Source organism: Sulfuritalea sp., from assembly GCF_031426875.1.
Lineage (GTDB): Bacteria > Pseudomonadota > Gammaproteobacteria > Burkholderiales > Rhodocyclaceae > Sulfuritalea.
On the sequence record NZ_JASJPC010000021.1, the window covers coordinates 1 to 56746 of the forward strand.

51 protein-coding genes and 1 pseudogene (1 of these 52 cut by a window edge) are annotated in these 56746 nt (G+C 64.2%); 30 read left to right on the plus strand and 22 right to left on the minus strand.

Features of this window, described 5'->3' with window-relative positions:
• Positions 1-51: 51 nt before the first annotated feature.
• The 3 genes from RMO95_RS09525 to RMO95_RS09535 are packed head-to-tail and all read right to left on the minus strand — an operon-like array spanning position 52 to position 3705.
• Entirely contained in the window at positions 52-1404 is a 1353-nt protein-coding gene (locus RMO95_RS09525; RefSeq protein WP_310450385.1) for a sigma-54 dependent transcriptional regulator, read from the minus strand.
• Positions 1397-2851 (minus strand): sensor histidine kinase, encoded by a 1455-nt coding sequence (locus RMO95_RS09530; RefSeq protein ID WP_310450386.1) that lies wholly within the window; start codon positions 2849-2851, stop codon positions 1397-1399. Before RMO95_RS09530 ends, RMO95_RS09525 begins: the two co-directional genes overlap by 8 nt.
• Positions 2848-3705, minus strand: a complete 858-nt coding sequence (locus tag RMO95_RS09535; protein WP_310450387.1) for a PhnD/SsuA/transferrin family substrate-binding protein — start codon at positions 3703-3705, stop codon at positions 2848-2850. The genes RMO95_RS09530 and RMO95_RS09535 overlap by 4 nt, the downstream gene beginning before the upstream one ends.
• A gap of 501 nt (positions 3706-4206) precedes the next feature.
• Here RMO95_RS09535 and RMO95_RS09540 point away from each other — a divergent pair.
• The 12 genes and pseudogenes from RMO95_RS09540 (at position 4207) to moaA (ending at position 15688) form a co-directional block, all read left to right on the plus strand.
• Positions 4207-7137, plus strand: coding sequence for a molybdopterin-dependent oxidoreductase (locus tag RMO95_RS09540; RefSeq protein WP_310450388.1), 2931 nt, complete (start codon positions 4207-4209; stop codon positions 7135-7137).
• A 10-nt stretch (positions 7138-7147) separates the two neighbouring features.
• The gene (locus tag RMO95_RS09545) at positions 7148-7771 is read left to right on the plus strand and encodes a 4Fe-4S dicluster domain-containing protein (RefSeq protein WP_310450389.1); all 624 of its coding nucleotides are present in this window, start codon (positions 7148-7150) and stop codon (positions 7769-7771) included.
• Positions 7772-7795: 24 nt separating this feature from the next.
• Positions 7796-8023 (plus strand): annotated as a pseudogene (locus RMO95_RS23115) (4Fe-4S dicluster domain-containing protein); the annotation flags it as partial.
• Positions 8024-8059: 36 nt separating this feature from the next.
• Entirely contained in the window at positions 8060-8974 is a 915-nt protein-coding gene (locus RMO95_RS09550; RefSeq protein ID WP_310450390.1) for a 4Fe-4S dicluster domain-containing protein, read from the plus strand.
• A gap of 1 nt (position 8975) precedes the next feature.
• The gene (locus RMO95_RS09555; RefSeq protein ID WP_310450391.1) at positions 8976-9668 is read left to right on the plus strand and encodes a molecular chaperone; all 693 of its coding nucleotides are present in this window, start codon (positions 8976-8978) and stop codon (positions 9666-9668) included.
• The gene (locus RMO95_RS09560) at positions 9650-10219 is read left to right on the plus strand and encodes a hypothetical protein (protein WP_310450392.1); all 570 of its coding nucleotides are present in this window, start codon (positions 9650-9652) and stop codon (positions 10217-10219) included. The genes RMO95_RS09555 and RMO95_RS09560 overlap by 19 nt, the downstream gene beginning before the upstream one ends.
• A gap of 34 nt (positions 10220-10253) precedes the next feature.
• Positions 10254-12074 carry a hypothetical protein gene (locus tag RMO95_RS09565; RefSeq protein ID WP_310450393.1) on the plus strand — a complete coding sequence of 607 codons (1821 nt, stop codon included), beginning with the start codon at positions 10254-10256 and terminating at the stop codon, positions 12072-12074.
• A 2-nt stretch (positions 12075-12076) separates the two neighbouring features.
• Positions 12077-12421, plus strand: coding sequence for a PKD domain-containing protein (locus RMO95_RS09570; protein WP_310450394.1), 345 nt, complete (start codon positions 12077-12079; stop codon positions 12419-12421).
• Positions 12422-12447: 26 nt separating this feature from the next.
• Entirely contained in the window at positions 12448-13371 is a 924-nt protein-coding gene (locus RMO95_RS09575) for a PKD domain-containing protein (RefSeq protein WP_310450395.1), read from the plus strand.
• 45 nt (positions 13372-13416) lie between these two features.
• Positions 13417-14118, plus strand: coding sequence for a cytochrome c family protein (locus RMO95_RS09580; RefSeq protein ID WP_310450396.1), 702 nt, complete (start codon positions 13417-13419; stop codon positions 14116-14118).
• Positions 14115-14714: a NapC/NirT family cytochrome c gene (locus RMO95_RS09585; RefSeq protein ID WP_310450397.1), complete on the plus strand. Its 600-nt coding sequence runs from the start codon at positions 14115-14117 to the stop codon at positions 14712-14714. Before RMO95_RS09580 ends, RMO95_RS09585 begins: the two co-directional genes overlap by 4 nt.
• Positions 14715-14716: 2 nt before the next feature.
• On the plus strand, positions 14717-15688 hold the full coding sequence (moaA, locus tag RMO95_RS09590) for a GTP 3',8-cyclase MoaA (RefSeq protein ID WP_310450398.1): 972 nt from the start codon (positions 14717-14719) through the stop codon (positions 15686-15688).
• 215 nt (positions 15689-15903) lie between these two features.
• Here moaA and RMO95_RS09595 read toward each other — a convergent pair whose 3' ends face one another.
• Positions 15904-16575 (minus strand): metalloregulator ArsR/SmtB family transcription factor, encoded by a 672-nt coding sequence (locus RMO95_RS09595; RefSeq protein WP_310450399.1) that lies wholly within the window; start codon positions 16573-16575, stop codon positions 15904-15906.
• Between the two features lie 340 nt (positions 16576-16915).
• Between RMO95_RS09595 and clrA the strand changes: the two genes are divergently transcribed.
• From clrA to RMO95_RS09615, 4 genes are read left to right on the plus strand one after another with little or no spacing between them, the layout of a single operon-like run.
• The gene (gene clrA / locus RMO95_RS09600; RefSeq protein ID WP_310450400.1) at positions 16916-19657 is read left to right on the plus strand and encodes a chlorate reductase subunit alpha; all 2742 of its coding nucleotides are present in this window, start codon (positions 16916-16918) and stop codon (positions 19655-19657) included.
• 11 nt (positions 19658-19668) lie between these two features.
• Positions 19669-20649, plus strand: coding sequence for a chlorate reductase subunit beta (gene clrB, locus RMO95_RS09605; protein WP_310450401.1), 981 nt, complete (start codon positions 19669-19671; stop codon positions 20647-20649).
• A complete protein-coding gene (locus tag RMO95_RS09610) occupies positions 20646-21206 on the plus strand; it encodes a molecular chaperone TorD family protein (protein WP_310450402.1) in 561 nt (186 codons plus the stop codon). The genes clrB and RMO95_RS09610 overlap by 4 nt, the downstream gene beginning before the upstream one ends.
• Positions 21207-21221: 15 nt before the next feature.
• Positions 21222-21941: an ethylbenzene dehydrogenase-related protein gene (locus tag RMO95_RS09615; RefSeq protein ID WP_310450403.1), complete on the plus strand. Its 720-nt coding sequence runs from the start codon at positions 21222-21224 to the stop codon at positions 21939-21941.
• Between the two features lie 83 nt (positions 21942-22024).
• Here the strand turns inward: RMO95_RS09615 and RMO95_RS09620 are convergent, their stop codons facing one another.
• The gene (locus tag RMO95_RS09620) at positions 22025-24940 is read right to left on the minus strand and encodes a valine--tRNA ligase (RefSeq protein ID WP_310450404.1); all 2916 of its coding nucleotides are present in this window, start codon (positions 24938-24940) and stop codon (positions 22025-22027) included.
• Between the two features lie 210 nt (positions 24941-25150).
• On the opposite strand from RMO95_RS09620, the gene pcnB reads away from it, so the two are divergent.
• The 11 genes from pcnB to RMO95_RS09675 all read left to right on the plus strand — a co-directional run bounded on the left by pcnB (position 25151) and on the right by RMO95_RS09675 (position 36006).
• Positions 25151-26503, plus strand: coding sequence for a polynucleotide adenylyltransferase PcnB (gene pcnB, locus RMO95_RS09625; RefSeq protein ID WP_310450405.1), 1353 nt, complete (start codon positions 25151-25153; stop codon positions 26501-26503).
• A 1-nt stretch (position 26504) separates the two neighbouring features.
• The gene (gene folK, locus RMO95_RS09630) at positions 26505-26999 is read left to right on the plus strand and encodes a 2-amino-4-hydroxy-6-hydroxymethyldihydropteridine diphosphokinase (protein ID WP_310450406.1); all 495 of its coding nucleotides are present in this window, start codon (positions 26505-26507) and stop codon (positions 26997-26999) included.
• A 3-nt stretch (positions 27000-27002) separates the two neighbouring features.
• A complete protein-coding gene (locus RMO95_RS09635) occupies positions 27003-27365 on the plus strand; it encodes a DMT family protein (RefSeq protein WP_310450407.1) in 363 nt (120 codons plus the stop codon).
• 112 nt (positions 27366-27477) lie between these two features.
• Complete coding sequence (panB, locus tag RMO95_RS09640) at positions 27478-28293, plus strand: 3-methyl-2-oxobutanoate hydroxymethyltransferase (RefSeq protein ID WP_310450408.1); 816 nt, start codon at positions 27478-27480, stop codon at positions 28291-28293.
• Between the two features lie 122 nt (positions 28294-28415).
• Positions 28416-29252 (plus strand): pantoate--beta-alanine ligase, encoded by an 837-nt coding sequence (gene panC, locus RMO95_RS09645; protein ID WP_310450409.1) that lies wholly within the window; start codon positions 28416-28418, stop codon positions 29250-29252.
• Between the two features lie 112 nt (positions 29253-29364).
• Entirely contained in the window at positions 29365-29748 is a 384-nt protein-coding gene (gene panD / locus RMO95_RS09650) for an aspartate 1-decarboxylase (protein ID WP_310450410.1), read from the plus strand.
• 148 nt (positions 29749-29896) lie between these two features.
• Positions 29897-30268: a response regulator gene (locus RMO95_RS09655; protein ID WP_310450411.1), complete on the plus strand. Its 372-nt coding sequence runs from the start codon at positions 29897-29899 to the stop codon at positions 30266-30268.
• 33 nt (positions 30269-30301) lie between these two features.
• On the plus strand, positions 30302-32449 hold the full coding sequence (locus RMO95_RS09660; RefSeq protein ID WP_310450412.1) for an exonuclease domain-containing protein: 2148 nt from the start codon (positions 30302-30304) through the stop codon (positions 32447-32449).
• On the plus strand, positions 32430-33893 hold the full coding sequence (locus RMO95_RS09665) for a DUF294 nucleotidyltransferase-like domain-containing protein (RefSeq protein ID WP_310450413.1): 1464 nt from the start codon (positions 32430-32432) through the stop codon (positions 33891-33893). The genes RMO95_RS09660 and RMO95_RS09665 overlap by 20 nt, the downstream gene beginning before the upstream one ends.
• 38 nt (positions 33894-33931) lie before the next feature.
• On the plus strand, positions 33932-34993 hold the full coding sequence (locus RMO95_RS09670; protein WP_310450414.1) for a hypothetical protein: 1062 nt from the start codon (positions 33932-33934) through the stop codon (positions 34991-34993).
• A 5-nt stretch (positions 34994-34998) separates the two neighbouring features.
• Positions 34999-36006: an RNA methyltransferase gene (locus tag RMO95_RS09675; RefSeq protein ID WP_310450415.1), complete on the plus strand. Its 1008-nt coding sequence runs from the start codon at positions 34999-35001 to the stop codon at positions 36004-36006.
• Here the strand turns inward: RMO95_RS09675 and RMO95_RS09680 are convergent.
• Positions 35974-36924 carry a LysR family transcriptional regulator gene (locus RMO95_RS09680; RefSeq protein WP_310450416.1) on the minus strand — a complete coding sequence of 317 codons (951 nt, stop codon included), beginning with the start codon at positions 36922-36924 and terminating at the stop codon, positions 35974-35976. The two genes, RMO95_RS09675 and RMO95_RS09680, sit on opposite strands and share 33 nt — an antisense overlap.
• A 94-nt stretch (positions 36925-37018) precedes the next feature.
• On the opposite strand from RMO95_RS09680, the gene RMO95_RS09685 reads away from it, so the two are divergent.
• On the plus strand, positions 37019-37627 hold the full coding sequence (locus RMO95_RS09685; protein WP_310450417.1) for an FMN-dependent NADH-azoreductase: 609 nt from the start codon (positions 37019-37021) through the stop codon (positions 37625-37627).
• A 183-nt stretch (positions 37628-37810) separates the two neighbouring features.
• On the plus strand, positions 37811-38686 hold the full coding sequence (locus tag RMO95_RS09690; protein ID WP_310450418.1) for a pirin family protein: 876 nt from the start codon (positions 37811-37813) through the stop codon (positions 38684-38686).
• 57 nt (positions 38687-38743) lie between these two features.
• Here RMO95_RS09690 and RMO95_RS09695 read toward each other — a convergent pair whose 3' ends face one another.
• From RMO95_RS09695 to RMO95_RS09755, 13 genes are all read right to left on the minus strand, one after another.
• Positions 38744-40309, minus strand: a complete 1566-nt coding sequence (locus RMO95_RS09695) for an FGGY-family carbohydrate kinase (protein WP_310450419.1) — start codon at positions 40307-40309, stop codon at positions 38744-38746.
• Between the two features lie 67 nt (positions 40310-40376).
• Positions 40377-41216, minus strand: a complete 840-nt coding sequence (locus RMO95_RS09700; protein ID WP_310450420.1) for a fumarylacetoacetate hydrolase family protein — start codon at positions 41214-41216, stop codon at positions 40377-40379.
• A 22-nt stretch (positions 41217-41238) separates the two neighbouring features.
• Complete coding sequence (locus RMO95_RS09705) at positions 41239-42255, minus strand: MlaD family protein (RefSeq protein ID WP_310450421.1); 1017 nt, start codon at positions 42253-42255, stop codon at positions 41239-41241.
• Positions 42256-42370: 115 nt separating this feature from the next.
• Positions 42371-43123, minus strand: a complete 753-nt coding sequence (locus RMO95_RS09710; RefSeq protein ID WP_310450422.1) for an ATP-binding cassette domain-containing protein — start codon at positions 43121-43123, stop codon at positions 42371-42373.
• Positions 43120-44256, minus strand: a complete 1137-nt coding sequence (locus RMO95_RS09715; protein WP_310450423.1) for an ABC transporter permease — start codon at positions 44254-44256, stop codon at positions 43120-43122. Before RMO95_RS09715 ends, RMO95_RS09710 begins: the two co-directional genes overlap by 4 nt.
• 16 nt (positions 44257-44272) lie before the next feature.
• A complete protein-coding gene (locus RMO95_RS09720) occupies positions 44273-45706 on the minus strand; it encodes a DEAD/DEAH box helicase (RefSeq protein ID WP_310450615.1) in 1434 nt (477 codons plus the stop codon).
• A 279-nt stretch (positions 45707-45985) separates the two neighbouring features.
• Entirely contained in the window at positions 45986-46834 is an 849-nt protein-coding gene (locus tag RMO95_RS09725) for an alpha/beta hydrolase (protein WP_310450424.1), read from the minus strand.
• 50 nt (positions 46835-46884) lie between these two features.
• Positions 46885-47382, minus strand: coding sequence for a MarR family transcriptional regulator (locus RMO95_RS09730; RefSeq protein ID WP_310450425.1), 498 nt, complete (start codon positions 47380-47382; stop codon positions 46885-46887).
• 114 nt (positions 47383-47496) lie between these two features.
• Positions 47497-47958, minus strand: a complete 462-nt coding sequence (locus RMO95_RS09735; protein WP_310450426.1) for a SixA phosphatase family protein — start codon at positions 47956-47958, stop codon at positions 47497-47499.
• Between the two features lie 54 nt (positions 47959-48012).
• A complete protein-coding gene (locus RMO95_RS09740; RefSeq protein ID WP_310450427.1) occupies positions 48013-49527 on the minus strand; it encodes a CYTH and CHAD domain-containing protein in 1515 nt (504 codons plus the stop codon).
• A 75-nt stretch (positions 49528-49602) separates the two neighbouring features.
• Positions 49603-50838 (minus strand): ABC transporter permease, encoded by a 1236-nt coding sequence (locus tag RMO95_RS09745; protein ID WP_310450428.1) that lies wholly within the window; start codon positions 50836-50838, stop codon positions 49603-49605.
• A complete protein-coding gene (locus tag RMO95_RS09750) occupies positions 50835-51548 on the minus strand; it encodes an ABC transporter ATP-binding protein (RefSeq protein WP_310450429.1) in 714 nt (237 codons plus the stop codon). Before RMO95_RS09750 ends, RMO95_RS09745 begins: the two co-directional genes overlap by 4 nt.
• A gap of 7 nt (positions 51549-51555) precedes the next feature.
• Positions 51556-53112 carry an efflux RND transporter periplasmic adaptor subunit gene (locus tag RMO95_RS09755; RefSeq protein ID WP_310450430.1) on the minus strand — a complete coding sequence of 519 codons (1557 nt, stop codon included), beginning with the start codon at positions 53110-53112 and terminating at the stop codon, positions 51556-51558.
• A gap of 211 nt (positions 53113-53323) precedes the next feature.
• Here RMO95_RS09755 and RMO95_RS09760 point away from each other — a divergent pair, with 211 nt between their 5' ends.
• Positions 53324-53764, plus strand: a complete 441-nt coding sequence (locus tag RMO95_RS09760) for a DsrE family protein (protein ID WP_310450431.1) — start codon at positions 53324-53326, stop codon at positions 53762-53764.
• A 63-nt stretch (positions 53765-53827) separates the two neighbouring features.
• Here RMO95_RS09760 and soxB read toward each other — a convergent pair whose 3' ends face one another.
• The 3 genes from soxB to soxA all read right to left on the minus strand — a co-directional run.
• A complete protein-coding gene (gene soxB / locus RMO95_RS09765; RefSeq protein WP_310450432.1) occupies positions 53828-55549 on the minus strand; it encodes a thiosulfohydrolase SoxB in 1722 nt (573 codons plus the stop codon).
• Between the two features lie 143 nt (positions 55550-55692).
• Positions 55693-56307 carry a sulfur oxidation c-type cytochrome SoxX gene (gene soxX / locus RMO95_RS09770; protein WP_310450433.1) on the minus strand — a complete coding sequence of 205 codons (615 nt, stop codon included), beginning with the start codon at positions 56305-56307 and terminating at the stop codon, positions 55693-55695.
• 13 nt (positions 56308-56320) lie between these two features.
• Positions 56321-56746, minus strand: the 3' end of a protein-coding gene (gene soxA / locus RMO95_RS09775; RefSeq protein WP_310450434.1) for a sulfur oxidation c-type cytochrome SoxA. It continues 438 nt past the right edge of the window; the window shows 426 of its 864 coding nt (coding positions 439-864); the start codon falls outside the window, past its right edge; it ends in the stop codon at positions 56321-56323.

Genomic DNA, 56746 nt, shown 5'->3' on the forward strand with positions numbered 1-56746 from the left:
TGTCGCGAGCAAGCTCGCTCCTACATCCATCGGTTTCAACATGTCTGCGTACTAGGATGAACTGCCCTTGGTTCGATCCGCAATGCTGTGCTTGCGCATTTTTTCCCAGAGCGTTTTGCGGCTGATCCCAAGAGCATCGGCAGCGACACCCACCCGCCAGGCATGCACGGCGAGCACATCCTCGATGTAGCTTTTCTCGCAGGCGTCCAGATACGCGATCAGCGTATTGCCGCTGCCAGATGTGCTTGGAGCACAAGCCGGGAGATGGCCGAGCAGCGCGTCGGGCGTAAGCTGCGATCGATCGGCCAGAATGCAGGCGCGCTCGATGCAATGCTTCAGTTGACGGATGTTGCCCGGCCACGGGTAGGACAGCAGGGCGCGCTCGGCCGCGGGGGTGAAGGTAAACGATGCGCCGCCGGCTTTCTTGGCCGATTGCTGCGCGGCGAAACGCTTCGCCAGCCAAAGAATGTCTTCGCGCCGTTCCCTTAGCGGGGGAACGCGCAGGCTGACGACATTGATCCGGTAGTAGAGATCCTCGCGGAAACGCCCCGCCTCGGCAAGTTGGAGCAGATCCTCGTGCGTGGCGCAGACCAGTTGCACCGAAACGCGGATCGGCGTTTCGCTGCCAAGGCGCGTTACCGTGCGCTCCTGAATCGCGCGCAACAGCTTGGCTTGCGTTGCAAGCGGCATATCGCCGACTTCGTCGAGGAACAGGATGCCGCCGTCGGCCTGCTCGAAATAGCCTCGCCTTTCCTTCGCTGCACCGGTGAAGGCGCCTTTTTCGAAGCCGAACATTTCGGCTTCCAGCATGGTTTCGGGAATGGCGGCGCAGTTGACGGCGACGAAGGGTTTCGGCCCGGCACTTTGAGCCAACTCATGCAGCCGGCGCGCCACATGTTCCTTGCCGACGCCCGACTCGCCCGTAATGAGCACTGATCCGTCCGATGTCGCCAGGCGCTGCAGCATGTGCTCGATGCGCCGCATCGATGGCGCGACGCCAAGGATCGCGGTGCCCGCGTCAGTGGTGGGTGTTGGTTCGGAAAGTTCGCGGATTTTACGGATCAGGTCGTCAATCTCCAGCGGCTTGGCAATGTAGTCGGCGGCGCCCAGCTTGAGCAGACGGACGGCCTGGTCGATGGCGCCAAAGGCCGTCATGAACAGGAACGGCGGCACTTCCGCCTTGCCTTGCCGCAACTGCACGAAGACATCTTCGCCGCTGATGTCCGGCAGGCGCATGTCGCTCACCACGACGTCGTAGCGCTGACGGCGCAGGTCGGCGAGCGCGTCGCGGCCACGCTTGTGCCAGGTGTGAGTGATGCTTTCCATTTCGAAGCGTTCGCAGAGCGCTTCTCCCATCAGTTGATCGTCCTCGATCAGACAGATGCACGGTGATTCGTTACGCATGACTTTCTCCGATGGGTAGCGTGACGCGGAATTGCGTCAGACCATCCTGGCTAGCGGCCGCAATCTGGCCGCCCAGTTGGGTGACGATTTGATAGGTGACCCACAGCCCCAGGCCGTGCCCTTCATCCTTGTCGCTGGCAAAGGGTTCGAACAGGTGATCCATGAGGTCGGCGTTGATCGCCTTGCCGGCATTGCTCGTCTCGATTCGCAGTTGCCCGTCGGCGCAGTACACGCGACAACTCACCTTGGTGGACGAGGGCGAGGCGTGGATTGCGTTGAGCAGAAGATTCATCAGGATCTGGCGCACCTGGGTAGCCGGCAGCGCCACCGGTTCAGTCAAGCTGCATTCGATATCGATCGCGACGGTCTCGTGCAGCGCTTCACCCGTAAGCAGCAGGCGGACGTCCTCCAGATCGTGCGGCGCGAGGTTTCTTCCCTTGACCTTGGCATCCACCAGCATGGCGCTCACCGTCTCGCGAATCTGGGTCAAACCCCGTTCGAGAATGGCCACGGTCTTCTGGGCGCGCTCGTCGTCGCCGTAGCGGCGCTTGAAATTCGCCAGGGCGACCAGCATGCCGCCCAGCGGATTGTTGATCTCGTGCGCGACTCCTGCCGAAAGCTTGCCGGCCATAGCCAGTCGCTCCGAGCGGATCACCTCCTGTTCGAGCAGAACCCTTTCCTGCAACGCCTTGACCATCAGTCCATAGGCTTCGAACAACTGGCCGAGTTCGTCCCGATAGGCATAGGTTTCGAGCGGCAGTTCGGGCGGTACGCGGTGTGCCACGGCACCGATGCCACGCGCCAGATGCACCAGGGGGACGACCGTACGTTGCCCCCAATACCAGTTGATCGGCAACAGGACGGCCAGCACCAACAGGCCGATAAGAGCGCTGCGCCAGGCAATCGCTCGAAATCGCGGCAGAAAGACGTCCTTTGAATTGATGACGACCAGCGTACCCAGGCGTGCGCCTTCTTCGGCGACCGGAACGCCGACGTAGATTCGCTGCGCGCCAGAATACGTGACGATGGGGGCGTCCGGATCGGGGCTGGCCGCGATGCGTTGCGCGAGACTGGCGAACTCGTCGCCTAACTGATGCAGGTCGGTCAGCATCGGCACGGCCTTGGGGTGGCTGGAGACGAAAACACGTTGCTGCTGATCTAGGGCCAGGATCATCTCGGGCTGGAAGGGGTTGTCGCCCGGCTTTTCGTGCAGCGGTGCCCGAATGATAGCGAATGCCTGCCAGACTTCCTGCTGGATCATGGCGGAGAAGAGTGTTTTTGACAGCGTTCGGCCGAGGCTGGCGGAACTGCTTTCGAGATCGATGCGCAGGTCGTCATAGGCCTGCGCCATAAGTGCCGCCGAGACCGCCAGGGTGGCCGTGACGATGAGCAGGCTGCCCCAGAGCGGAATCTTGTAGCGAAAACTCAGGTTGAACAGAAACTTCATTTCTCGCCAACGGCCCGTATCAGCCGCGCGGTTGACTCATAAACGCGAGGATCGCCGGCAATGAACCCGTCCAGGTTGAGAACCCGCAGCAAGGCTTTACCTTCTTCGTCTGTCTTCATTTCCAGCAGGACCTTCTGCATGTCACGGTAAACCTGATCGCCGACCCCGTGTCGCGCGACAAAGGGCGCAAAGCCATACTCGGACCCCTCCGACGCCACGCGGACGCCGGCCATCAATTCTGGCTTGCCGATCGACAGCGTGTCCCAGACATGGCTGCTGACGGCGCCGCCGTCCGCGAGACCGGTCGCCACTGACTCGATGACCCTGCGGTGTGACCAGGCAAAGAAGGTGTTGCGGAAGAACCTTGCCGGGTCTTCACCGGCTTCCTGGAGCTGGGCGCGCGGCGAGAGAAAGCCGGTATTCGAATAAGGGTCGGTATAGGCGAACACCTTGTTCCTGAGCTGTGCAATCGACGTGGTGGACTTGTCGGTCGCCGGAACGATCAGGTAGGAGCGGTAGTAGGGGCGCCCCTTGTAGACCGGGACCGCCATCAGGCGCACCTGCTTCCTGAACTGGACATAGGGGTAATCGCAGATCCAGGCGAAATCCAGCTTCTTGAGTCGAAGCATGTCCATGGTTTCGATATAGCGGTCGCGCCGCACGAACTCCACGGGCCGCTGGAGTTTGCGCTCCATGTAGAGGCGCCAGCTTTCAAGCGGGCGGTACTGGTCATGCGGAAAGGTCGGCGTCAGGCCGACCCGGATTGGCTGCGCACGATCGTCCGCCGCTGCTGCCGCAAATGCCAGCAAGGCCGCCAACACCCCAAGAATTCTTGTCAGTTTGATCAGTGTCATGTTTCGCTTCCGTAACGGAAATTGACCATATCGCCAGAAGTGGTTTCAGTCTCGTAATCAATTGGCCGCATCGTGCGCTTGATTCAACCGGCCAAGCACTTGATGTGGATTCGGGGAAACAGAGTAGGCCATATAAGAGCAATGAAATCATTGAGCTACGACAAGTGATCGGATGGTGGCCTGGTTTGTGCGTTGCATTGAGCAAGAAACAAAAGCTTGATTCACCGTTAATGAGCAATCAGTGCAAGCGCCATGCCCGAAAAGATTTCCCTCGGAAACCCGCAATGCCCAATCCATGCGTCTTGGGAACCGCTGTTCGGACATGAACACAGCCTTGGAACCACGTTTGATGAAAACTGCAGGTAGGCATTTACCGCTTCGATTCGATGATCCTGATGATCGCGTCCGGCAACAGATGTTTCGAGGATGTAACGGATTTTGAACCAAGGATTGCTGGAAAGATTGAAGTCCGATTTTGAATTTTCTCGGGAGGAAGCAAAAATGAAAGTACTTGAGAACCCCATCACCCGGCGTACCTTTCTGAAGGTTTCGGGAGGTGTCGCCGCTTTTTCACAGATTCAGCCGGCCAGCGCCCAGCAATGGCTGGCACAGGTCGGCAAGGCCGGGTCCAAGGCCGACGCGGTAGGTCCGGACGCCAAGATCATCCGCAGTGTCTGCCTGATGTGCCACAGCGGTTGCGGCATCCAGTGCACGATACAGAACGGCGAGCTGGTCAAGATCGACGGCAATCCCTACCACCCGAACACCTACGACTACGTGTCCAAGGGCGATATCGTCGAGGAAAGCGATCTCGACGGCGGGCTTAACGGCAAGGATGTCGGCACGCTCTGCGCAAAGGGCCAGGCCGGTATTTATGCGCTCTACAGTCCCGCCCGGCTCAAGCATCCGATGAAGCGCGTCGGGCCGCGTGGTTCTGGCAAGTGGAAGACCATTTCCTGGGAGCAGGCCCTGACCGAGATTGTCGATGGAGGCCTGCTGTTCAAGGACGTTCCCGGCGAGGAAACCCGCCAGGTCGAGGGCTTCAAATCCATCCTCAACAACGACAAGCCGATCGGACCCGAGGATTCGGATTATATGGACGAAGCGCCGCCGGGAGGCTATGGCCCGAAGCGCAACCAGTTTGTCTGGGCCCACGGCCGCAATGAGCAATCGCCGTTGACACCGCGTTTCGTCGGTGGCGCGGCAGGGGTTCCGAACATGCTCAACCACTGCGATCGTTGTGCGGGAACCTTCTACAACGTCGTCGAGCACACCTTGAACGTGCCGCCCTACGAGATCGGCGCCTATGCCGATTACGAATACACCACTTTCCTCATCAGCGTCGGCTCGAACATCACCCACGCCGACTATCCCGGACAAACCCGGGCGCGTTATTTGCAGAAATTCGCCAAGCGTACCGGTCCCGATTCAAAGGGATTCAAGCATGTCATCGTCGATCCTTGGCTGTCTCCCGCCGCGGCAAAGGCGCTGCAGTCGGGCAAGGGCGAATGGATTCCGCTGAAGCCCTCCACCGACGCTTTCTTCCTGCTCGGCATGCTGCGCTGGATGATCGACAACAAGGGCTACAAGGCAGACTTCCTGGCTTTGCCCAATGAGCAGGCTGCCAAGAAGACCGGTCGGCGCAACTGGAGCGACATGACTTACCTGGTCCGCACCAAGGAGCCCAAGCTTTACCTTTCCGGTAAGGATGCCGGTCTGGGGCAAGCGGACTACGTGGTGTTGGTCAATGGCAAGCCGACGTTGTTCCATGAAGTCGATGGGGCAGCCGATCTGGATGCCGAAGTCGAGATCAAGGGCGAGAAGTTCAAGACCGTCTTCCGCATGCTGCGCGAACGTGCGCACGAGAAGACCATCGAGGAATGCGAGAAGATTTGTGACATTCCGGCCGGCACGATTTCCCGCCTGGCAAAGGAGTTTTCCAGCGCCAAGCGGCCGGTTATCGAGATGTTCCGCGGCCCGATCCAGCAGTCGAACGGTTGGTGGAACGGTCAGGCTCTGATCACCCTGAACATCCTGATGGACAGCATCGACCGCAAGGGCGGCTATATCCCCGGACACAAGGCTTACGGCGGATCGGTGGGCGGGCCGTCGCGCAAGGCCGTGGGCGTTTCCATCGACCGGCACAAGGACAAGTACCAAGGCAAGAAGGCGACTTCGACGCGGCCATGGTATCCGCTGGCGGTGCGCACGGTGACCAGCGAGTTCTTCTCCTCGGTCAAACAAGGCTATCCGTACAAAATCAAGGCCTACCTGAACTACTACAACGATCCGGCCTACACCACGCCGTTCAACTCCTCGGTCATCGAGGCGATGCTCGACGTCAAGGCCATCCCGCTCACGGTCAGCATCGACGCCTACATGGGCGAGACCACGCTGCTGTGCGACTACGTGCTGCCGGATTCCGAGTATCTGGAGCGCTTCGGCGGCTTCAAGACCTATCCGCCGGTGAAGACCCAGGTCGCGGGCCTGCGCCAGCCGGTGGTCGGCACGCTCGATCCGAAAACCAAGAGCTATCGCGGTATCCATCCGGACGTGCAGACAGCGGACGATACGCTGATTCAGCTCGCCATTCGCTGCGGCCTGCCGGGCTTCGGCAAGGACGGCGGTGGCCCGGGCAAGGACATCTTCACCTCCTGGCAGTTCTGGAACGAGTATTACAAGAACGGCGACTACAAGGGCGAGCCGGGGCTGGATCCGGAGAGCCGTCTGGTCAAGCTCGGTGGCAAGTTCGAGAACCCGGGCAAGCAGTACGATGCCAAAGGCGAATACACGCGCTTCCCGGGCGGACGCCAAGTGCGAGGCATGTATGTCTATGCCGCGCATGTGGCGGCCAACAAGAACAGCATGACCGGCAAGTACTACGACGGTTTGCCGCAGTACCGGATGATCATCGACTGCAAGGAGAACGAAATCGATCCGGCCTTGTGGAAGGAATATCCGTTCCAGTTGCACACCCACAAGGATGCCTGGCACACCCAGACGCGCACCATGAACAACCTCTGGCTGGCCTCGATCAAGCCGCAGAACTTTGCGGAAATCAATCCGGCCGATGCGCAGAAGATGGGGGTCGTGACCGGCGACTGGGTCAAGGTCAAGTCGCCTTCAAGCAAGCACATCTCGTATGTGGAAACCTCGATGGGCGATGGCTGGTACAAGATGCAGGTTCGCGTCACCAGCCGCATCCGTCCGGGTGTGTTCTCCGTGAGCAACTCCTACGGACGCTGGGGCGCCGGCGGCAAGGCCTGGGCGGCGGACGGCAAGCCGCAGTTCTACGACAAGCGCATCGCCGCGGGGTTCAGCGTCAATCCCCTCTACATGGCCGATCCGGTGCTGAAAGACCGCGGCATGCTCGATCCCGTGGGCGGCGGCACCCAGAGCTATGGCACGCCCCTTCGCGTAGAAAAAGTCTAAGGAGAACATCATGTCCGAATACAGCCCTATCGTTCCGCGCGAAGCCGTCGAACGCTCTTTCGCCAAGCAGGGTCCCAAGCAATACACGCTGTGGGTCGACATCGAACATTGCATCGGCTGCAATGCCTGCACCATTGCCTGCAAGGCGGAAAACAACACGCCGGTCGGCGTGGACTACAACCGCGTCATCGAAATCGAGGAAGGCGATTTCCGCGACGCGAGCAAGACACCCAACGTCGGCGTGACCTTCGTCCCCATGCCCTGCATGCACTGCGGACAACCGGCCTGCATGGCGGCCTGTCCGGTGGGCGCCATCACCAAGCGCAAGGAAGACGGCATCGTCCTCATCAACAAGGACAAGTGCATCGGCTGTCGCTACTGCGCCTGGGCCTGCCCCTACGGCGCACCGCAGTTCAACGCCGAGGCGAAGATCATGGAGAAATGCACCCTCTGTGTTCATCGCGTCGAGAAGGGTTTGCAGCCCGCATGCGTCACCACCTGTCCGGCCAAGGTTCGCTTCTTCGGCGAGTTGAACGAGTTGACCATGGTCATGAAGGAAAGGCGTGCAAAGGGCGTCAGTATCAGCGTCGGTGGCGCCGACACCAAGCCCAGCGTGCAGTACTCGTCCAAGTAACTCAGCGCAACGGTATCCGCGAGCATGAACTCCTTGATCGAACTCGGGCTGCAAGTGCCGGTGAGGCTGGACAGCACGCTGTGTTCCCGCTTCCGCAGCACGAAGTCGGAATGCGCGGCGTGTGCAGCGGTATGTCCGGCTCCCGGTGCCGTCCGTCTTGGTGATGGCGCCGGCAACAACAGCGCCGCAATCAACGCCGCGTGCGTAGGTTGCGGTGCTTGCGTCTCGGCTTGCCCGAACGGCGCCATTCGGCTGCTGGAGGACGATCAGCGTGTGGCGGAACGCATCATGCAGAAGGTCCGCACGGGCGAAGTATTCCGTTTTGCCTGCAGCCGGGCAAAAGGCCGTGCCGAAATGGTGCTGCCCTGCCTTTCCCGTCTGACCGAAGCCCTGGTGCTGGAACCGATCCGGCGCGGAGCGCAGCGGGTCGAGTTATGCGCGCCGGATTGTTCGGGCTGCGGCCTGAGGAAGACGGCGCAGCAATGGGAGCGCACGCTGGCTTTTTCGCAGGCACTTTGCGAGGCGGCCGGCTTGGGAGTGGCGCGGATATCGAGTGTGCAAGTTCAGGTCGGTGATGCGGAAGAGATCCGCCTGCCGGCCAGGACGCCCAATGCGCGACGCCGGCTGTTCGGGGCCATTGCCGAGCGCTGGAAAACCAGCGGAGATGCGCCGCCGCTTGCTGCCGAGGTGGTCGATGAGGTGGAACCGGAACCCTTCCGTGACATCGTTCAGCGCCACTCGGAAAATTCCAAGCGCACGGACTTGATGCGAGTGCTGGATGCCCTGCCTGGCCTGACGGTAACGTCGAAAGTCGTCCCGACGGTTGGCATTCCCCTCGCGCAACTCGAAGTCGACCAGCGTTGTGTCGCTTGCAATGTCTGCGAAACCCTGTGCCCCACCGGCGCGCTCACGCATCGCGAGGAAGCCGGCAACTACGCGCTCGATTTCGATGCCGCGCAGTGCACCGGTTGTCGGATATGCGAACTGGCCTGCTACCACCAGGCTCTGCATCTCCGGGAAACGGCCGACCTGGCGCTGTTGTTTCAGCGCAGTCGCGTCACGCTCATAACCGACAAGTTGTCCAAATGCCAAGGCTGCGGCGAACGCATTCTCGGGACAGCAGCGAAGTTCTGCCCGGCGTGCCAGGTGAGCGGCGACCGCCGCGATTCCGTGGCGCGGCTTTTTTTCAGTGGAGGAAACTAGAGTGATCAATTCCGGCGAAATGCAAATTGTTGCCAGTGGTCGGGCGAAGACCTACGCCTTGCTGGCGGCGCTGTTCTCGGCGCCGCCATCCGAGGAGTTGGCGGCCATGATCCGGAAAGGCGGTCTGGCGCCGGAAGGCGGTGGTCCGTTGAAGCAAGCTGCGGAGGCATTGACCACGGCCTTCCGACTGCTGGAACCAGCCGGACCTGCGGCTGCCGACGTCATCGCCGAGTACACGAGGCTGTTTTCCTTGCCCTCCGGCGTTGTTCCGCACGAGTCTTACTACACGGATGACAACCAGCGCGTTGGCGGCCATGTGACGGCCGCGGTCAAGCTCTATTACGACAACGCGGCGGCGCAGCTCACTGGCGCCTGCCTGGAACTCCCCGACCACATGGGCGTTGAACTGGAATTCATGCAGTTCCTGTGCGACATCGAAAAGCAGTTCTGGAACGGCCCTGACGGCGATGGCCTGCAACGCTGCCTGGATTTCCAGAATGGCTTCCTCACCGAGCATCTGCTGTGCTGGCATCGTGAACTGTGCGAGAAGATTCTCCAAGAGACCGGTCTCGAAATCTATCGGGCACTGGCCACCCTTACCCTGGAATTCCTGGAGGCCGAGCGCGCATTCGTGCCCGAGCTGAGCAAGGAAATTCACTCCGAATGGAGCACACCATGCGCATCCGAATCCTGACTACCTCTCTCCTGGCACTGGCCGCGACGGCGACGTTTGCTTCGCAGCTGGAGCCCTCGACACCGATCGACTGGCCGCCGAAAGCAGTGCCCAAGCAGGCCACCGGCAAGGTGCCGGATTTCAAGGCCAAGAACAATCTTTGCCTCGACTGCCACAAGGAAATCCTGGCGGTAAAGACGGCGCGCAAGAACATTCCCAATCTGCACCAGTTGCACCTCAATTCGAAGAAGGTCGCTTACGAAGGCAAGAATCGTGATTGCCTGACCTGCCACGAGATGGTCACGCCTTCGGATACCAAGGCCAAGAAGAAGGAAGGCTGGTTCGTCAAGGGCGACGTCTATCACCCCAACGTCATGGCGAATCCGGCCGGGGTGTGGAAGAAACTCGTGGTACGCGGCGGCGAAGGGACGCAATACGTCCCGGTCAACGCAATGCGTCAGGCGGATCCGCATCTTTACAAGCCAACCCTGAAGAATCTGGTCTGCGCCGAATGTCATGGTCCGGACAGCAAGATCAAGACCTTCTACGGGGCGCCGCAAGCGGCGAAATAGCGGCCGTGAAAGCGACAGAGGATCGGGCCGAGTCATGAGGCAAGGAAATTTGAAGAGCGGCGTTTCAGCCTGTGCCCTTATCGCAGGATGCGTCGTCCTGGGTGGCGGAGTGATCGGGCAGGCACAGGCGGCCGCGACCGGGAAGCAGCCCGCTCCTGCCAGGCAACAGGCCACCGAAAGTGAAGTGCTGCGGCGCCTGCAGGAACTGGAAGCTCAGGTTAGCCAGTTTCGCGAAGAAACATTGCGGCTGCGGGCGGAACTGGCGCAGAAGCAGGGAATCGCAGCACCGGCCATGAAAGTTGGCGCTGGCGACACGGCGGCAAAACCCGTCGCGAGCAAGGCTGCCGCATCTAGTGGCGATTGGGACGAACCCGAGGTAGACAAGAAGGTCGAAGGACGCGACGACGAGGCGCGCCGTCGCCTGCTGGTGCTGGAAACCCAGGCACGGAAGTCCGCGGCCGAAACCGCCAAGCGTGAGGAGGCGCAAAAGGACAAGGTGCAATTTGACTTCTCCGGCAAGTACAAGGCCCAAGTCAATTCGCGCCACAACTTCAACCTGAGCAATCCAGCCCAGCAGGGGAAATACGACAACAACAGTTTTGTCGATCATCGCTTCTCGCTGCAGATCGACGCCACCTACGAAGCCTTGCTGACACGGCTGGTGCTCGACAAGGGCAATTTCGTCAGCGACTGGAAGGAAGACAGCGAAGGTACGCTGGAGCGCTGGGGCCAATTGCAGACGGCGGGATCTCAACTGGTGCGCGAGTTGTTCGTGCAATACACCGGTCCCTTCATGGTTCGGGCCGGGCGCCAAAGCTGGGACGTCGGACAAAGGATCGTGCTCGAAGGGCCGATGGACGGTATCCGTTTTCAGTATCCCTTCGGGCAACTGCCCTGGGGCCAGACCACGCTGTCCGCCGGTTACATGGCGGTCGCCGGCGGCTGGGGCAGTTACGCTAACTTCAATGCCACGGGCGGCCGCCTGGGTGGCAACCGTCAGGAGATTTTCGGCGTTTCCAACAAGCTGGATGCGTACTACGCCGATCTCGACATCCGGGCCTCGCGCGCGCTGCGCTTCAAGCCCTACCTGATCAAGGTGGCCGACAGCGGTGGGTCCGGCGATGCCGATCTGAATCTGGACAAGGACTTCAACGCGGCCACCGCACCGCGGGATGGCAGCTTCCGGCCCCTGTGGGCGGGCCTTTCGGTCTCGGCGGATTTCGCGCCGTGGAAGCTCGACGCCGAAGCTGTCTCGCTTACCGGCGATTACGCGGCCGGTCGCAAGCTGAGCGCGAATGCGCTGCTGCTCAAGGCCATGCGCGATTTCGGCAAGTTGGGAGCGCTGGGCAGCCTTTCGGCCGGCTTGCAGTTCGGTCGCGGCTCGGGTAACGGAACCAGTAGTACGAACAGCGGCACGATGCATAACTTCAATGCGCTGTTCATGTGCCGGGAACGCGACAAGTTCGGCAATATCTACAGCGAAGACGTTCACGCCGGCTACTACTTCTGGGACAGCAACCTGTCCAATGTCACCTATCTTCGCCTCGAAACGACGCTGGAGCCGCGTCACGGCTTCAAAGTGACACCATCGCTGACCAAGCTGTGGACGACACGGGAAGTCTTCAAGGGGCGCGGCCCGGTGTTCGACTGGAGCCAGGGTGCCAGCACCTTGACCGACACGACCCGGGACATCGGCTGGGAGGCCGACTTGAACATCGCCTTCCCGATTTACAAGCGCGTCGAAGGCTTTGCGTCGTTCGGCTACTTCAAGCCCGGCGCAGTCTACGCCCGGCCCGACGGCAGCAACCCCAAGGCGGCCGTGGAACTGGTTGTTGGCGCCGAGGTGAAGTTCTAGCCATGAACAGGATCGCGTCGTCCGCCATATTGATTTGCGCCAGCATGGTGTCGTTCTTCTCTGTCGCCGCGGAGCAGAAGCCCTCGGCGAGCATTGTCGCCGAAGCGGTACACACGACGCGGCCGCCAAGGATAGTGGCCTTCCGGGCACAAACGACAGGACTGACGCCGCCGCTGCATTTTCACTGGAGCCTGGGCAACGGCAAGGAATGGGACAAGCAGTTCGTTCCCGAGCAATTCTACGAACCCGGACGCTATGACGTCGTTCTTACGGTAAGCGATGCGGCCGATCATGTAGTGAAGGCGAGCATGGCCATCGACACGGAATCGCATGGCTGCGGGTTTTAGCACTTCAATCGAAAATAGAGACAACCATGAAAAAACTCCTGACCGCGGTACTACTGACTTGGGGCGTTTTCGCCTGGGCCGAGGACGCGTCCATCGTGCGCATCGCCCAGAGCGACGGCAGCGTCGAGATTCGCAGGGGTGGCGCCAAGGACTGGAAGCCGGCCAAGGAGGGCGACGTGCTGGAGCGCGGGGATCGGATCGCAGCCCGCGACAAGTCGGCGGTCCTGCTGTCATGGAGCAACGGCAGCATGGCGAAGCTCTATCCGAACACCGAGATCGAATTGGCGGGGGTCTCCTTCGACCTCGAAAAGAAACTGGAACAGACCATCCTGGAATTGGTCAAGGGGCGCGTGTTTGCAAAAGCCCAGGTACCCGAACATCTGTTCGCCGATTTCCAGATTCGGATGGGCGGACTGGGCACGCGCGCCCAGGGTGCGGAATTTGCCCTGAACTTCGATCCTGAAAAAAAGACCACCACGGCATGGTCGATTCTTGGTCGGGTGGTGGCGGACACCGGCACCGAGATCCTGCGCATCGATGAAGGCTCCCAAGCCACGATCCAGGCCGGAGTCAAGCCGGGCGGCACCGTGGTCATGGACGACAAGATCAAGCAGTCGTTGGCGAAGGTGTCGAAAGACCTCGGCGGCAGCCTGCTGATCGACGACGTGGGTGCGGCGGGCGGGGAATTCGCCGTGAAGATCGGCGGGGTCGTCAGTCGCCGGGGCAATGCACCCTACAAGGTGGGCATGAAAGCGCTGGCCAAGGGCGGCAGCGGCAAGCTCAAGTCAGTTTCATGGGAATTCGGCGACGGCGAATCGGCGAAAACGAAAGATGTGGAGCACACCTTCACCCAGGGTCTGTATGTAGTGATCCTGCGAGCGGAGGACGAAAACGGCGAGAAGGCAACGGCCCAGACGGCCATCTCGGTGGAAGCAGACTGCGGCTGCTGACCATCGGCGGCCATCGGATTATCTTTGTAACGGAGAGAAAGAAAAATGAAGCGATTCCTGAAGCAACTTCTGGGTGCTGCGGCCTTGGCCTGTCTGGCGCAAGCGGCGATCGCCGCGCCAAGCTATGTCGGTGTCAAAGTCTGCACCAAGTGCCACGATCTTCATGGCGAATCCTGGGCGGCAACGTCGCACGCCAAGGCCTTCGACTCCCTGAAAGCCAACGCCAAGGTCGAGGAAAAGAAGAAGGCCAAGCTCGATCCGGCCAAGGATTACACCAAGGACAAGGATTGCGTCGGCTGCCACAGCACGGGCTTCGGCAAGGCTGGCGGCTATGCCTTGGGCAAGGATCCGGGCGGCCCGGAAAAACTCGGATCGGTGGGCTGCGAAGCCTGCCACGGTCCTGGCTCGGACTATCGCGAAGAGCATGGTACGGCGGAAAAGAAGTTGTTGCGGTCGCAGCAGAGCACCCCGCGCAAGCTCATCGCCGGCAAGGGCCAGAACTTCGACTACGAAAAGGCTTGCGCCGCCTGCCATCTGAATTTCCAGGGTTCGCCGCACAAGGCTGCCAAGGCGCCATTCACGCCCTTTACGCCCACCGTCGATGCCAAGTACAAGTTCGAATTCGACAAGGCAGTGCGTACCAAGGCCTTGCACGAACACTACAAGTTGAAAGGTGCCTTCGAGGGCGAGCCTGTGCCCAAGATACGTGCTGACTTCCAGAAGACCGCGAAGGACATTCCGGAATGAGCGATGAGCAGACACCGGGCGCGCTGGCCCGCGCCTGGGCGGTCCTGCGCCGTCCCAGCGCCAGATTTTCCCTGCTGTCGGTGTTGGTGGTCGGCTTCTTCTCCGGGATAGTCTTCTGGGGCGGCTTCAACACCGGCATGGAGGCGACCAACACGCTGGAGTTCTGCACCTCCTGCCACGAGATGCGGGATACGGTCTATCAGGAATACAAGAAAACCGTGCACTACTCGAACCGCTCCGGCGTGCGCGCCGTCTGCTCCGACTGCCACGTGCCGAAGGACTGGGTGCACAAGATGGCGCGCAAGATTCAGGCGTCCGGCGAGATCTACGGCAAGCTCATGGGCACCATCGATACACCGGAGAAGTTCGAGGCAAAGCGCCTGGAGCTGGCGCAACACGAATGGGACCGCATGAAGGCCAGCGATTCGCGCGAATGCCGCAACTGCCACACCTTGGACGGCATGTCGAAAGCGGCCCAGACACCGACCGCATGGCGCGGGCACAAGGGTGCCAAGGAGAAAGGCGAGACCTGCATCGACTGCCACAAGGGCATCGCACACAAGGAACCCATCGGAGCGAAGAAAGAGCAGGAATAGCCATGCTGCTCGATGGCTTCGGTCGCCGCGTCGACTACCTTCGGTTATCAGTCACGGATCGCTGCGATCTGCGCTGTTCGTACTGTATGCCGGAAGGATTCAAGGGCTACGAGGAGCCCCGGCACTGGCTGAGCTTCGACGAGATCGAGCGCTTGCTGGCGGTGTTTGCACGCCTGGGGCTAAAGCATGTCCGCCTGACCGGCGGCGAGCCGCTGTTGCGCAAGAACCTGCCCGACTTGGCGCGACGCCTGGCGGCACTGCCGGGCATCGACGATCTCTCGCTGTCAACCAATGGCACGCAACTGGCGAAGCATGCGGCGCGCCTGCACGGGGCCGGTGTCACGCGACTCAACGTCAGCCTCGATTCGCTGGATCGTGAGCGGGTCCGCGCGATTTGCCGGCGAGATGCCCTGCCGCGGGTGCTCGAAGGACTGGAAGTCGCCCGCAGCGAAGGTTTTCACTTGATCAAGATCAATATGGTGGCGATCGCCGGGACGACGGATGAGGACATCTGCGCGATGGTTGCCTACTGCATGGAGCGAGGCTTCGTGCTGCGCCTGATCGAAACCATGCCGCTCGGCGAAACCGGACGCGGCATCGGTTTCCTCAACCTGCGCCCGGTGCGGGAGCGGCTGCGCCAGCGTTTCGGGCTGGTCGATGGGGTGGTTCCCGGCGGCGGTCCCGCCCGTTATCTGGTTTCTCCCGACGGCGGCTTCCAGATCGGCTTCATCACGCCGATTTCGCAGCACTTCTGCGCGACCTGCAACCGGGTGCGCCTGGGTGTCGATGGCGTGCTGCATTTGTGCCTGGGCCAGAACGACGCGGTGGATTTCCGTACGCCCCTGCGTTCAGGCTGCACCGACGCCGGTCTGGAAGAAATGCTGCGCGCCGCCCTGAACAGCAAGCCCTGGCGCCACGAGTTCAGTGAGCGGCCGCAGCAAATGGTCCGCTTCATGTCTTCCACCGGCGGCTAGTACGCAGACATGTTGAAACCGATGGATGTAGGAGCGAGCTTGCTCGCGACAACGGCTTATCGCGAGCAAGCTCGCTCCTACAGGGAATGCGCCTTTTCCCTGTTGACTGACTACTAGCCTGAAGGCAGCCCCGCGACTAAATGGCCTGCATGCGAAAAGCTTGGTTGAGCAAGATGTACCAGACGGAGTCGCCCCAGCTTGGGCGTGCCCTCGTATCAGGCCGGAGGGAGGCCCTCCAGCGGCATGCCCGCCACCGACCACTCGGCGATTCCATCGCTGATCTTGCTGGCGCGGAAGCCCTTCCTGTTCAGAAGCGCCACGGCTTCAGCGGCGAACAGGCAGAACGGGCCGCGGCAATAGGCAACGATCTCCCGGTCCTGGGGCAGTTCGGCGAGTTTCTGTTCCAGCTCGCCGATCGGTATGGATCGCGCATACGGCAGATGGCCTGCCCGATACTCCACTTCAGGGCGCACGTCCAGTACCAGAACCTCTCCCTGCCGCGCCTTGTCCAACAGGCCCGCGCGTGTTTCCGGCGTGAGCCGTTCGGGCGCGGCAATGATCTTGTCCAGCACCGCGCGAAGCTCCATGAGGTGCTCCTCGGCGACCATATGCAGGCACACCCACAGCGCACCGATATCTTCGCCGCTCAGGCGATAGGCAATGAACCGCCCTTGCCGCCGGTTGGTCACCAGGCGAGCTTCCTTGAGCACCCGCAGATGGGAACTGGCGAGCTTGATGTCGATATCCACGTCGCGCGCCAAGGCGTCGACCATCTTTTCCCCTTGCACGAGCACTTCCAGCAGTTCCAGGCGCTTCGGGCTGGAAACGGCCTTGCCCACACGCGCCACTTGTTCGTACAGGAGATCCTTGATTTTTCTCTTTTGCATCGACGCTCTCTCCCAAAATCGTACCGAGAAACAAAACATGCATTACGTATGTGGACGACCATAAACCACACTCCCGCTACCATCGTAGCGTGATGAGCCTGGCATGAAAATACCCTTTCAGGAATATATTCGCGTATTCGTACGAGTGTTGACTTGAATCAAGTTTCGGCAAACAGGATGCTCTATTCTGCTGCGAACGATATGCATGCTGACCTGGCACGGACATCTGTGCGGAAGCTGCAAACACCCGATCCGGGATTCGATCGAATTTCGATGCATGCAGTCCGCACCCAGAAGCTTGGCGTGCCCAGATAACCGTTACATACACAAAGGAAATGCAATGACGACCCCGACCGACGGCAACCGACGCCGCACGTTTCTGCAGTTCTCCGGAGCAGCGCTCGCCTGCGCGAGCGTGCCCTCCAGCGTGTGGGCTTTCTCGAAGATCCAAACCATCGAGGACCCCCTCAAGAGCTATCCCTACCGCGGCTGGGAAGACCTCTACCGCAAGGAATGGACCTGGGATTCCGTCGGCTTCACCACCCACTCCAACGGTTGTGTCGGCGGCTGCGCGTGGAAGGTTTACGTGAAGAACGGCGTGCCCATGCGCGAGGAGCAAGTCAGCGAATATCCGCAACTGCCGGGCATTCCCGACATGAACCCGCGCGGCTGTCAGAAGGGCGCCGTGTATTGTTCCTGGGTCAAGCAGCCCGACTTCCTCAAGTACCCACTGAAGCGCGTCGGCGCACGCGGCGAGCGCAAGTGGAAGCGCATTTCCTGGGACGAGGCGCTGACCGAGATCGCCGACAAGGTGATCGACACGACGATCAAGCGCGGTCCCGGCAACGTCTGCATCCCGAAGCGGCCGTTCGCGGTGATCAGCAACACCGGCTATACGCGGATGGCGAACCTCCTGGGCGCCATCAAGCCGGATGTCTCCTCGATGACCGGCGACCTCTACCCCGGCATCCAGACGGTACGCATGCCCGCGCGCACGGTGTCCACCTTCGACGACTGGTTCACTTCCGACCTGATCCTGATGTGGCACAAAAATCCCATTGTCACGCGGATTCCTGATGCCCACTTCCTGATGGAAGCGCGCTACAACGGGGCGCGGCTGGTGAACATCTCGTCGGACTACAACCCCTCCTCGGTGCACTCCGACCTGTTCGTGCCGGTGAAAATGGGCACCGACTCCCATCTCGCCGCCTCGATTGTCCATGAGCTACTCGCCGGCAAGCACTACAAGGCGGACTATCTCAAGGAGCAGACCGACCTGCCATTCCTGGTGCGCACCGACAATGGCAAGTTTCTGCGCGAGAAGGATTTCAAGTCCGACGGCAGCGACCAGGTGTTCTACGTTTGGGATACGAAGACCGGCAAGGCGGTGCCGGCGTCCGGCAGCATGGGTTCGAAAGACAAGACCCTGAAACTCGGCGCCGTCGATCCGGCCCTGGAGGGCAGCTTCAATGCGGACGGCATAGCGGTAACCACCGTCTTCGAGCGCCTGAAGGCCGAGATCGCCCCTTACACGCCGGAAGCGACGCAGGCCACCACGGGCATACATCCGACTGTGGTGCGCAAGCTCGTCGGCTGGATCGCCGAGTGCAAGGCCTTGCGTATCCTCGATGGTTACAACAACCAGAAGCACATGGACGGCTTCCAGTGCGGCCGCTTGAAGATCCTGATCCTGACGTTGATCGGTCACCACGGCACCACTGGCGCCATCGACACCACCTACGAAGGCTGGAAGTTGGAGGGGAACTCGGAACTCGGCGCCGTCAAGGGCAGGCCGGGCCGCAGCGTCTCCATGGTGCTGGCGCAGTGGGTGTGGGGCGAGCAGTACCGCCGTTCCAAGGCTTACTACGACGACGCCCAGTTGAAGGAGCAAGTCGGCTTCGGCGTCGACGACATGGAGGCCTTGCGCAAGGAGTCGGAAGCCAATGGCTGGATGCCCAAGTGGCAGTCGATCAAGGACCCGGTGGTCTACATCAACGGCGGCATCAACCTCTGGGCCACCTCCAACGGCTACAGCCACCTCGCCGAGAACTTCCTCAAGCGTTGCGAGTTGCTGGTGGTGGTGGACTTCCGCCTCAATTCGGGCGCCATGTATGCAGATATCGTGCTGCCGGCCGCCGCGATGGAGAAGCTGGATATCCGCGAGACCTCCGTCACCCGCTTCATCCACGCCTTCGGTCAGCCGATCAAACCGATGTACGAGCGCAAGACCGACTGGCAGATCAATGTGGCGCTGGCGAAGAAGATCCAGGAGCGGGCCAAGGCGCGCGGCATCGGCCGGGTGGAGGACCCCGAGCTCAAGAGCTTCATCGATTTCGACAAGGTCTACGACGAGTTCACCATGGATGGCAAAGTCGTTACCGACGAACAGGCGCTGCGCTTCGTTATGGAGCGCTCCAAGGCGTTGGGTCCGGGCACTTACGAGGAGGTGATGAAGAAAGGATTCGTTGCCGTCGGCGCCTCGGCCGGAAAGACCGGGCCGGTGCCGAAGGACAAGCCTTATCGCCCCTTCACGGTCAATGTTACGGACAAGAAGCCCTACGGCACACTCACCGGGCGCCTGCAGTTCTACGTGGACCACGAGTGGTTCCAGCGCTTCGGCGCGACGCTGCCCAAGCCCCAGGTCAAGGGCGGCCACCTGGGACCGAAAAAGTACCCCTTCAAGACCAACTCGCCGCACACCCGTTGGGGCATCCATTCCTTCGCCCGCAACGAGAAGTGGCTGATGCGACATCAGCGCGGCGAGCCGGACGTGTGCCTCAACCCGCGGGTCATGGCCAGGAAGGGCATCAAGGACGGCGACATGGTGCGGGTGTTCAATTCCCAGGGCGAATTCTTTGCCGTGTGCAAAGTGGCGCCTTCGCTGCCGGAAGACCAGGTCTTCTCCGAACATGGCTGGGAGCAGTACCTGTACAAGAACATGACCCACTACAACAACGTCGGCGCCGAGTTGATCAACCCGCTGGAACTGGTGGGCGGCTACGGCCACATCAAGTACGCGTCCGGCGGCTTCAATCCGAACCGCATTTTTTATGAAACGACGGTCGACGTCGAGAAAGTCTGAGGAAATACATCATGAGCCAAAGACAGTTGGCCTACGTGTTCGATTTGAACAAGTGCATCGGCTGCCACACCTGCACCATGGCCTGCAAGCAGTTGTGGACCAACCGCAACGGGCGCGAGTACATGTACTGGAACAACGTGGAAAGCCGCCCCGGCAAGGGCTACCCGAAGAACTGGGAACAGAAGGGTGGTGGTTTCAAGGGTGGGGTTCTGCAAACGGACGGCAAGATTCCGCCGAAGGAAGACTACGGTGGCGTTTGGGACTACAACCTGCAGGAGGTCTTGCTGGAAGGCAAGGGCAATCAGGTCGTGCCGCACGAGAAACCCACCTGGGGTGTCAATTGGGACGAAGACGAGGGCAAGGGCGAGTTCCCCAATAACCACTACTTCTACATGCCGCGTATCTGCAACCACTGCTCCAACCCGGCCTGCCTGGCGGCCTGCCCGCGCAAGGCGATCTACAAGCGGCCGGAGGACGGGCTGGTGGTGCTGGATCAGGAGCGCTGCAAGGGTTACCGCTATTGCGTCAAGGCCTGCCCCTACGGCAAGGTGTATTTCAACCTACAAACGCAGAAGTCCGAGAAGTGCATCGGTTGCTATCCGCGAGTCGAGAAGGGCACGCCTCCGGCCTGCGTGGCCCAGTGCGTGGGCAAGATCCGCTTCGTCGGTTACCGCGACGACAAGGATGGGCCGATCTACAAGCTGGTCGAGCAGTGGAAGGTGGCGCTGCCCCTGCATGCCGAGTATGGCACCGAGCCCAACGTGTTCTACGTGCCGCCGATGAACGTGACGCCGCCGCCTTTCGAGGAGGATGGCCGTCTGGGAGACAAGCCGCGTATTCCGCTCGCCGATATCGAGGCGCTGTTCGGCCCCGGCACGAAGCAGGCGCTGGAGACCCTTGGGCGCGAGATGCAGAAGCGCCGGGAGGCGAAGCCTTCAGAGTTGACCGAGCTCCTGATCGGCTACACCAACAAGGACAGGTTTCGGCTATGAACGCGCAGACCGACCAAGCCGGCATCCTGGCCGGCGCCTATTTGGGCATGGCGCAGCTCTTCTCCTATCCGAATCCCGAGACTTGGCAGCGTCTGGTGGAGCATGGCCTGATCGACCCGACTCTCGGCCAGGACGTCATGGAGGCCGACTACCTGGCCGCCTTCGAGCTGGGACGCGGCAAGTCGCCGGTGCCCCTGTTTGAAGGCATGCACCGGGGAGACTTGGGGCGCGAGGGCATTCTCGAAGATATCTTGCGCTTCTACGACTTCTTCGACGTCAAGCTGTCCGAGATCGATCGGGAGTATCCGGATCACCTCGTCACCGAACTCGAGTTTCTCGCCTGGCTCTCCATGCGGGAGCAGGCGGCGGAGCAGAAGGGCGGCGACGCGGAATCTTTCCGGCGTGCGGCGCGGGACTTCCTCACCAGGCACCTCGCGGCCTGGCTGCCGGAATTCCGGCGCAAGCTGGAGGCGACCGACACGGCCTACGCGCAGTTCGGGACAACGCTTGCCGAACTGGTGGAAGCCCATCGCGGCCGGCTCGGCAGCGAAACCTAGGAATCGGAGATACATATGAAGCCAATCAATCTGAATAAGAAACTGGTGGCGCTCGCCATGTTTACCTCGGTCGCCGCGACGCTCGGCCTTGCGGCGACCACGGTGCAAGCCGCTCCTGCGGCGAAGACCATTCGTGTCCTCTCCGCGGCGGGCGTGGACGCCGCCTCACCCGAGGCGGCGATCTGGAAGAAGGCACCGGCCACCCAGGTCGCCCTGCAGGCCGCTTTCCCAGGGCATGGCTCGATCGTCGGCACCCCCGTGACGGAGCGCCTTACGGCTCAGGCAGTACGTGCCGGCGACCGGCTGTTTGTGAAGCTGGCCTGGAACGACCGTACCGCCAATACCGCAATCAAGGACACGGGGCAGTTCGTGGACGGGGCGGCGGTGCAGTTCCCGGTCAATGGCAAAGCCGCCACCACGCCCTTCATGGGCGACCCCGTGAACGCTGTGAATGTTTGGCACTGGCGTGCCGATGGCCATACCGAAAACCTGCTCGCCAAGGGATTCGGCACCTCCACCGTGGTGCCCTTCGAGGGCCTGAAGAGCGTGGCAGTACGCACTGACAGCGGCTGGGCGGTGGTGCTCACGCGCTCCCTCAAGGTCAAGCCCGACGAGGGCGCCAGTCTGTCAGGCAAGGGCACCATGCCGGTGGCCTTCGCCGCCTGGGACGGCGCCAACCAGGAGCGTGATGGCCTCAAGGCGGTGACGCTGGAATGGTGGCAGTTGCGTTTCTGATGGGTCCGCAATTGCGCCCATCGCGACTGGCTTGGCCAGGGTAGGGTCAAGCCGGCGCGGTGGCTGGTGGTAGCTGTCGGGCGCTAACCGAGCCTGATCAGTTGTGCGGCAAGCTTCTCCTTCAATGCGCCGAAGCCTGCCAGCCGCTCGCGTTCCTGCGCCACTACCTGCGCCGGAGCGCGGGCGACGAAGCTCTCGGTGGCGAGCTTCTTCTCCGCCTTGAGCATTTCGCCTTCGACGCGCGCGAGTTCCTTGCCGAGTCTTTCCTTCTCGGCGGCCAGGTCGATCTCGATTTTCAGCATCAGGCGGAATTCGCCGACGATCTGAACCGGCGCGTCGGAATCGGGCAGCGTCTCCACGGTGGTGACTTCCGAGAGCTTGGCCAGCGCAGCGAGGTAGGGTGCATAGGCGTTGAGAATCGCCGTGTCGCCAGCACCAACTAAGGGCACGCGCTGGGCCGGCGAGATGTTCATTTCGCCACGCAGGCTGCGGCAGGCGTTGATCATGTCCTTGAGCCGCGCCACCCAGGCCTCGGCATCCGCGTCGCAACGCGACAACTCGGCCTTGGGGTAGGGCTGCAGCATCAGCGACCGATTCTCGTCCGTTGCGTCCGCCCGACCGGCCAGCGGCGCGACCGTCTGCCAGAGTTCCTCGGTGATGAAGGGAATCAGCGGATGCGCGAGGCGCAGCACGGTTTCCAGCACCCGCACCAGGGTGCGTCGCGTGGCGCGCTGTTGCGCTTCACTGCCCTGCTGAACCTGCACCTTGGCCAGTTCCAGGTACCAGTCGCAATACTCGTCCCAGATGAACTCGTAGATCGTGCGGGCCAGCAGGTCGAAGCGGTAGTCGGCAAAATGCTGCGCCACTTCCTGCTCGACCTTCTGCAGGCGGCTGACGATCCAGCGGTCGGCTTGGGAGAAATCCAGATATTCATCTTCCCCCATCCCCTCCCCAGCCCTCCCCTTGAAGGGGAGGGAGTCGAGTTCCTCCCCCTTCAAGGGGGAGGTTAGGTGGGGGATGGGGGCAAGGCCGCAATCCTGCCCTTCGCAGTTCATCAGCACAAAGCGCGAGGCATTCCACAACTTGTTGCAGAAGTTGCGATAGCCCTCGCAGCGCTGCATGTCGAATTTGATGTCGCGCCCCGGCGAGGCCAGCGAAAGGAAGGTGAAGCGCAGCGCGTCGGTGCCGAAGCCGGGGATGCCGTTCGGGTATTCCTTGCGCGTGCGCTTCTCGATCTTGGCCGCATCGCGCGGATTCATCAGGCCCGTGGTGCGCTTTGCCACCAGGGCGTCGAGCGTGATGCCGTCGATCAGGTCGATCGGGTCGAGCACGTTGCCTTTGGACTTGCTCATCTTCTGGCCTTCCGCGTCGCGGATCAGGCCGTGCACATAGACGTCCTTGAAGGGGATCTTGCCGGTGATGTGCTTGGTCATCATGACCATGCGCGCCACCCAGAAGAAGATGATGTCGAAGCCGGTGACCAGCACCGTCGAGGGCAGATAGAGATCGAGTGCGGTATTCGACTTGGCCGGCCACTCGGGCGTCCAGTCCAGCGTCGAGAAGGGCCATAGCGCCGACGAGTACCAGGTGTCGAGCACGTCGGGATCGCGTTCGAGGCCGCCGGTGTAGCCTTCAAGCCTTGCCTGGGCGTAGGCCTCGGCTTCGTCGTGGGCGACATAGAAGCGGCCGTCGTCCGCATACCAGGCAGGAATCTGGTGACCCCACCAGAGCTGGCGCGAAATGCACCAGTCCTGGATGTTGTTGAGCCACTGATTGTAGGTATTGACCCAGTTTTCGGGGACGAAGCGGATCTCGCCCGAGGCCACGCATTCCAGCGCCTTGCCGGCGATGCTGGGGCCCTCGGTTCCGTCACTATTGCGTCCGGGCTTGGTCATGGCGACGAACCACTGGTCGGTCAGCATCGGTTCGATGATGGCGCCGGTGCGGTCGCCGCGTGGCACCACCAGCTTGTGCGGCTTGATACTGTCCAGCAGTCCGGCAGCCTCGAGGTCGGCGACTATGGCCTTGCGCGCTTCGAAGCGGTCCATGCCGCGATATTTCTCTGGCCCGTGCTCGTTGATGCGGGCATCCAGGGTCAGGATGCCGATCGGTGCGAATCCATGGCGATGCCCGACCTGCCAGTCATTGAAGTCATGGGCCGGCGTCACCTTGACCACGCCGGTGCCGAACTCCTTGTCGACATAGCTGTCGGCGATGATCGGGATCTCGCGCTCGCACAGCGGCAGCACGACGTGCTTGCCGACCAGGTGGGCGTAGCGCTCGTCCTCGGGATGCACCATCACGGCGACGTCGCCGAGCATGGTTTCCGGGCGCGTGGTGGCCACCGTCAGGCTGCCCGCATCTTTCCCATTCGCATCGGCCAGCGGATAGCGGATGTGCCACAGCGAGCCGTCTTCTTCTTCCTGCACCACTTCGAGGTCGGATACGGCCGTGAGCAGTTTCGGGTCCCAATTCACCAGGCGCTTGCCGCGGTAGATCAGGCCTTCCTTGTGCAGGCGGACGAAGGTCTCGGTGACGATCTTCGACAGGCCGGCATCCATGGTGAAGCGCTCGCGTGACCAGTCGGGCGAGGTGCCCAGGCGGCGCATCTGGCGTGTGATGGTGTCGCCCGAGTATTTCTTCCATTCCCAGACCTTTTCCAGGAACTTCTCGCGGCCGAGGTCGTGGCGCGAGATGCCTTGCGCGTCGAGCTGGCGCTCGACCACGATCTGCGTCGCGATGCCGGCGTGATCGGTGCCCGGTTGCCACAGCGTGTTGTCGCCGCGCATGCGGTGGTAGCGCGTCAGCGAATCCATGATCGCCTGGTTGAAGCCGTGGCCCATGTGCAGCGTGCCGGTGACATTCGGCGGCGGCAGCAGGATGCAGAAATTGTCGGTCTTGGCGGTGTCGAGGCCGGCGGCGAAATAGCCACGCGATTCCCAGATCGGATACCAACGTTGCTCGATTTCGGCGGGTTCGAAGCTCTTGGCGAGTTCCATAAGTCTTACGAAAAGCTGAAAAGGGCCAATTTTAGCGGAAGGCGCTGCCGCGGCCGCTGCAAATCTGTGTCCGCCGGGCGTTTAGCTACGGCCGCTGCGCTTAACGTCGATAGAGCCGACGTTAGCCTTCTCTGAAACTCGGCCACGCCTCGTTTTCAGCTATCATTGCCGCCTCTCCGAGCCAGCCTCAATGGTCTTTATTCACTCTCCATGATTCGAAAGTTGTTGCGCCGCGTGTTTCGTCGCGGCGACTCTCCGTCCACCCATGCGCCATCCACGATACCCGTGGCGCGCCATGGCATACGTCGCGACCATGTGTCCCTGGGCGCCCGGCGCACCTGCGAAACCCTGCAGCAGGCGGGCCACAAGGCCTATATCGTGGGCGGCGCGGTACGCGACCTGATCGCCGGGATCGACCCCAAGGATTACGACATCGCTACCGATGCCACGCCCGAGCAGGTGCGCGTATTGTTCCGCCGCGCGCGCATCATCGGCCGCCGCTTCCAGATCGTGCACGTGATGCAGGGCGGCGAGACGCTGGAAGTGTCCACCTTCCGCGCCGCGCACGATGTCAATACCGTCAAGGACGAGCATGGCCGCGTGCTGCGCGACAACGTCTTCGGCTCGATCGCGGAAGACGCCGCGCGGCGCGACTTCACGGTCAATGCGCTCTACTACGATCCGTCCTCGGAGACGGTGATCGACTATCACCACGGCGTGGCCGACCTGCAGCAGAAGACCCTGCGCATGATCGGCGAGCCGAAGCTGCGCTACCGCGAGGATCCGGTGCGCATGCTGCGCGCCGTGCGGCTTTCCGCCAAGCTCGGGCTGACGCTCGACCCTGCGGTGCGCGCGCCGATTCGCGAAATGGCCCAGTTGATGGAAAACGTGCCGGCGGCGCGCGTGTTCGACGAGATGCTGAAGCTGCTGTTTTCCGGGCATTCGGTCGAATGCGTCAAGCGTCTGCGCGACGATGGTCTGCACCATGGCCTGCTGCCGCTGCTCGATGTGATCCTGGAGCAACCGCTGGGCGAGAAATTCGTCATGCTCTCGCTCGCCAGCACCGACAAGCGGGTTAAGGCCGGCAAGTCGCTGTCGCCCGGCTACCTGTTCGCCACGCTGCTTTGGCACGAAGTGCTGGCCGAATGGGAAGCGCGCAAGGCGCGCGGCGAAGTGCCGATTCCGGCGCTGTATGAGGCCATGGACGACGTGCTCAACGTGCAGGGCGAAAAACTTGCGATTACGCGCCGCATCGCCGGCGACATCAAGGACATCTGGGCGCTGCAGCCGCGCTTCGAAAAGCGTGCCGGAAAATCGCCTTACCGCCTCATCGAACTGCCGCGTTTTCGCGCCGGCTATGACTTCCTGGTCTTGCGCGCCGAGAGCGGCGAGATCGACATGGAACTGGCGGATTGGTGGCGCGACTTCCAGAATGCCGACGGCGATGGCCGTGAAACCTTGCTGGTGCCGGACAGCGGCCCGAAGAAACGCCGCCGTCGCGTGCGCGGCAAGAAGTCGGCGGGCGAGGGAGATTCCGCCAGCCCGGCGAGCAGCGAAGCCTGAGGTGGGCCGGCCTTGCTTCATCGCGCTGGGCGCCAACCTGGGAGACCCGGTGGCGACGGTGAAGGCGGCGATTCTGGCCCTGCGCCAACTGCCGCAGACCGAGTTCATCGCCGCGTCCTCGCTGTATCGCACGGCGCCGGTCGGACTCAAGCATCAGCCCGATTTCATCAACGCCGTGGTGGAGCTGGTCGCCGTGTCGCCAGCGCCAACTCTTCTGGAGGCGCTGTTCGAGATCGAGGCGCGCTTCGGCCGCCAGCGCAGCATCAAAAACGCCCCGCGTACCCTGGATCTCGACCTGCTGCTCTATGGCGACGAACTCAGCGACGATCCGCAACTGACCCTGCCGCATCCGCGCCTGCACGAGCGCGCCTTCGTCCTCGCGCCGCTGGCCGAGATAGCGCCGCAACTGGTCATTCCCGGCCGCGGCCCGGTGGCCGAACTGCTGCTGCGCTGCGCCGACCAGCAGATCGAGAAAATACAGCCGCAGGCCGCCTGAGCCATGTCCTCGCTGCCGCATATCCCGGTGGTCTGGCAGACGACGCTGCTGCTGACGACTTCGAACGTCTTCATGACCTTCGCCTGGTACGCCCACCTGAAGAACCTCAACGACCGGCCGTGGTGGATCGCGGCGCTGGCGTCGTGGGGCATCGCGCTGTTCGAGTACCTGCTGCAGGTGCCGGCCAACCGCATCGGCCACCACGAGATGTCGCTGGGACAACTCAAGATCCTGCAGGAAGCGATCACTCTCACGGTATTCGTTCCGTTTGCTCTGTTCTATATGAAGCAACCGCTCAAGCTCGATTTTCTGTGGGCGGGTTTGTGTATCCTAGGCGCCGTTTACTTCATCTTCCGCAGCCCATGACCACCTATCCCCCGGCCCCTTTTCCAAGAAAAGGGGTGACGACGGTTCAGCCGCTCCGCGGCTTCCGGTTTATGAAGGCCCCTCCTTGGGGCGGCCCTGCGGAGTCGCAGCCATGACCTACCTCGCCAGCAACAAGCCGATCACGCTGCCGGAACTCGGACGCATGAAGCATGACGGCCAGAAGATCGCCATGCTCACCGGCTACGACGCCAGTTTCGCCGCACTGGAGGACCGCTGCGGCGTGGATGTGATCCTGGTCGGCGATTCGCTGGGCAACGTGCTGCAGGGCAAGACCTCGACCCTGCCGGTGACCATGGAGCAGATGGTCTATCACACCGAATGCGTCGGCCACATGGCGCAGCGCGCGATGTGCGTCGCCGACATGCCCTTCGGCAGCTACCAGGAATCGAAGGAACAGGCGCTGCGCAATGCCGTGCGCCTGCTCGCGGCCGGTGCCGAGATGGTCAAGCTCGAAGGCGGCGAAGTGATGGCGGAGACCGTGCATTTCCTGGTCGAGCGCGGCGTGCCGGTCTGCGCCCACATCGGCCTGACGCCGCAGTCGGTGCATGCGCTGGGTGGCTACCATGTGCAGGGGCGTGGCGAGGCAGGCGCGGCGCGCATGAAGCGCGAGGCCCTGGCACTGGAGCAGGCCGGCGCAGCGCTGATGGTGCTGGAAATGGTGCCGGCCCAGCTCGCCGGCGAAATCACCGCCCTGCTCAAGGTCTGCGCCACCATAGGCATCGGCGCGGGCAAGGACTGCGACGGCCAGGTGCTGGTGCTGCACGACATGCTCGGCGTCTATCCGGGCAAGAAGGGTCGTTTCGTGCGCAACTTCATGGAAGGCGCCGCCAGCATCGACGCCGCCGTGATCGCCTACGTCAGTGCCGTCAAGGACGGCAGCTATCCGGCGCCCGAACACGCTTACTGAAGCATGGTGGCTCCCTTCCCCCCAACCCCCTTCTCCAGGAAGGGGGTGACGCTGGTTCAGCCGCTTCGCGGCTTCCGGTCTGTTGACTTGTCGCCTCCTTGGGGCGGCCCTGCGGAGGCGACTTGCTGATTCACGAGACCATTGCCGGCCTGCGCGCGGCGCGCGCCAAGGCGGGCCCAGGTAAACGATTGGCGCTGGTGCCGACCATGGGCAACCTGCACGAGGGCCACATCGCGCTGATGACCCAGGCGCGGGACCATGCCGACCAGGTCGTCGCCACCATTTTCGTCAATCGCCTGCAGTTTCGCCCCGGCGAGGACTTCGAGAAGTATCCGCGTACCTTCGCCGACGATTGCGAAAGGCTGGCGGCGGCCGGCGTCGAGCACTTGTTTGCGCCCGACGACGCCGAAATGTATCCGCAGCCGCAGACCTACCACGTCGAACCGCCGCCCGAACAGGCCGGCATCCTCGACGGCGAGTTCCGCCCCGGGCATTTTCGCGGCGTCGCCACCGTGGTCATGAAACTGTTCCAGATCGCCCAGCCCGATGTCGCGCTGTTCGGCAAGAAGGATTTCCAGCAACTGATGGTTATTCGCAACATGGTGCGCGAGTTCGATTTGCCGATCGAAATCGTCGGCGGCGAAACCGTGCGCGCCGCCGACGGCCTCGCCCTGTCCTCGCGCAACGGCTACCTGTCGACCGCGGAAAGGGCGGAAGCGCCGCGCCTGTTCAGGGTATTAACCAAAGTCATAGACGCCGTACGTGACGACGCACGCGACTTCACCTTACTAGAACAAGGGGCAATATCCGAATTACGGGCGAATGGCTGGGTGCCGGATTATGTTGCATTGCGTAAAAAACTTGATCTACAATTGCCGTCCGCTCACGATTCCGGGTTGGTGGTGTTGGCAGCGGCGCGTTTGGGAAGCACGCGCCTCATCGACAATCTGGAAGTTTAGGTCACTGCGATGCGCTCATGCCGGTGGTGTGCCAGAAGCGAACGAGGCGGGAGTTTGATCCTTTTGGACGGCTCCCGGTTTATTGCCGCCTTTGCATGAGAAAGGTCTGACAATGCAACGCACGATGCTCAAGTCGAAACTCCACCGCGTGACGGTGACGCATGCCGAATTGCATTACGAGGGTTCCTGCGCCATCGATGAAGCCCTGCTCGAAGCGGCCGACATCAAGGAATACCAGCAGATCGACATCTACAACGTGAATAACGGCGAACGCTTCACCACCTACGCCATTCGCGCCGAGCGCGGCAGCGGCACCATTTCGGTGAACGGCGCCGCCGCACGCAAGGCCGCCACCGGCGACCTGCTGATCATCGCCACCTACGCCATGATGAACGAGATCGAATTGCAGCACTTCGAGCCCGATCTGGTGTACGTCGATGCCAGGAACCGCATCACGCACCATAGCCGGCAGATCCCGGCGCAAGCGGCCGCCTGATCCACCCCATCCGGCGATGCACGAGCCCACCCCAGCGGTGGGCTTTTCGTTTCTGGCGTCGCGCGCAGGCGCGGCGGCTATGGCTCGCGGCTCCGGCGCAGTGTATTCTTTCGGGCACAACAAGAAGAACACAAGAGAGAGGGGAGACATGGCCAAGAAGATACTGATCGCCGACGACGAGCCGAATATCGTCATTTCACTGGAGTTCCTGCTCAAGCGCGAAGGCTACGAGGTGGTCGTCGCGCGCAACGGCGTCGAGGCCCTGGTGCGGGTGCGAGCCGAGCGCCCCGACATGGCGATACTCGACGTCATGATGCCGCAGCGCAACGGTTTCGAAGTCTGCCAGGACCTGCGTCAGGACCCCGAGTTCAAGGATCTGCGCATCATGATGCTGACTGCCAAGGGGCGCGACACCGAGGTCTCCAAGGGCCTGGCGCTGGGCGCCGACGTCTATATGACCAAGCCGTTTTCGACCCGCGAACTGGTCGCCAAGGTCAAGGCGCTGATCGACCGGGCCTGAGCGCCAGGCAGCCCGCCTATCGCCGATGCCGTCGTGAGTTCCCCGGCCAAACTGATCACCGCCGTCGCCGTCGCCTGCGGCTTCCTGGTGGCCGTCCTGGCGGCCCTGTGGCTGGTGATCGGTGCGGGACTCGAAGCGCCGGAACAGGCGCTGCTGGCCGGCCTGCTCGAACGCCGCGTGGGGGCCTTGCTGATGATCGTGTTTGCCGCCTGGGTGTTCCTGTTCCTGATGCTGCGCGCGGCCTACGAGTTCCTGCTGCTGCCGCTGGCACGCGCGGCCGAGGAAGCCGCCGCCTTGCTCGAGCGGCCGACGGTGCGCCTGAGCCCGCAGGGCAGCCGCGAGCTGCAGGACTTGATCGGCGCGGTCAACCGGGTTGCCGTCCAGCGCGAGGCGCGCGAGGCCGCCATCGAAGCGCAGATCCGCGCCGCCAATGCCGCGGCCGAGGCCGACCGCAACCGTTTCGCCGTGCTCATGTCGGAACTCGCCCAGGGCGTCATCGTCTGCAACCTCGATGGCCGCGTGCTGCTCTACAACCGCCGCGCCCGCGCCCTGTTCGCCGGCTCCCCGGGCCACGGCATGGCTGCGCTGGGCCTGGGGCGGTCGATCTACGGCATTTTCGATCGGCACCTGATCGCCTATGCGCTGGAGCACATCGCCGCGCGGCGCCGCAGCCATGGCCATTTCGTCACCGCGACCGAGTCCGGCCGCCTGCTGCGCGTGCTGGTGGTGCCGATACCCGAGGCTGGCGCGGCAAGCGAAGACGGCGCCGGCACGGGGATTTCCGGTTACATGACGATGATCGAGGACATGACCGAGACTTTCGACAGCGAGTCCACGCGCGACCGCCTGTTGCAGGATCTGACCGAGAGCAGCCGCGGCCCGGTGGCGAACCTGCGCGCCGCTGCCGAGACGCTGTACGACTACGCCGACATGGACGCCGAGGATCACCAGCGTTTCCTGGCCGTGGTCCGTGACGAGGCCGAAGGCCTTGCCGGACGCATCGAAGCGGCGGCGCGCACTTATGCTGCCGTGCTCAAGGCACGCTGGCCGCTGGAGGACATGCTCGGCGCCGACCTGCTGACCGCGGCCTGCCGCCGCATCGCCGACCGCTGCCCGCTGCAGGTGAGTCTGGATGAGGTCGATGGCGGGGTATGGATCAAGGTCGACGGTTTTTCCATGTTGCAGGCCATGAGCTACCTCGCCGCGCGCCTGCATGACGAATACCGGATCCGCGACCTCAAGCTGCGGCTGAGCCGCGATGGCGCCATGGCGCATATCGACCTGATCTGGTCGGGCGTGTTCATGAGCACCGAGACCGTGATGCAGTGGGAACTCGATTCGATGAATGCGGCCGGGGAAGCCACGCCGCTGACGGTGCGCGACGTGGTCGAGCGCAATGCCGGCGAGGTCTGGTTCCAGCGCGACCACGCCTCCTACCGCGCCTTCTTCCGCTTCCTGCTGCCGGCCGTCAGCGCGCAGGAGGCCGGGGTTTCCGGCGCGGCGGGGGCGATGGTCGACAGCCGTCCCGAGTTCTACGACTTCGACCTGTTCAAGGGCGAGGAGACCGATCTGGCGCTGGACGACCGGCTCCTGGCGCAACTTGCCTACACCGTGTTCGACACCGAAACCACCGGCCTGGAACCCTCGGCCGGCGACGAGATCATCCAGATCGGCGCGGTGCGCATCGTCAATCGGCGCCTGCTGCGGCACGAGGCCTTCGACCAGTTGATCGATCCGCAACGCAGCCTGCCGGCGCAATCGGTGAAGATCCACGGCATCACGGCGGAAATGCTCGCCGGCCAGCCGCCGATCGCGCGCGTGCTGCCGATCTTCCGCGCCTTCGTCGCCGATACCGTGCTGGTGGCGCACAACGCGGCCTTCGACATGCGCTTTCTGGAACTGAAGGAAGCTGCCACCGGCATCCGCTTCGATCGCCCGGTACTCGACACCTTCCTGTTGTCGGCCGTGCTGTTTCCCAACCAGGAGACACACCGCCTCGAAGCCATCGCGGAACGCCTCGGCGTATCGGTGCTGGGACGCCACACCGCGGTCGGCGATGCCATCGTCACCGCCGAGGTCTTCCTCAAGATGCTGCCGCTGCTGGTCGAGCGCGGCATCCGCACCCTCGGCGCGGCGCGGGAAGCCAGCGAGAAAACCTATCATGCCCGCATCCGTTACTGAAACCGACGCCTGCGACGCGGTGTCGGTGAATCTCAACACCGCGCTGTGCCGTCTGCCGCTGGCGCCGCCGGTGGTGGTCGATCCGGCGTGCTCGGTGCGCGAGGCCCTGCGCGCCATCGACCTGCAGGGGGCCGAGGCAGCCGTGGTGGTCGATCCGGCGACGGCCGTGCCGCTGGGCATCATCAGCCTGCGCGACCTGATGCGCTCGATCATCAACGACGACTGCGACCTGGCCGGCCCGGTCGCCGGCGTGATGACCGGCGGCCTGGCCAGCCTGTCTGCCGACGCCACGGTGCATCAGGCCATGGTGCTGATGTTCCGCCGTGGCATGCGCCAGCTGATCCTGACCGGGGCCGACGGGCGCCTGTACAACGTGGTCTCCCAGGGCGATCTGTACGGCATGCAGGCGGCCGATTCGGCGAGCCTGACCAATGCCATCCTGGCGACCCGCAGCATTGCCGAACTGGCGCAGCAGACCATGGCCGTACGCCGCTTCGCCGCGCGGCGGCTGGCCGAAGGCGACGGGCCGGAAGCCCTGTGCGAATGGATTTCCGCGCTCAACGACCTGGTCGCGCTGCAGGCGATCGATCTGGTCGAAGGCGAGTTCGAACTGCCCTACGTGCCCTGGTGCTGGATCGTCTTCGGTTCGGAAGGCAGGCTGGAGCAGACGCTGGTCACCGATCAGGACAACGGCATCGTGTTCGCGGCGGAATCGGCGGCTGAGGCGGCGGACCTGCGGCAGAAATTCCTGCCCTTCGCCCAGGCCGTGAATACTGCCCTCGACGCCTGCGGTTTCCCGTTGTGCACCGGGCAGATCATGGCCGGCAACCCGGCCTGGTGTCTTTCCTTCGACGAATGGAAACACCGCTTCGAAGACTGGATCGTGGTGCCCGAGCCCAAGGCCCTGCTCAATGCCACCATCTTTTTCGATTTCCGGCCGCTCTATGGTCGCGAGGAACTGGTGACCGACCTGCAGGACTGGCTGCTGCAGCGCCTGAAGGGCAACGGCGCCTTCCTGCGGGCGATGGCCTGCACCGCGCTGGAGCAGGAAGCGCCGCTCTGCTGGTGGCGCGACTTCCGCCTCAGTGGCGGCAAGGAATATCCCCATACGCTGGATCTCAAGGGCCAGGGCATACGCCTCTTCGTCGATGCGGTGCGGATATATGCGCTGGCGCATGGCATCGAACCCACCAACACCGTCGAGCGCCTGCGCAGCGTGCGCCCGGCGCTGGGCATGCCGGTCGAGGAAGTCGCGGCGATGGCCGCCGCCTTCTACCAGATACAGCGCCTGCGCCTGCAGAACCAGGTCTCCGGCGAGTTTCCCGACGCCACCAACCGGATCAATCCCGATCGGCTGCACAAGCTCGACCGGCAGATACTCAAGGAAGCCTTTCGCCTGGCGCGCACCCTGCAGCAGAGGTTGCGGCTGGATTATCTGAGTTGAGATCCGTACCGCCGTTGCTCACCTGACCGACCATGCCCATGAACTCCGATATCTTCCAGTCGGCCGATATTTTCCGCGTTCGCTTCGAACAGGGGCTGGTCAATCTGTTGCGCGCTAGCGGCGAATTGGGCGAGGACATCCTGGTGCTGGCCAACGCCAATTTCGAACCACGCATCTGGGCGCACCTGCACGGTGAACTGCGGCTCTGTTTCGCGCGGCTCGCTGCCGAGCAGGCCGTGGCAGCGCAGGAAGGACGTCTGCCGCATGGCGCAGCGGACGATGTGGTGGCACTGCGCCAGATTCTCGACCATGGCTTCGAAACCCTGCGCTCGACCGAACTGCGCCGCGCCGGGCCGTGGGAACTTCAGTTCAATCCGCTGCGGGCCTTTCGTCCCGCACGCCACGGCAATGCTCCCGTCACGGGCATCCGCGCGCCCTTCGAGACGACGCGCTTTCACTTCGACAAGCCCTTCTTGCGCCGGGAGATCATCTGGCAAGGCCCGCTGGGCGGCCGCGATGCGACGCTGCTCTACAACAAGTTCCCTTTTGCCGATTACCACGGCTTGCTGGTGCCGGACATCGGCGCCCATCGGCCGCAGTTTCTCGAGGCGGCGGACTTTGCCTGGCTGTGGAAGCTCGCGCGGGAACTGGGCGAACGCATGCCGGGCTTCGGCATCGGCTACAACAGCTACGGCGCCCATGCCTCGGTGAATCACCTGCACTTCCAGACCTACCTGCGTACCGTGCCGCTGCCCGTCGAGGACGCGCGCTGGAGCCACAACGGTGGCGCCGAGCCCTATCCATGCTGCTGCCTGAGCTTCGACCGGCAGCAGGCGGCGTATGAATTCATCGCAGAGCTGCACGAGCGCACGATCGGCTACAACCTGGTCCTTGCGGCGGGCAAGCTCTACTGCCTGCCGCGGCGCAAACAGGGCGAAATCGCCTATGCCCCCTGGCTGGCTGCGCTGGCATGGTATGAAATGGCCGGCGGCTTTCCGCTGGCGAACGAAGCCGATTTTGCCCGGCTGGAACCCGCGGAAATCGCCGCGCAGATCGCGGCCGCGGACCTGGTTGGCTGCGACACTCTGTCCGCTCGATGATGGCCATGCGCATCGAGCACATTCGCCACAGCCTGCGCGACCAGGGCGCCCTGCCATGCCACGAAGAGCGCATCCTCAGGTCATGGACGCGGGCGCTGCCGCTCGACAGCGGGCCGGTGCTGCCGGAGAATTTTTTCCCATTGAGCATACGCATCGCCTTGCCCGGCCTGGCAGCGGAACTTGCCGGCCTGGCGCGAGTGCGCACCGAACATGCCGGCGATGACGGATCCGCGCGCCTGCTGGTGGAGCTTGGCGATGGCCAGACCGTGGAGAGTGTGCTGCTGCCGCGCGACGGCGTCTGCGTCTCGACCCAGGTCGGCTGCGCGGTGGGCTGCACTTTCTGCATGACCGGTCGCGAGGGCCTGCTGCGCCAGCTCGGCAGCGCCGAGATCGTCGCCCAGGTGGTGCTGGCCCGCGCCCGCCGCAGGGTCAGGAAAGTCGCGTTCATGGGCATGGGTGAACCGGCGCACAACATGGACAACGTGCTCGAGGCGATCGACCTGCTCGGCACCGCGGCCAACATCGCGCACAAGAACCTGGTGTTCTCCACCGTCGGCGACCGCCGAGTGTTCGAGCGGCTGCCGCAGGGGCGGGTCAAGCCGGCGCTGGCGCTTTCGCTGCATTCGACACGCGCCGAACTTCGCGCGCAACTGCTGCCGAAGGCGCCGCGCATCGATCCGGACGAACTGGTGGCGCTGGCCGAAACCTATGCGCGCGCCACCGGCTATCCGATCCAGTACCAATGGACGCTGCTCGAAGGCATCAATGATGGCGACGACGAACTCGACGGCATCGTGCGCCTGCTCGCCGGCAAGTACGCGGTGATGAACTTCATTCCCTGCAACGACGTGGAAGGGGGCGCTTACCGCCGCCCCTCGCAAGAACGCACCATGGCGATGTCGCTGCATCTGTATCGCCACGGCATCCTTGCCAAGCTGCGCCAGTCGGCCGGTCAGGACATAGACGGCGGCTGCGGCCAACTACGGGCGCGCAGCATCGCGCAAGCCGCCTGAAACTTCGGTCGAGTTTCCGGGCGCCCCCTTCAGCGTCGCTTCGAGCATGTCGATGAATGCCCGCGTCTTCGCCGGCATCAGGCGCCGCCCCGGGAACACGACCCAGGCCGTGGGCGAGGGCACGCACCAGTCGGGCAGCACGCGCCGCAGTTCGCCGCGTGCCACGCTGGACGCCGCAAAGTAGTCGGGTACGGCGGCAATGCCGGCGCCGGCCCGCGCCAGGTCGTTCAGCAACTCGGGAGCGTTGGCCACCATTCGCGCCGGCGGCGCGCCTTCCCATTTGCGCTCGGCGCACATCAGCGTCCAGCCTGTCGCTTCGCCGTTGCGCCCAAGCAAGCGCAGCGTGTCGTGCCGGTCGAGATCTTCCGGCGACGCCGGGTCGCCGCGCTCGGCCAGATAGGAGGGTGCCGCATAGAGGCCGCAGGGGAACACGGCGATGCGCCGCGCGGCCAGCAGCGTGTCGTCGGGCAGGTCGCCGATGCGCACCGCGAGATCGAAATTCTCCCCGAGCAGATCGACGCGCCGCGGCGAGAGATCGAGTTCCAGCGACACCGCCGGGTGCAGGGCGATGAAGGCCGCCAGCATGTCGGTCAGCAGCAGGGTGGCGAAATCGCTGGGCATCGATACGCGCAGGCGGCCGCTGGGGCGCGCCTGGCGGTATTCACTGAGCGCCTTGACGGCATCGACCTCGGCTGCCACCTGGCGCGCGTGTTCGAGCAACTGCAAGCCGAACTCGGTCAGCGCGAGGCGGCGCGTGGTGCGCAGCATCAGGCGTTCGCCGAGCTGCTCCTCAAGGAAGGCGATGCGCCGCGACACCGTGGATTTGGGCAGGCCGATGCGCGTCGCGGCACGGCTGAAGCTGCCGGCCTCGGCGACACGGGCGAAGATCAGCAGGTCATTTGGCTCGTATTGTTCCATTGGCGGAACAATGTTATCCGATCCATGGGCTTCTGTTCTTCCATGGCTATCAATAAAGTAGGCACCAGATAATCAACCACCCAAGGAGAGCCAAATGAACATCCTGCAAATCAACGCCAGTGCCCGCCGCGAAGCGGCCAATTCAACGCGTGTCGCCAATTCCATCGTGGCTCGCCTGCAGTCGGCCAACCCGGCGGCCAGGCTCACGGTGCGCGACCTCGCCGTCACGCCGCATCCGGTGCTGGACGAAGCCGCGCTCGGCGCGCTGTTCACCCCGGCCGAGAAGCGCAACGCCGAGCAGGCGGCGCGCGTCGCCCTCGACGATGCATTGATCGCCGAGATCCAGGCGGCCGATGCGATCGTGCTCGGCGTGCCGATGTACAACTTCGGCGTGCCGGTGCAGTTGAAGAACTGGATCGATGCCGTCGCCCGCAACGGCGTGACTTTCCGCTACACCGAAAAAGGCCCCGAGGGCCTGCTCCAGGGCAAGACGGTCTATGTCGCCCTGGCCCGCGGCGGCAGCTATCGCGGCACCGAGGCCGACAGCCAGGTGCCCTACCTGAAGACGGTGCTCGGTTTCCTCGGCATGACTGAAGTGCATTTCATCTACGCCGAAGGTCTCAACATGGGCGCGGAAGCCGCCGAGCGGGGCTTCGCCAGGCCGAGGCAGACCTGGCCGTGGCACTGGCCTGAGAGCTTGTGAATAAATCTACTGCGCGTGCCGGATCGGGGCTTGGGCGGTGCTCGCTATCCTCATGTACAGAAACGTACATTCCGGTAGCTGCGCTCCGGCCGCACCCCGCTGCGGCCCGCTCGCTACGATTTCTTCACAAGCTCGGAGCCCGAATCCGCGCAACGCATTCATAAACCCGATCGAGGAGCCATCATGACAAACAAGCAAGTCCGTAGCAGCGAGTCGGTTCGCCAGTCGCGCGGCGTCGAACGACTGGTCGTCGGCAGCCCCACGTCCGATGGCGCCGGCGTCAAGCTGACGCGGGTACTGACGCAGCCGCTGCAGCGCCGGCTGGACCCCTTCCTGATGCTCGATGCCTTCGCCAGCGACAACCCGGACGACTACATCGGCGGCTTTCCCGACCATCCGCACCGCGGCTTCGAAACCGTGACCTACATGATCGCCGGCCGTATGCAGCACCGCGACAGCGCCGGCCATGAAGGCCTGCTGGAAAACGGCGGCGTGCAGTGGATGACCGCGGGCCGCGGCGTGATCCATTCCGAGATTCCGCAGCAGGAGGCCGGCGTCATGGAAGGCTTCCAGCTCTGGCTGAACCTGCCCGCCAGGGACAAGATGAGCGAGCCCTGGTATCGCGATTTCGCTGCGGCCGAGCTGCCGCGCTTCGAAACCGATGGCGGCGTCGCCGTGACCGTGATCGCCGGCGAGAGCCACGGCGTGGCCGGTGCGGTGACGCGCGAGGCGACGGCGCCGCTGTACCTGGACCTGCACCTGCCGGCCGGTACGCGTTTCGCGCAGCCGCTGCCGGCCGGACACAACGCCTTTGTTTATGTCTATCGCGGCGAAGCGCGCATCGGCGGAGAAACTCTGCCGGCAAACCGCATGGCGATTCTCGCCAATGAGGCAGAGGCCGACGGGGTGGTGATCGAAGCCGCCGGAGAAGCGAAAGTATTGCTGATCGCCGGCCGGCCGCTGAACGAAGCCATTGCCCAATACGGTCCGTTCGTCATGAACACGGACCAGGAGATTTACCAGGCGCTGAATGACTTTCGGGATGGGCGCCTGGCGTGACATTCCGATGCACTTGCTTTGATCCAGGAGGAATGCCGTGAACGATACGTACAAGGCTCATCGCTCGGGTCCCGGGTAGCCGGTGATTTCGCGTATCTCCCGATACAGCGGCTGCAGCCGCCGGTACATGCGGCAATAGACCTTGCGGTAGAGCTGATCGTAGATGCGCACGTGCTGCGGCTCGGGCTGGAACACCTGGCCGACGCGGGTCATTTCGCGCACGGCGGTGGCGAAGTCGGGATGCAGGCCGAGACCGACGGCGGCGATGATGGCGGCGCCGAGGCCGCTGGTCTCAAACAGGTGCGGGCGTTCGGTGGGCAGATTGAAGACGTTGGCGGTGATCTGCAGCGCGGCGTCGCTTTGCGAGCCGCCACCGGAGACGCGCACGCGTTCGATGCGCGTGCCGCCGCGCCGCTCGATGCGCTCCTTGCCTTCGCGCAGCGCGTAGGCGAGGCCTTCGAGGATGGCGCGGTAGAGATGGGCGCGGGTATGCACGTCGCCGAAGCCGATCACGGCGCCCTTGGCTTCGGGGCCGGGCACCTTGATGCCGGGGTTCCAGAAGGGCTGCAGCATGAGGCCCATGGCGCCGGGCGGCACCGCATTGACCAGTTCGTCGAACAGGCTCTCGGGCGCCACGCCGCGGGCCTGCGCCTCGATCTTCTCGTGCAGGCCGAACTGTTCCTTGAACCAATTCACCATCCAGAAGCCGCGCGTGATCTGGATCTCGGTGTTGTAGTGGCCGGGCACCGCGGCCTGGTAGGGCGGGATGAAGGGCGTGGCTTCGAGGTAGTGCGGCGTGGTGGTATTGATCGTGGCGGCGGTGCCGTAGGAGAGGCAGGCGATCTCGGGCGAGAGGCAGCCGGCACCGATGACTTCGCAGGCCTTGTCGGCGGCGCCGGCGATCACCGGCAGGCCCTCGGGGATGCCGGTGTCTTGGGCCGCGGCGGCGCTGATGAGGCCGAGCCGCGCGCCGGCCGGAACCAGCTCGGGCAGCATTGCGCGCCTGACCGGCAGGCATTGCCATTTCCAGTCCCAGGCGGCGGCCCAGCGCCCGCGCCGGTAGTCGAAGGGGATGTAGCCGACCTGGCTCGCCACCGAGTCGACGAAGCGGCCGGTGCAGCGGTAGTTGAGGTAGCCCGAGAGCAGCAGGTACTTGTCGGTGCGCGCCCAGAGCGCGGGCTGGTGCTGGGCGATCCAGTTGGCCTCGGCTTCGCGGGCGAAGAAGCGGATGGTGTCGCGCATGCCGATCGCGCGCAGCGCCAGTTCCCACCACCAGGCCAGCTTCGGCTCGGCGTCGGCGCGCCGCTGGTCGAGCCAGATGATGGCGGGGCGCAGCGGCTGGCCGTGGCGGTCGAGGTTGATCACCGTGGCGCGCTGGGTGGTGATGCAGACGCCGGCGATCGAACTCCGCGGCACCTGGGTGTTGGCCCAGAGCCGCTGGCATGCGGCGCACAGCGCGGCCCAGAACTGTTCCGGGTCGTTCTCCACCCAGCCCGGCTCGGGCGACTGGTAGCTGGTGATATCGACCTGCGCCTTGTCCACCAGGTGCCCATGCCGATCGAATATCAGCGCGCGCACGCTCTGCGTGCCGTTGTCGATGGCGAGGAGGTAATCCTTGCTCATGGCGCCCAGCGAGTCTCCCGAAATCTGCTGTAGCGCCGGGTTGCCAGCGCCAACTCTTGAGCCGCTGCTATGCCGTCGCGATGACGGTCTGCTGCTGCTCGCCGAGCCCGTCGACGCCGAGCCTGAGCCGGTCGCCGAGCTTCAGAAAGCGGCCGCGGCCCAGGCCGACGCCCTGCGGCGTACCGGTGCAGATCACGTCGCCGGGCAGGAGCGTCATGAAGCGCGAGACATAGCTGACGATCTCGGCGCAGGAAAAGATCATGTCGGACGTACTCGAATCCTGCATGCGTTCGTCATTGACGTCGAGCCACAGGCGCAGCCGCTGCGGGTCGGCGACTTCATCCCGCGTCACCAGCCAGGGGCCGATCGGGCCGAAGCTGTCGCAGCCCTTGCCCTTGTCCCACTGGCCGCCGCGTTCGAGCTGGAAGGCGCGCTCGGAGACGTCGTGGAACACGCAGTAGCCGGCGAGGTGATCGAGCGCCTTGGCCTCGGTCACATTGCGTGTTTCGCGGCCGATGACCAGCCCCAGTTCGACTTCCCAGTCCAGCTTGCTGCCGCCGATCGGCATCAGGATCGGATCGTTGGGGCCGCTGATGCAGGTGGTGGCCTTCATGAACACCACCGGTTCGGCCGGAATCGGCATCTTGGCTTCGAGGGCGTGGGCGCGGTAGTTGAGGCCGATGCCGACGATCTTGGAAATGCCGGTGAAGGGCACGCCGAGCCGCGGCGTGCCGCGCACTTTCGGCAGTGAGACGGGGTTCAGCGCGCGCAGGCGCTTCTGCCCGGCCGCGGAGAGTTCGTTCCAGCCGATGCCGGCGACATGGGCGGAGAGATCGCGGAGTGTTCCGGTACTGTCGATCAGGCCGGGTTTTTCGCGGCCCCTGGGGCCGAAGCGGACGAGTTTCATGCTGCCTCCTTTTTATGGGGTTTCAGGGTGGGGATTTTTGCCGCTTGCCGCGCCAGATGGCGTCGGGTTGCTGTTCGAGGGTTTCCGCCAGCAGGCGCAGGGCGTCGGCGGCGCGCGCGATTTCCTTCAGCGTGGCATTGACGTTGTCCACCGTGGGCGATTCCTGTTCGGTCAGGCTGCGCACCGCGCCGGCGGCCTTGGCCAGTTCCTCGCTGGCCTGGGTCATGCCGGCGACCAGGCGCGAATCGGGCTTGGCCAGTTCGGCCACGCGATCGGCGGCCGTGTCGAGCCTGGCCAGCGCCGCCTGGGCCGCCAGCAGCGCCTTCTGCATCTCGGCCAGGTTGCCGCGCACGTCTTTGAGCAGCGGGCCGCTCTGGGCGTCGAAGCGCGCGGCGAGCGATTCGAGGTGGCGCAGCGTGGCGTCGAGACGCCTGGGCAGTTGTTGTGTCTCCTTGGCCGACATCAACTGGTTAACCGCGTCACTGATGGCTGCCACGTCGGCGAGAAACTTGTCCATCGGGAAGCCTTCGAGCTTGGTTGCCAGCTCCTGCACGGCGGTGCGGATGGTCGGGATTTCGCTCTGTTCGGGATCGAGCGCGGCGAAGATCGCCGGCTTGTCCGGGTGGAAATCCAGATCGACATAGAGCTGGCCGGTGAGCAGGCTCTGCATCCGCAGTCGCGCGCGCAGGCCGCGCTCGACCAGTTGCCTCACCGTCGCGCGGTCACGCAGGTCGATCGGTTCGCCGCCGCGCGTGCGCACCACCTGGGGTTCCAGTTCGATCGTCACCGGCACCAGGAAGCGATGGCTTTGCGGGTCGAGTCCGAGCTGTATCTGCGTGACGGTGCCGACCTTGACGCCGAGAAAAACCACCGGCGCGCCGACCTGCAGGCCCTGCGCCGCACCTTCGAAATACATCACGTGCTGCCGTCGCTCGCCGAACCAGCTGCCGCCGGTCAGCAGCAGTGTGGTGACGACGGCCAGCGTCAGCGCACCGAGGACGAAGGCGCCGATCAGCGTCGGGTTGGCTTTGCGGCTCATGGACCTGCCCTCCGTCCCCCATCCCGAGGATGGGGGTGACACGGGTTCGGCCCCGCTGCGCGTGGCCTCCGGGTCAATGGCTGCGCCCCGCTTGGGGCGGCCCGGCGCCGGGCGCTCATGCGCTTCCACCGCGGGTGAGGAAATGGCGTACCTTGGGATGGCCGTTCTTCAGTGCGTCCTGCGGATGCCCGGTGGCGATCATGGTGTGGCTTTCGGAATCGAGATAGATCGAATTGTTGCCGATGCTGAGTATGCTGGCCAGTTCGTGCGTGACGACGACGATGGTGGTGCCCAGGCTGTCGCGCAGTTCCATGATCAGCTCGTCGAGACGGCGCGCCGTCAGCGGATCGAGGCCCGACGAGGGCTCGTCGATGACCAGGATGTCGGGATCGAGCGCCATCGCGCGCGCCAGTCCGGCGCGCTTCTTCATGCCACCGCTGAGTTCGGCGGGATAGAAGTCCTCGAAGCCGGCCAGCCCGACCAGGGCCAGCTTGAAGGCGACGATCTCGTCGACGCGGGCCGGCGCCAGGCCCGTGTATTCGGCAAGCGGCAGCGCGACGTTCTCCGCCAGGGTCAGCGAACTCCACAGCGCACTGCCCTGGAACAGGATGCCGAGGCGGCGCTTGAGCCGCTGCTGCGCCTCGGCTTCGGCATTCCAGAAGTCCTCGCCGCTGTAGAGAACGGAGCCGGCCGCCGGCCGCTGCAGGCCGACCAGGGCGCGCATCAGCGTGGTCTTGCCGCAGCCGTTGCCGCCCATGACGACGAAGATGTCGCCCTTGTTTACCGTGAAGTCCAGGCCGCGCTGCACGATGAAATCGCCATAGGCCATGGCGAGGTCGCGTACTTCGATGTGGGCTGTCTCTGTCATATACCGAGCTGGTAATAGACGACAGTCATGATCGAGGCCGCAATCGTGATCAGCAGGATCGCGGTGACCACGGCGGAGGTCGCCGCATGGCCGACCGCCTCGGCGCTGCGTCCGCACTGCATGCCGCGCAGGCAGCCGGCGAAGGCGACGATCGCGCCATACACCGTGCCCTTGGACAGGCCGACCGCGAACTGCTTGAACTCCAGCGCGCGCAGGGTTTCCGTGTAGTACTCGAAGACGCCGATGTCGAAAATGGTCAGCGACACCAGCAATCCCGCGAGCATGCCGATGAAGGCCGAATAGAGCGTCAAGAGCGGCACCATCAGCATCAGCGCCAGTACGCGCGGCAGCACCAGGAAGTCGAAGGCCGAGATGCCGAGCGTCTGGTAGGCGTCGATTTCCTCATTGACCTGCATGGTGCCGAGCTGGGCGGCAAAGGCGGCGCCGGTGCGGCCGGCGATGATGATGCCGGTCATCAAGGCGCCTACTTCGCGCACCATGCCGATCGCCACCAGGTCGGCAATGAATATCTGCGCCCCGACCAGCTTCAGCTGATCGGCACCGAGGTAGGCGAGGATCAGTCCGACCAGGAAGCTGATCACCGAAACGATGGGCAGCGCCCGCGGTCCGACTTCCTCGATCTCCAGCCACAGGTCGCGGGCGCGAAAGCGGGCGCGGCCGGCGACGAGGCGCAGCAGCGACAGCACCAGTTCGCCGAGAAACCCCAACATCCGCGGCGCGCCATGAACGAACTCCAGGGTGGCGGCGCCGACCTGGGCCAGCGCGCCCTGCGGGCCCGGCTCGCGCGCGGCCAGCTTCTGCTCGGGAACGGCGGCGGCCATCGCCAGCAGACGCTGTGCGCCGGGCGGCAGCCCGCTGCCATCGACCGCGATGTCGCGCTGTGCACAGGACTTGCTGATGCCGGAAACGAAGGTCAGCAGGCCGGAATCCCAGTCGGCGAGTTCGCCTGCATCGAAACGGATCCGGCGCACCGGCGCCGCCAGCCGGGCTTGCAGGGTGTCGGCCGCGGGCAGGTGTTGGTCGATGCGCCAGCGCCCGCCGAGCGCGATCACCAGTGTGGCGGGATCGCCGGATGGGTGAACATCGAGCTGCCATGCGGCATCGTCGCGCATGGCCGTTTGCGTCGTGCTATTTCTTGCCCAGTCCGCCGAGCAGCGCCGCCACGGCCTTCTGTGGGCGCGTCACGGCGGGCTTTTCGGTGCCGGTTTCGACGGGGCCCAGCTTGCTGACATAGGGCTTGTTGGGGTCGAAGTCCAGGCGTGGCAGGCGCGGGTCGAGGCGCGGCACGTGGGCGGCGGGCGCCGGCAGATGTGGCGGCGGGCGGCGGTCGTGCGGCTTGACCTCGCGTTCGCGGCGGCGTTCTTCGTGCTCGCGGCGATGGCCGCTGCCCGTGCGTTCGCGCCCGCGCTCGCGGTCGCGTTCGGGCGTCGCCGTGCCGAGATTGAAGCCGGTGATTTCGACGCGCTCGATCGGGCGCTTGATCAACCTCTCGATGTCGGCCAGGCGCTGGCTTTCCTCGGGCGCGAACAGCGAGGTGGCGTTGCCGGTCTTGCCGGCGCGCCCCGTGCGGCCGATGCGGTGGATGTAGTCTTCGGCCGTGTGCGGCAGTTCGTAGTTGATGACGTGGGGCAGGTCGTCGATGTCGAGGCCGCGCGCGGCGACGTCGGTGGCGACCAGCACGCGGATCTTGCCCGACTTGAAGCCTTCCAGCGCCTCGGTGCGCTGCTGCTGGCTCTTGTCACCGTGAATCGCATCGGCGGCGATGCCCTGGCGTTCGAGGTAGACCGCGAGGCGGCTGGCGCCGAACTTGGTGCCGACGAACACCAGCACCTGCTTGGCGTTTTCCTCGTCGTGCGTCAGCAGATGCACCAGTAGGCTGCGCTTGAGGTCGGAGGCCACCGGGTAGACGCGGTGGGTGACGGTCTCGGTGACCATGTTGCGGCGCGCGACTTCGATCAGTTGCGGCGCCTTGAGCATGGTATCGGCGAGGTTCTTGATCTCGTTGGAGAAGGTGGCCGAGAACAGCAGGCTCTGCCTTTCCTTCGGCAGCATGGCGAGGATGCGCTTGATGTCGGGGATGAAGCCCATGTCCAGCATGCGGTCGGCTTCGTCGAGCACCAGCACTTCGACGGCGTTGAAGCTGACGCTCTTCTGCTGCACGTGGTCGAGCAGGCGCCCCGGCGTCGCGACGACGATCTCGCGACCCTCGCGCAGTTCGGCGATCTGCGGCCGGATGTCGACGCCGCCGTAGATGCAGACCGAGCGCAGCGGCAGATGCTTGCTGTAGGTGACCACGCTCTGATGCACCTGCATCGCCAGTTCGCGCGTCGGCGCCAGGATCAGCGCGCGCACCGGATGGCGCGCCGGCGACGGCGAGGAACTGGCGTACTTGGCCAGGCGCTGCAGCAGCGGCAGGGTGAAGCCGGCGGTCTTGCCGGTGCCGGTCTGGGCGCCGCCCATGACGTCCTTGCCGGCCATGATGATCGGGATGGCCTGGATCTGGATCGGCGTCGGCGTGGTGTAGCCGGCGTCCGTGATGGCGCGCAGCAACTCGGGCAGCAGGCCGAGCTGATCGAAAGTTGGTGCTGGCGGTACGGCGCTTGCGCTGCTGTCCTGGGTGCCGTCGACGGAATGGGTGATGCCTTGCGTGGTGGTCGCGTTCAATTGAACTCCTGAATCGGCCTGCCCCTTGCGGGGAACCGGTTCAGGCGGCGAAGCGCTTGAGGGAAATGCGGCGGAATGCCGGACTGGGCGCCAACCGGCAGGGCGCGCATGGCGCGTATTGTATTACAGGCAGCGATGCCCGCGCTGAAGCCTGTCGCGGCGCGGCCTGCGCCGTTGTCATGGCGTTTTTCCGAGCAGGCGCAGCGTGGCATGGAACAGCGGCTGGTCGGCAGCGCCCAGCGCCTCGATGCTGGCCAGGTGATGACGACCGGGCAGCGGCAGGTCGTGGCCCAGGCAATGCGGCCAGGCTTCGTGTATCAGCCGGTTCTGGCGCTGGAACTCGGCGCTTTCCTTGCCGCCGACGGCGGTCAGCAGCGGCGTCGCGAGTTTCGGCCGGTAGGCGATCGGGCTGAGTCGCCGCGCCGTCGCCGCATCGAGCCTGAGGTCTTGCTGCAGGAAGGGCGTGCGCACCAGGGGCTGCAGGTCGTAGATGCCGGAAACGCAGACCGCGCCGCACAGCAGGTCCGGCGGCAGGTCGGGTGCCAGCAGCGGCCAGTCGGCGGCCAGCATCATCGCGGCGAGATGGGCACCCGCGGAATGCCCGGCGACCACCATGCGGCGCGCGTCGATGCCCAACTGCGGTGCGGTGCGATGGAGCCAGGCCAGGGCGCGCAGCATCTGCCGCACCATGTCCGCGATGGACGTGGCAGGCGCCAGGCCGTAGTTCGGCATGGCCACGGCCACGCCGGCGCGCACGAAGGCCGGCGCGAGAAAGGAAAAATCCTGCTTGTCGAGCGAGCGCCAATAGCCGCCGTGGATGAATACCAGCAGCGGCGCGTTGCGTGCGGCTGTCGGGTAGAGATCGAGTGTTTCGGCGGGCGCCGGGCCGAAATAGTAATCCTGCTCACAGCGCAACTCGGCGCGCGCCGCGCGCGATTCCTCGCGCCAGCGGGCGAAGATCTGCGGATGGTCGGCGATCGCCGCGCGGGCGTTGTATTCGCGGTCGAGTTGTTCGGCTGTCAGCATGCGGTGGTCCCGGTGCGGTGCGGCGCCCCGGGGCTGGCGTATCACGCCAGTTATTTCCCCGCGGCCTTGGAGGCGCTGCGTTTCAGCGCTGCGAGTAAATCGTAGAGCTGGCCACGCTGCTTTTCGTCCATGCCGGCGAATAGCTCGACTATCCAGGTTTCATGCGATTCGGCCATTTTGCGGAAGCTGCGGCGGCCTTCGGGCGTGAGCTTGACGATGTAGGCGCGGCGGTCCTTGGGGCTGTCCTCGCGCACCACCAGGCCTTCGGCGACCAACTGATCCGTGATCCCGGTCACATTGCCGCCGGTCACCATCATGCGCTTGGACAGTTCGCCCATCTTGAGGCCCTGCGGCGAGCGTTCGAGTTGGGACATCAGGTCGAAACGCGGCAGGGTGATGCCGAACTCGGCGCGCAGGCGCGAGCGGATGTGGTTTTCGATCAGGTTGGTGCAGGCCAGGGTGCGCAACCACAGCCGCAGGTCGGGGGCGTGTTCGGACGTGGCGCGGGTTTCGGTGTCAGACGCGGCGACAGCGGGTTTCTTCGACATGTAGGTTGGGCGCTTGCAGGTGGAGCGCAATTAATATATCGACGCCTAAAATATCAAAAGCCGCTCATTTCCGCAACTCATATGAAGCCAGAATCCCGCGGGACGCCTGCGGATTCAGGCGAAATCGGGATTGAGCACGGCGCGTAGCACGGTCCGTCTTTCGCCGTCGCGCACGCGGCGGGCAAACCACCAGACGGCGCCTTTCTTGATGGTCCAGTCGGCCTCCGCCCCGCCCAGCAGCTGGGCGGCGACGCGTCCCAGGGTCGGCTGATGGCCGATCACCAGCACCGCGCCGCTGTGGTGGGGCCAGCCGGCGACCGACAGTACGTCGGCTGCCGAGGCGCCAAGACCGAGTTTGGGCTCCACCTCGTAGGGCAGTTCCAGGGCATGGGCGGTCTGTTGCGTGCGTTCGGCGGGGCTGACCAGGACTTTCCGCTTGTGCGGCAAGTGGCGGTGCAGCCAGCGCGCCACCTGCTTCGCCTGCTTTTCGCCGCGCGCGCTGAGGCGCCGCTTGTGATCCGGGAGAATGCCGTCGCCGTCTTCGGCTTCGGCATGACGCCAAAGTATCAGGTCCATCCAAGTATCTCCAGTGAGAGGGGGCAATGCTGAATCATTGCCGTTACGTGCGCATTATCGTGTTCTGCGGGAGCCGAGCCGCGGCAGGCTCAGGCGGATCAGGCGCGCGCGCTCGCTGGCTATGCTCGCCAGCAGCCGGGAGTAGCGCGGGCCGTGCCAGCCGCCGATCAGGGTGACTGCCTCGCGCAGGCGCGGATCATCGCCGGCGCAGTCCATCAGCAGGGCGCCGGCATTGGTCAGGTCGTTGAGCTGGCCCAGCGTGTCCTGGGCCACCGCGAGACGTTGCAGCACGCGAGCGAATGTGCCGTCCGGCGCCAGGGGCGCAAAGAACTCCAGCGCATAGCGCAGACGCTTGACGCCGATGCGCAGGGCATGCAGCGATGCCGGATCTTCCAGTTGCGCCGCCGCGGCCAGGCGTCGCAGTTTCCTGCGCAGGCGCCGCAGGCGTTCCGCTGCGAAGCTTTGCAGCGGGATCACGGCGGCGTCGGGTGCCGGCTTCGGGTGCAGGGATTCGAGCGCGGCGAGCAGGGTGCGCCCATAGTCGGGCGCCGCGAGCAGGGCCAGCGCTTCTCCGCGAGCGGCATAGCGGCGGTTGGTGATGTCGCTGGCCAGCGCCGGCAGCCGTGGTTCATTGGGCAGCGCGTCCAGCACCGGGTTGGCGATTTCGCTCAGCAGCACGTCGAGATCGCGAGCGCGGCCCAGGTGCTCCATCAGGGCGGAGAGAGGCTGGCGCAAGGACTCGCCAAGGCGTTCCGGCAGTACCGGGGCGAACAGCCGCAGGGCCGCCCGCAGGCGGCGTGTGGCCACACGCATCTGGTGTATGTATTCCGGGTCGTCGCTGGCGAGCGCACCGTGATGATTCTGCTGCAGGTGTTCGAGGCAGGACAGGGCGATCCGGAGAAAGGCCTCGAACGGCGGCATCGCCGCCGACAGCGCCACGGCTTCGGCCTTGAACGGCGTCAACGGCGTGCCGAGGTGCAGGCGATAGCCGCGCTCGGCCTTGGACAACACCGATGGCGTCAGCGCCACGCGCTGGGCGAGCTGGGTGGCCACCGCAAATATCGCGTGCACCGGCGCCCCGGCAAGTTCCAGTTCCACTTCGGAGATGGCTTCGCGGCGACCGTTGGCGATGATCCAGCCGCGATCCAGGGTCAGCAACACCGTGCCGGGGGTGGCGGCAAGCGTCCAGGTGATGCGGCGGAAGCGGGTTTCGCAAATCGGTACGATGCGCGCCAGCAGCTTCGGCCGCTGCAGCCATTCGCGCACTGCGGATTGGTCGATGCCCGAAAAATCGAAATTTCCGGCGTAGGGAACTTCCCACTCCGGCCGACTGGAGAGGCCGGCCGCCGAAGCGCCCGCCAGCTTGACCGTCTGCAGCCAGTCGTGCCCCTTGCGGCGCAGGCGCAGGGCGATGCCGCGACGACGCAGGGAGAGGCCTGCCGTGTCGTAGTAGATGTTGTCCAGCGTCTCGACCCGGCGCTCGATCGCCTGCTTCAGCAGCGGGTGGCGCAGGAAGCGCCCCTGATGGTCTTCTGCCAGCGCCAGCTTGAGTTCGACTTCTTCAGCCATGGCGGTGTCCTGACTGGAAAGTCTGCATTATCCATGAAGCGTGCATGAAGATGGCGGCTTGTCGCCGCGGGCGCACTATTCGTAGCGCAGCGCCTCGATCGGCAGCAGGCGCGAAGCCTTGCGCGCCGGGTAATAGCCGAAGAATATGCCGATCGCACCGGCAAAGCCGGCCGCCAGCACGATCGAGCTGCCCGAGAGCTCGGTGCGCCAGCCGGCGAATTCGGCGATCGCCGTCGCGCCGCCGACGCCGAGCAGGATGCCGATGGCGCCACCGATCAGGGACAGGGTCACCGCCTCGACCAGGAACTGGGTCAGGATGTCCCGGGCGCGGGCGCCAACGGCCATGCGCAGCCCGATCTCGCGCGTGCGCTCGGTCACCGAGACCAGCATGATGTTCATGATGCCGATGCCGCCGACCAGCAGCGAGACCGAGGCGACGGCGGCCAGCAGCAGCGACATCACCTTCGACGAGGCTTCCTGGGCCTGGAGGATTTCGGACAGGTTGCGCACGTAGAAATCGTCGTCCTGGCCGTTCTGCAAACGGTGGCGCTGGCGCAGCAGTTCGCGCATGCGGGCCTCCGCTTCCGCCATGTTGGCGCCATCCCTGGTCTTGACCATGATCGAGCCGACGTTGCGGCCGGCGGCGTAACGGCTGGAGCCGAGCACGCGCTTGCGTGCGGTGCTGATCGGCATCAGGATGATGTCGTCCTGATCCTGGCCCATCATGTTCTGGCCCTTGCGGTCGAGCACGCCGATGATCGTCAGCGGCACCTTGTTGACGCGCACCACCTGGTCTACCGGGTTGGTCTCGCCGAACAGGTTCAGCGCCACGGTCTGGCCGATCAGGGCCACCTTGCCGGCGCCGTTGATTTCCGCCTGCTCGAAGCCGCGGCCTTCGATCACCGCCCAGTCGCGTACCTGGAGGTATTCCGGCGAGGTGCCGTAGAACACCGTGGACCAGTTGGCATTGCCCGCCACCACCTGGCCGCTGCCGCGCAGGGACGGCGCGGCAGCCTGGATCTCGTCGATTTCGCGGTTCAGCGCGTAGGCGTCGTCCTCGGTGATGGTCGGCTGCGAACCGCTGCCGCCGCGGGCGCCGCCCGAGGTCATGGACCCCGAGAGCACCATGATGATGTTGGAGCCGAGGCTCTTGATCTGGTCTTCGACGCGGGCCTGGGCGCCGTTGCCGACGGCGATCATGACGATCACCGCGGCGACGCCGATGATGATGCCGAGCATGGTCAGCGCCGAGCGCAGCTTGTTGATGCGCAGGGCGAGCAGGGCGATGCGCAGGGTGGCGCTGAAATTCATAATGCCGCTGCCGCGTCCTTGGGCACGTTAGCCCGGTCTTCGACTACCTTGCCGTCGCGGAAGGAAATGATGCGGCCGGCGAAGTCGGCGATGTCGTGCTCGTGGGTCACCAGCACGATGGTGATGCCCTCGCGGTTGAGCTGCTGCAGCAGCGCCATGATCTCGCCGCTGGTGCGCGAATCCAGTGCGCCCGTGGGCTCGTCGGCGAGCACCAGCTGCGGGTCGTTGACCAGGGCGCGGGCGATCGCGACGCGCTGCTGCTGACCGCCCGAAAGCTGCGCCGGATGATGGTCCATGCGCTCCGCCAAGCCGATCTGGGTCAGGCGTCGTTCCGCGCGCGGGTGGCGTTCCGCCGCGGGCACGTTGCCATACAGCAACGGCAGCGCGACGTTGTTCAGCGCCGAGGTGCGCGCCAGCAGGTTGAAGTGCTGGAAGACGAAGCCCAGCTTGCGATTGCGCACCGCCGCCAGCTCGTCGCCGGAGAGCGCCGAGACTTCCTGGCCGCCCAGCCAGTAGCTGCCGGCGCTCGGATGATCGAGGCAGCCGAGCAGGTTCATGAAGGTGGATTTGCCGGAACCCGAGGGCCCCATCACGGCAACGAACTCGCCGACCGCGATGTCGAGCGTGACGCCGCGCAGGGCTGGCACTACGTTGCTGCCCATGACGTAATCCTTGGTCAGTCCCTCGACCCGGATCAGCGGTGCACTCACGGCAATCCTAGAACAGGCGCGGGCCGGGCATGCCGGACGCCTTCGCCGCGGCCTGCTGGCCGGCGATGACTTCCTGGCCGACCCGGATGTCGCCGGAAACGATCTCGGTCATGCTGCCGTCGGTAAGGCCGAGGCGCACCTCGACAGGCTTGGCCTTGCCGTCCGCGCCGACTATCCAGATGCGGCCGCTGCCGCCACCGCCGCCGGCGCGCGCGGACTGGGCCTCGCCGGCCGTTTCGGCATAGCGCTGCTTCTGTTCGGGGCTGAGGATGGCCGCGATCTTCTCGCGGATCTCGGCGCGGTTGCGTTCCTGCGCCTTATTCTTCTCCGCTTCGGGCAGCTCGCGCGCGGCCCTGAATTTGTCGCGCATGCCGTCGAAGATCGCATCGACCTTGGACCGCTGATCGGCATCGAGCTTGAGATCGGCAACGAGTCTGTCGCGCAACTGGGCAAGCCCGCCGCTGCCCGTGCCGCCGCTGCTCGAAGCCGCTGCCGCAGGAGTTGCCGCTGGCGATACGGCGCTTGCCGTCGCGCCGGTCGACTTTTTCTCATCCGCGGCACCGCTGGGGCGGTAGCGCAGCGCCGCATTGGGCACCTTGAGCGCCTGATCCTTCTGCGCTGTGACGATGCGCACATTGGCGGTCATCCCCGGCAGCAAGGTGAGATCTGGATTTGCCGCCGAGATGACCACGGTATAGGTGACGACGTTGGAGACCACCGTCGCCGCCTTGCGCACCTGCCGCACCTCGCCCTCGAAATGCCGGCCGGCGAAAGCGTCTACGGTAAAGCTGGCCTTCTGCCCGAGGCGCACGCGGCCCACGTCGGCCTCGTCGATCGAGGTTTCCACCTGCATGTCGGTCAGGTTTTTGGCGATGACGAAGAGTTCCGGCGCCTGCAGGCTGGCGGCCACGGTCTGCCCCGGTTCGATGCTGCGCTTGACCACGATGCCGTCCACCGGCGCCTTGATCGAGGTGCGTTCCAGATCGACGCGCGCCGCCGCCAACTGGGCTTCGCGCTGGCGCACCACGGCTTCGCCGTTCTTCACCTGGGCCTCGGCCGAGGCCAGGGAGGCGCGCGCCGCATCCAGGGTGTTCTGCGCCGTGTCGCGCTCGGCCGGGGAGATGAAGTTCTTTTCCACCAGGGTCTTCTTGCGCTCGTAGTCGCGCTGGGCGTTGGACAGATTGGCGCGGGCGCGGGACACTTCCGCCTGCTGTACGCCCTGGCCGGCGCGGGCCGCATCGACGTCGGCCTGGGCCTGGCGCACACGGTGCTCGTAGGTCTCCGGGTCCAGGCGAGCGATCAACTGGCCGGACTTTACCGGCGAGTTGAAGTCGACCAGGATTTCCTTGATCTGCCCCGAGACCTGCGATCCGACCTGCACCGAGACCACCGGGTTCAAGGTGCCGGTGGCGGAGACGGCCGCCGTGAGCGGGCCGGACTCGGCTTTCGCCAGCTTGAACCGGGGCGCATCGGCGGGCGAGCCGTAGCTGCGCCAGGCCGCATAAGTTCCACCGCCGACGACGGCAAGGGCGAGCAGAAGAATGATGAGTGATCGCTTTTTCATCCGGCGATTCTAGCCGACGCCGGCAGACGCACTGCAAGCCGCCTTGCAAGCAAATGTTACCGTTGGCGGCCGAGCCCGGTTGCCGCCTTGGCCGGCCTCGCGTACGGCATAGGATTGGCAGGGCGCGGACTTGTAATCGGTATTCGATGCGAGTAGTGTTTTAGACTTAAATAAAACGGGGCCGGCACGGCTCGCTAACCGAGGAGAAACCATGAAAAAACCCAGCAGACTGGCATGCATCCTGGCCGTGAGCGCTTTGCTCCTCGGCGCATGTGCGACGGACATGACGTCCAGCGTGCACCCGGACAAGGTGGTCTATCACATCAACGATTCGTCATCGGCCACCGCGGCGCTGCGCAATATCGGCAACCATCTCGACGTCAATCCGCAGGCGCAGATCGTCGTCGTCACGCATGCCCTCGGGGTGGATTTCCTGATGGAAGGAGCCCGCGACAAGAACGGCAATCCCTACAACATTCCGGTCGAGACGCTGACCGAGCGCGGCGTGACCTTCGACGTCTGCGAAATCACCCTCAAGAGCCGCAAGCTGGACCGCAAGCAATTCATTCCCGAATCGAAGTTCGTGCCCTCGGGCGTTGCCGAGATCGGCAAGCTGCAGGCCAGGGGCGGCTTCGCCTACATCAAGCCCTGAGTTGAGCGCCGCACCGGCAAGGCACTGCGCCGCTCGGCGCAGTGCCTTGTCGTGACGAGTTCATCAGCCGACGAATCCGGCATTGCCTTTCATGCCCAATAGTTTGGGCTGGTTGAGTTTGCGCGGCGTGATGGTTTTCTTGTCGCGCAGATAGCGCGCCACGACGTCCCACACCGGCTCGCCCTTGGCGCCTTCGGCCACCGGCGCCCAGCCGGCAACCTTGTATTTCCGGTCGGCCTCGACGGGCTTGCCGTGCAGGCGCATGTCGGTGATGCGCTTGCCCATTGCGGCGTTCGGCGTGCAGGTGTATTGCAGGCCACCGACGCGTACCATGTCGCCGCCCTGCTGGTAATAGGGGTCGGGATTGAACAGGTTGTCGCCGACGTCTTCGAGGATGGTCTTGATCTGCTCGCCGCTCATCTCGGTCAGTGTCGCGTGCGGATAGGTGATCGCGGTCTGGTCCATCAGGTGCTCGAAGGTGATCGCCTGACCGGGCAGGATCGTGGTGCCCCAGCGGAAGCCGGGCGAGAAGCCGATATCGGCGCCCTGGACTTCCATGATGGCATCGAGAATCAGCTGGTCCCAACTGCCGTTGAAGTTGCCGCGCCGGTAGAGCAGGCCTTCGGAGACGGCGAGCTTTTCTTCCAGCTTGGACTTGTGTGGCGCGCGCGCCTTGTCGATCAGCGCCGCCATCTCGGCGTCCGCCGGCAGCAGGTTGGAGAATATCGGCAGCAGCTTGTAGCGGAAGTCGGAAATCCTGCCGTTCCTGACGTCGAAATCCAGCACGCCGAGGAACTTGCTGTTCGAGCCGGCGTTGGTCACCAGGGTCTGGCCGTTGCTGTTCTTGACGATCACTGGCTGCGGTACGCCATCGTGGGTATGACCGCCGAGTATCGCGTCGATGCCGGTGACGCGGCTGGCCATCTTGAGGTCGACGTCCATGCCATTGTGTGACAGCACGACGACGACCTGGGCACCCTTGGCGCGTGCTTCGTCGACCGTCTTCTGCATGTTGTCGTCCTGGATGCCGAAGGTCCAGTCCGGCACCATCCAGCGCGGATTGGCGATCGGCGTGTAGGGGAAGGCCTGGCCGATCACGGCCACTTTGACACCATTCATTTCGCGCAGGCTGTAAGGCTCGAAGACCTTGTCGCCGAAGTCGCTGGTCTTGATGTTCTGCGCGACGAAATCGATCTTGTTCTTGAAATCCTTTTCGACGATTTCCAGTACCCGCTTGTCGCCCAGCGTGAATTCCCAGTGCCCGGCCATGATGTCCACGCCGAGCAGCTTGCAGGCATCGACCATGTCCTGGCCCTTGCTCCATAAGGCCGTGGCCGAACCCTGCCAGGTGTCGCCGCCATCCAGCAGCAGCGCACCAGGACGGCCTGCACGCAATCGCTTGACCAGCGTTGCCAGATGCGCGAAGCCGCCGATCTTGCCGTAGGTCCTGGCCGCCTTCTCGAAGTCCAGGTAGGTGAAGGCGTGGGCTTCGATGCCGCCGGGCTTGATGCCGAAGGCCTTGAGCAGGTGTTCGCCGACCAAATGGGGCGCCTTGCCCTGCGCGCCGCCGATGCCCAGGTTTACGCTCGGTTCGCGGAAATGAATCGGCATCAGCTGGGCGTGGCAATCGGTGAAATGCAGCAGATGGACATTGCCGAATTTCTTCAGGTCGTAGAGGCTGTCGCCCTTGCCGGCAGCCCAGACCGAGCGGGCATCGAGAGCAAACCCGGCGGCGGAAGCGGCGGCCAGGATTTGCAGGAATTCACGGCGATTCATCGAAGACATGACAGGTTCCTAAGGCTGATCCCACCGGGGGATACCGTACTCGCTTGCAGCGGAGGCTGATCCCACCAGGGGAGACCGTCCGCGGCAGGGTGCCGCGGACATGAAAAGCCTGGCCGAGGCCAGGTTTTTCGGGGGCGGCGCGCTTACTTGTTGACCGGCGATGCGGGGTCGAGCAACAAGGCGACCAGATCCTTGATCTGCTTTTCGCCCAGTGCACCGACACGCCCGAAGCGCGGCATTTCGGAACACAGGTTGTGGGACTTGGCGTTGTAGATCTTGGAATAGACGTACTTCTGAATATCCGGCGTGTTGCCGCGCAGTTTGCCGAACTGATACAGCGTTGGGCCGATCGTGCCGAACGAGGTTTCGTTCGGGCTGATCTGGTGACAGTTGTAGCAATTGCCGCCTACCGGCAGACCGGGCTTGTCCTTCCAGGTGAATCCCTTGCCGCTTTGGGCCGTCTTTTCGCCGGCCTTCCAGTCGCCCATCAGCTTGCCGTCGGCCGGATACTTGACGTCGGCCAGTTGGTCGGCTTCCATCCGTTTCGCGATGTATTCGGGCGGTTTGTTGCTGGTGCGGTTGCAGATCATCTGCAGGCCATCTTCGGCCAGCCGGTCGATGGATGCCTGGCCTCGCGCCTGGAAATCCTTGTTGAAGGTTGCGATGGCCTTGGCGCGATAGTCGCCATCGGCGACGGCGGGCAGGGCAATCATCAGGGTGGCGGCCATGCTTGCGGCCAGGATAATCTTCTTGGTCATGTCTGTCTCCCTCTTAGCGCTTGATGCCCGGGCCTTTGTAGACCTGGCCGTTGGCGTTGCCAATCATGTAAGTCAGCAGATACGCGATCGCGTCCGAGGCGTATTTCGGCTCGGGAAAGCGTTGCTGGCGGAAGCAGTCGCCCATGCGCCATTGATGGGTCAGCATTACGCCGCCCGTCATGCGATAGCCCGGCCAGCCCTGCACGCCCTTCATGGCGCCGGCGGCGGTGGTGAGGTTGGGCAAGTTCTGCATGCGGATGCGCTTGCCGTCCGAGCCATGGCAGGTATTGCAGGAGAAATCGTAGGGGCCGGCACGGTAGGCGGCCATCGCCTTGCCGGTTTCATAGGCAGCGCGCACCTTGGGATCCTTCAGCGGCACGGCAATCCTCATGTTGCGCGAATGGCCGGCGACATAGGTGACCAGGTTGGTGATGTCGGG

Excerpts from the sequence above, each read along its gene's own strand:
- RMO95_RS09525 (WP_310450385.1), bottom strand. The coding sequence starts at position 1,404 with ATGCGTAACGAATCACCGTGCATCTGTCTGATCGAGGACGATCAACTG.
- RMO95_RS09530 (WP_310450386.1), bottom strand. The coding sequence starts at position 2,851 with ATGAAGTTTCTGTTCAACCTGAGTTTTCGCTACAAGATTCCGCTCTGG.
- RMO95_RS09535 (WP_310450387.1), bottom strand. The coding sequence starts at position 3,705 with ATGACACTGATCAAACTGACAAGAATTCTTGGGGTGTTGGCGGCCTTG.
- RMO95_RS09540 (WP_310450388.1), top strand. The coding sequence starts at position 4,207 with ATGAAAGTACTTGAGAACCCCATCACCCGGCGTACCTTTCTGAAGGTT.
- RMO95_RS09545 (WP_310450389.1), top strand. The coding sequence starts at position 7,148 with ATGTCCGAATACAGCCCTATCGTTCCGCGCGAAGCCGTCGAACGCTCT.
- RMO95_RS09550 (WP_310450390.1), top strand. The coding sequence starts at position 8,060 with ATGCAGAAGGTCCGCACGGGCGAAGTATTCCGTTTTGCCTGCAGCCGG.
- RMO95_RS09560 (WP_310450392.1), top strand. The coding sequence starts at position 9,650 with ATGCGCATCCGAATCCTGACTACCTCTCTCCTGGCACTGGCCGCGACG.
- RMO95_RS09565 (WP_310450393.1), top strand. The coding sequence starts at position 10,254 with ATGAGGCAAGGAAATTTGAAGAGCGGCGTTTCAGCCTGTGCCCTTATC.
- RMO95_RS09570 (WP_310450394.1), top strand. The coding sequence starts at position 12,077 with ATGAACAGGATCGCGTCGTCCGCCATATTGATTTGCGCCAGCATGGTG.
- RMO95_RS09575 (WP_310450395.1), top strand. The coding sequence starts at position 12,448 with ATGAAAAAACTCCTGACCGCGGTACTACTGACTTGGGGCGTTTTCGCC.
- RMO95_RS09580 (WP_310450396.1), top strand. The coding sequence starts at position 13,417 with ATGAAGCGATTCCTGAAGCAACTTCTGGGTGCTGCGGCCTTGGCCTGT.
- RMO95_RS09585 (WP_310450397.1), top strand. The coding sequence starts at position 14,115 with ATGAGCGATGAGCAGACACCGGGCGCGCTGGCCCGCGCCTGGGCGGTC.
- moaA (WP_310450398.1), top strand. The coding sequence starts at position 14,717 with ATGCTGCTCGATGGCTTCGGTCGCCGCGTCGACTACCTTCGGTTATCA.
- RMO95_RS09595 (WP_310450399.1), bottom strand. The coding sequence starts at position 16,575 with ATGCAAAAGAGAAAAATCAAGGATCTCCTGTACGAACAAGTGGCGCGT.
- clrA (WP_310450400.1), top strand. The coding sequence starts at position 16,916 with ATGACGACCCCGACCGACGGCAACCGACGCCGCACGTTTCTGCAGTTC.
- clrB (WP_310450401.1), top strand. The coding sequence starts at position 19,669 with ATGAGCCAAAGACAGTTGGCCTACGTGTTCGATTTGAACAAGTGCATC.
- RMO95_RS09610 (WP_310450402.1), top strand. The coding sequence starts at position 20,646 with ATGAACGCGCAGACCGACCAAGCCGGCATCCTGGCCGGCGCCTATTTG.
- RMO95_RS09615 (WP_310450403.1), top strand. The coding sequence starts at position 21,222 with ATGAAGCCAATCAATCTGAATAAGAAACTGGTGGCGCTCGCCATGTTT.
- RMO95_RS09620 (WP_310450404.1), bottom strand. The coding sequence starts at position 24,940 with ATGGAACTCGCCAAGAGCTTCGAACCCGCCGAAATCGAGCAACGTTGG.
- pcnB (WP_310450405.1), top strand. The coding sequence starts at position 25,151 with ATGATTCGAAAGTTGTTGCGCCGCGTGTTTCGTCGCGGCGACTCTCCG.
- RMO95_RS09635 (WP_310450407.1), top strand. The coding sequence starts at position 27,003 with ATGTCCTCGCTGCCGCATATCCCGGTGGTCTGGCAGACGACGCTGCTG.
- panB (WP_310450408.1), top strand. The coding sequence starts at position 27,478 with ATGACCTACCTCGCCAGCAACAAGCCGATCACGCTGCCGGAACTCGGA.
- panD (WP_310450410.1), top strand. The coding sequence starts at position 29,365 with ATGCAACGCACGATGCTCAAGTCGAAACTCCACCGCGTGACGGTGACG.
- RMO95_RS09655 (WP_310450411.1), top strand. The coding sequence starts at position 29,897 with ATGGCCAAGAAGATACTGATCGCCGACGACGAGCCGAATATCGTCATT.
- RMO95_RS09665 (WP_310450413.1), top strand. The coding sequence starts at position 32,430 with ATGCCCGCATCCGTTACTGAAACCGACGCCTGCGACGCGGTGTCGGTG.
- RMO95_RS09670 (WP_310450414.1), top strand. The coding sequence starts at position 33,932 with ATGAACTCCGATATCTTCCAGTCGGCCGATATTTTCCGCGTTCGCTTC.
- RMO95_RS09675 (WP_310450415.1), top strand. The coding sequence starts at position 34,999 with ATGCGCATCGAGCACATTCGCCACAGCCTGCGCGACCAGGGCGCCCTG.
- RMO95_RS09680 (WP_310450416.1), bottom strand. The coding sequence starts at position 36,924 with ATGGAACAATACGAGCCAAATGACCTGCTGATCTTCGCCCGTGTCGCC.
- RMO95_RS09685 (WP_310450417.1), top strand. The coding sequence starts at position 37,019 with ATGAACATCCTGCAAATCAACGCCAGTGCCCGCCGCGAAGCGGCCAAT.
- RMO95_RS09690 (WP_310450418.1), top strand. The coding sequence starts at position 37,811 with ATGACAAACAAGCAAGTCCGTAGCAGCGAGTCGGTTCGCCAGTCGCGC.
- RMO95_RS09695 (WP_310450419.1), bottom strand. The coding sequence starts at position 40,309 with ATGAGCAAGGATTACCTCCTCGCCATCGACAACGGCACGCAGAGCGTG.
- RMO95_RS09700 (WP_310450420.1), bottom strand. The coding sequence starts at position 41,216 with ATGAAACTCGTCCGCTTCGGCCCCAGGGGCCGCGAAAAACCCGGCCTG.
- RMO95_RS09705 (WP_310450421.1), bottom strand. The coding sequence starts at position 42,255 with ATGAGCCGCAAAGCCAACCCGACGCTGATCGGCGCCTTCGTCCTCGGT.
- RMO95_RS09710 (WP_310450422.1), bottom strand. The coding sequence starts at position 43,123 with ATGACAGAGACAGCCCACATCGAAGTACGCGACCTCGCCATGGCCTAT.
- RMO95_RS09715 (WP_310450423.1), bottom strand. The coding sequence starts at position 44,256 with ATGCGCGACGATGCCGCATGGCAGCTCGATGTTCACCCATCCGGCGAT.
- RMO95_RS09725 (WP_310450424.1), bottom strand. The coding sequence starts at position 46,834 with ATGCTGACAGCCGAACAACTCGACCGCGAATACAACGCCCGCGCGGCG.
- RMO95_RS09730 (WP_310450425.1), bottom strand. The coding sequence starts at position 47,382 with ATGTCGAAGAAACCCGCTGTCGCCGCGTCTGACACCGAAACCCGCGCC.
- RMO95_RS09735 (WP_310450426.1), bottom strand. The coding sequence starts at position 47,958 with ATGGACCTGATACTTTGGCGTCATGCCGAAGCCGAAGACGGCGACGGC.
- RMO95_RS09740 (WP_310450427.1), bottom strand. The coding sequence starts at position 49,527 with ATGGCTGAAGAAGTCGAACTCAAGCTGGCGCTGGCAGAAGACCATCAG.
- RMO95_RS09745 (WP_310450428.1), bottom strand. The coding sequence starts at position 50,838 with ATGAATTTCAGCGCCACCCTGCGCATCGCCCTGCTCGCCCTGCGCATC.
- RMO95_RS09755 (WP_310450430.1), bottom strand. The coding sequence starts at position 53,112 with ATGAAAAAGCGATCACTCATCATTCTTCTGCTCGCCCTTGCCGTCGTC.
- RMO95_RS09760 (WP_310450431.1), top strand. The coding sequence starts at position 53,324 with ATGAAAAAACCCAGCAGACTGGCATGCATCCTGGCCGTGAGCGCTTTG.
- soxB (WP_310450432.1), bottom strand. The coding sequence starts at position 55,549 with ATGTCTTCGATGAATCGCCGTGAATTCCTGCAAATCCTGGCCGCCGCT.
- soxX (WP_310450433.1), bottom strand. The coding sequence starts at position 56,307 with ATGACCAAGAAGATTATCCTGGCCGCAAGCATGGCCGCCACCCTGATG.